The organism is Streptomyces sp. NRRL F-5126 (assembly GCF_000721265.1).
Taxonomy (GTDB): Bacteria; Actinomycetota; Actinomycetes; order Streptomycetales; family Streptomycetaceae; genus Streptomyces.
Window position 1 is genome coordinate 56,485 of the sequence record NZ_JOFZ01000009.1, and the last position, 56,621, is coordinate 113,105.

Annotated in this window: 49 protein-coding genes (2 of these 49 only partly in view); 20 read left to right on the plus strand and 29 right to left on the minus strand. The window is 72.3% G+C overall.

Annotation, left to right across the window (positions count from 1 at the left end; genetic code table 11):
• The 5 genes from ftsH to dacB form a co-directional block, all read right to left on the minus strand.
• On the minus strand, positions 1-1,738 hold the 5' portion of the coding sequence (ftsH, locus tag IH48_RS0120415) for an ATP-dependent zinc metalloprotease FtsH (protein ID WP_030906377.1). Its footprint begins 296 nt before the window's first position; 1,738 of the gene's 2,034 nt are visible here — the first part of the coding sequence; the start codon lies at positions 1,736-1,738; its stop codon lies off the left edge, out of view.
• Positions 1,739-1,999: 261 nt separating this feature from the next.
• Entirely contained in the window at positions 2,000-2,554 is a 555-nt protein-coding gene (hpt, locus tag IH48_RS0120420) for a hypoxanthine phosphoribosyltransferase (RefSeq protein WP_030906380.1), read from the minus strand.
• A 59-nt stretch (positions 2,555-2,613) separates the two neighbouring features.
• Positions 2,614-3,654: a tRNA lysidine(34) synthetase TilS gene (gene tilS, locus IH48_RS0120425; RefSeq protein WP_030906382.1), complete on the minus strand. Its 1,041-nt coding sequence runs from the start codon at positions 3,652-3,654 to the stop codon at positions 2,614-2,616.
• Positions 3,655-3,863: 209 nt separating this feature from the next.
• A complete protein-coding gene (locus tag IH48_RS0120430) occupies positions 3,864-4,994 on the minus strand; it encodes a zinc-dependent metalloprotease (RefSeq protein WP_030906384.1) in 1,131 nt (376 codons plus the stop codon).
• 91 nt (positions 4,995-5,085) lie between these two features.
• Positions 5,086-6,552 (minus strand): D-alanyl-D-alanine carboxypeptidase/D-alanyl-D-alanine-endopeptidase, encoded by a 1,467-nt coding sequence (gene dacB, locus IH48_RS0120435; protein WP_030906388.1) that lies wholly within the window; start codon positions 6,550-6,552, stop codon positions 5,086-5,088.
• 166 nt (positions 6,553-6,718) lie between these two features.
• Here dacB and IH48_RS0120440 point away from each other — a divergent pair, with 166 nt between their 5' ends.
• Complete coding sequence (locus IH48_RS0120440) at positions 6,719-7,216, plus strand: inorganic diphosphatase (protein WP_030906391.1); 498 nt, start codon at positions 6,719-6,721, stop codon at positions 7,214-7,216.
• A 204-nt stretch (positions 7,217-7,420) separates the two neighbouring features.
• A complete protein-coding gene (locus tag IH48_RS0120445; protein WP_030906394.1) occupies positions 7,421-9,061 on the plus strand; it encodes a threonine/serine ThrE exporter family protein in 1,641 nt (546 codons plus the stop codon).
• A 36-nt stretch (positions 9,062-9,097) separates the two neighbouring features.
• Here IH48_RS0120445 and IH48_RS35155 read toward each other — a convergent pair whose 3' ends face one another.
• The gene (locus tag IH48_RS35155) at positions 9,098-10,477 is read right to left on the minus strand and encodes a DedA family protein (RefSeq protein ID WP_199809982.1); all 1,380 of its coding nucleotides are present in this window, start codon (positions 10,475-10,477) and stop codon (positions 9,098-9,100) included.
• A 213-nt stretch (positions 10,478-10,690) separates the two neighbouring features.
• Between IH48_RS35155 and IH48_RS0120455 the strand changes: the two genes are divergently transcribed.
• Positions 10,691-11,062, plus strand: a complete 372-nt coding sequence (locus IH48_RS0120455) for a YbjQ family protein (protein ID WP_030906399.1) — start codon at positions 10,691-10,693, stop codon at positions 11,060-11,062.
• Positions 11,063-11,142: 80 nt separating this feature from the next.
• Positions 11,143-12,582: a glutamate decarboxylase gene (locus IH48_RS0120460; protein WP_030906402.1), complete on the plus strand. Its 1,440-nt coding sequence runs from the start codon at positions 11,143-11,145 to the stop codon at positions 12,580-12,582.
• A gap of 25 nt (positions 12,583-12,607) precedes the next feature.
• Here the strand turns inward: IH48_RS0120460 and IH48_RS0120465 are convergent, their stop codons facing one another.
• A complete protein-coding gene (locus IH48_RS0120465) occupies positions 12,608-14,074 on the minus strand; it encodes an aldehyde dehydrogenase family protein (RefSeq protein ID WP_030906405.1) in 1,467 nt (488 codons plus the stop codon).
• A 74-nt stretch (positions 14,075-14,148) separates the two neighbouring features.
• Positions 14,149-15,018, minus strand: coding sequence for a helix-turn-helix domain-containing protein (locus IH48_RS0120470; RefSeq protein WP_030906408.1), 870 nt, complete (start codon positions 15,016-15,018; stop codon positions 14,149-14,151).
• Between the two features lie 331 nt (positions 15,019-15,349).
• On the opposite strand from IH48_RS0120470, the gene IH48_RS0120475 reads away from it, so the two are divergent.
• Positions 15,350-15,874 carry an ATP-binding protein gene (locus tag IH48_RS0120475; RefSeq protein WP_037842732.1) on the plus strand — a complete coding sequence of 175 codons (525 nt, stop codon included), beginning with the start codon at positions 15,350-15,352 and terminating at the stop codon, positions 15,872-15,874.
• Positions 15,875-15,947: 73 nt separating this feature from the next.
• Here IH48_RS0120475 and IH48_RS0120480 read toward each other — a convergent pair whose 3' ends face one another.
• Complete coding sequence (locus IH48_RS0120480) at positions 15,948-16,190, minus strand: DUF397 domain-containing protein (protein ID WP_030906415.1); 243 nt, start codon at positions 16,188-16,190, stop codon at positions 15,948-15,950.
• Between the two features lie 293 nt (positions 16,191-16,483).
• Positions 16,484-17,173, minus strand: coding sequence for a DUF4232 domain-containing protein (locus IH48_RS0120485; protein ID WP_030906419.1), 690 nt, complete (start codon positions 17,171-17,173; stop codon positions 16,484-16,486).
• A 180-nt stretch (positions 17,174-17,353) separates the two neighbouring features.
• On the opposite strand from IH48_RS0120485, the gene IH48_RS34480 reads away from it, so the two are divergent.
• Positions 17,354-18,007 carry a hypothetical protein gene (locus tag IH48_RS34480; protein ID WP_158710330.1) on the plus strand — a complete coding sequence of 218 codons (654 nt, stop codon included), beginning with the start codon at positions 17,354-17,356 and terminating at the stop codon, positions 18,005-18,007.
• A gap of 60 nt (positions 18,008-18,067) precedes the next feature.
• Here the strand turns inward: IH48_RS34480 and IH48_RS0120495 are convergent, their stop codons facing one another.
• Both IH48_RS0120495 and IH48_RS0120500 read right to left on the minus strand, forming a co-directional pair.
• The gene (locus tag IH48_RS0120495) at positions 18,068-18,547 is read right to left on the minus strand and encodes an ATP-binding protein (protein WP_051840252.1); all 480 of its coding nucleotides are present in this window, start codon (positions 18,545-18,547) and stop codon (positions 18,068-18,070) included.
• Positions 18,548-18,703: 156 nt separating this feature from the next.
• The gene (locus tag IH48_RS0120500; protein WP_030906428.1) at positions 18,704-19,615 is read right to left on the minus strand and encodes an NADP-dependent oxidoreductase; all 912 of its coding nucleotides are present in this window, start codon (positions 19,613-19,615) and stop codon (positions 18,704-18,706) included.
• A 145-nt stretch (positions 19,616-19,760) separates the two neighbouring features.
• Between IH48_RS0120500 and IH48_RS0120505 the strand changes: the two genes are divergently transcribed.
• Positions 19,761-21,422 (plus strand): bifunctional 3'-5' exonuclease/DNA polymerase, encoded by a 1,662-nt coding sequence (locus IH48_RS0120505; protein ID WP_030906431.1) that lies wholly within the window; start codon positions 19,761-19,763, stop codon positions 21,420-21,422.
• On the opposite strand, the gene IH48_RS0120510 is transcribed toward IH48_RS0120505, so the two are convergent.
• Positions 21,404-22,441 carry an aldo/keto reductase gene (locus tag IH48_RS0120510; protein WP_234434324.1) on the minus strand — a complete coding sequence of 346 codons (1,038 nt, stop codon included), beginning with the start codon at positions 22,439-22,441 and terminating at the stop codon, positions 21,404-21,406. The genes IH48_RS0120505 and IH48_RS0120510 overlap by 19 nt on opposite strands.
• A complete protein-coding gene (locus IH48_RS0120515) occupies positions 22,438-23,262 on the minus strand; it encodes an SDR family NAD(P)-dependent oxidoreductase (protein ID WP_030906435.1) in 825 nt (274 codons plus the stop codon). Before IH48_RS0120515 ends, IH48_RS0120510 begins: the two co-directional genes overlap by 4 nt.
• A gap of 146 nt (positions 23,263-23,408) precedes the next feature.
• On the opposite strand from IH48_RS0120515, the gene IH48_RS0120520 reads away from it, so the two are divergent.
• Positions 23,409-23,936 carry a DUF1648 domain-containing protein gene (locus IH48_RS0120520; protein WP_030906438.1) on the plus strand — a complete coding sequence of 176 codons (528 nt, stop codon included), beginning with the start codon at positions 23,409-23,411 and terminating at the stop codon, positions 23,934-23,936.
• Between the two features lie 20 nt (positions 23,937-23,956).
• Here IH48_RS0120520 and IH48_RS0120525 read toward each other — a convergent pair whose 3' ends face one another.
• Complete coding sequence (locus IH48_RS0120525) at positions 23,957-24,844, minus strand: RNA polymerase sigma factor SigF (RefSeq protein ID WP_324604318.1); 888 nt, start codon at positions 24,842-24,844, stop codon at positions 23,957-23,959.
• Between the two features lie 288 nt (positions 24,845-25,132).
• Between IH48_RS0120525 and IH48_RS0120530 the strand changes: the two genes are divergently transcribed.
• Positions 25,133-26,431, plus strand: a complete 1,299-nt coding sequence (locus IH48_RS0120530) for a Vms1/Ankzf1 family peptidyl-tRNA hydrolase (RefSeq protein WP_030906443.1) — start codon at positions 25,133-25,135, stop codon at positions 26,429-26,431.
• A gap of 544 nt (positions 26,432-26,975) precedes the next feature.
• Here the strand turns inward: IH48_RS0120530 and IH48_RS34485 are convergent.
• The gene (locus IH48_RS34485; protein ID WP_051840254.1) at positions 26,976-27,374 is read right to left on the minus strand and encodes an ANTAR domain-containing protein; all 399 of its coding nucleotides are present in this window, start codon (positions 27,372-27,374) and stop codon (positions 26,976-26,978) included.
• Between the two features lie 311 nt (positions 27,375-27,685).
• Positions 27,686-28,447 (minus strand): pentapeptide repeat-containing protein, encoded by a 762-nt coding sequence (locus IH48_RS0120540; protein WP_078849904.1) that lies wholly within the window; start codon positions 28,445-28,447, stop codon positions 27,686-27,688.
• A gap of 150 nt (positions 28,448-28,597) precedes the next feature.
• Between IH48_RS0120540 and IH48_RS0120545 the strand changes: the two genes are divergently transcribed.
• Positions 28,598-30,247: an MFS transporter gene (locus IH48_RS0120545; protein ID WP_078849905.1), complete on the plus strand. Its 1,650-nt coding sequence runs from the start codon at positions 28,598-28,600 to the stop codon at positions 30,245-30,247.
• A gap of 31 nt (positions 30,248-30,278) precedes the next feature.
• Here IH48_RS0120545 and IH48_RS0120550 read toward each other — a convergent pair whose 3' ends face one another.
• The gene (locus IH48_RS0120550) at positions 30,279-30,770 is read right to left on the minus strand and encodes a GNAT family N-acetyltransferase (RefSeq protein ID WP_030906455.1); all 492 of its coding nucleotides are present in this window, start codon (positions 30,768-30,770) and stop codon (positions 30,279-30,281) included.
• A gap of 54 nt (positions 30,771-30,824) precedes the next feature.
• Entirely contained in the window at positions 30,825-31,709 is an 885-nt protein-coding gene (locus IH48_RS0120555; RefSeq protein ID WP_037842736.1) for an aminoglycoside phosphotransferase family protein, read from the minus strand.
• A 66-nt stretch (positions 31,710-31,775) separates the two neighbouring features.
• On the opposite strand from IH48_RS0120555, the gene IH48_RS0120560 reads away from it, so the two are divergent.
• Positions 31,776-33,209 carry an NAD(P)/FAD-dependent oxidoreductase gene (locus tag IH48_RS0120560; RefSeq protein ID WP_420705516.1) on the plus strand — a complete coding sequence of 478 codons (1,434 nt, stop codon included), beginning with the start codon at positions 31,776-31,778 and terminating at the stop codon, positions 33,207-33,209.
• Positions 33,210-33,659: 450 nt separating this feature from the next.
• On the opposite strand, the gene IH48_RS0120565 is transcribed toward IH48_RS0120560, so the two are convergent.
• Positions 33,660-34,553: an NADP-dependent oxidoreductase gene (locus IH48_RS0120565; protein WP_030906464.1), complete on the minus strand. Its 894-nt coding sequence runs from the start codon at positions 34,551-34,553 to the stop codon at positions 33,660-33,662.
• Between the two features lie 76 nt (positions 34,554-34,629).
• Between IH48_RS0120565 and IH48_RS0120570 the strand changes: the two genes are divergently transcribed.
• Positions 34,630-35,202 carry a TetR/AcrR family transcriptional regulator gene (locus IH48_RS0120570; protein ID WP_030906467.1) on the plus strand — a complete coding sequence of 191 codons (573 nt, stop codon included), beginning with the start codon at positions 34,630-34,632 and terminating at the stop codon, positions 35,200-35,202.
• Positions 35,203-35,205: 3 nt separating this feature from the next.
• Here IH48_RS0120570 and IH48_RS0120575 read toward each other — a convergent pair whose 3' ends face one another.
• Together IH48_RS0120575 and IH48_RS0120580 are read right to left on the minus strand one after the other, a co-directional pair.
• Entirely contained in the window at positions 35,206-37,290 is a 2,085-nt protein-coding gene (locus tag IH48_RS0120575; protein ID WP_030906469.1) for a phosphocholine-specific phospholipase C, read from the minus strand.
• 134 nt (positions 37,291-37,424) lie between these two features.
• On the minus strand, positions 37,425-38,090 hold the full coding sequence (locus IH48_RS0120580; RefSeq protein WP_030906472.1) for a TetR/AcrR family transcriptional regulator: 666 nt from the start codon (positions 38,088-38,090) through the stop codon (positions 37,425-37,427).
• A 98-nt stretch (positions 38,091-38,188) separates the two neighbouring features.
• Between IH48_RS0120580 and IH48_RS0120585 the strand changes: the two genes are divergently transcribed.
• Positions 38,189-39,109 (plus strand): SDR family NAD(P)-dependent oxidoreductase, encoded by a 921-nt coding sequence (locus tag IH48_RS0120585; protein WP_030906475.1) that lies wholly within the window; start codon positions 38,189-38,191, stop codon positions 39,107-39,109.
• A gap of 42 nt (positions 39,110-39,151) precedes the next feature.
• Here the strand turns inward: IH48_RS0120585 and IH48_RS0120590 are convergent, their stop codons facing one another.
• A complete protein-coding gene (locus IH48_RS0120590) occupies positions 39,152-40,036 on the minus strand; it encodes an alpha/beta fold hydrolase (protein WP_051840255.1) in 885 nt (294 codons plus the stop codon).
• Positions 40,037-40,265: 229 nt separating this feature from the next.
• Here IH48_RS0120590 and IH48_RS0120595 point away from each other — a divergent pair, with 229 nt between their 5' ends.
• Positions 40,266-41,198: a helix-turn-helix transcriptional regulator gene (locus IH48_RS0120595; protein WP_078849923.1), complete on the plus strand. Its 933-nt coding sequence runs from the start codon at positions 40,266-40,268 to the stop codon at positions 41,196-41,198.
• A gap of 487 nt (positions 41,199-41,685) precedes the next feature.
• On the opposite strand, the gene IH48_RS0120605 is transcribed toward IH48_RS0120595, so the two are convergent.
• The 3 genes from IH48_RS0120605 to IH48_RS0120615 all read right to left on the minus strand — a co-directional run bounded on the left by IH48_RS0120605 (position 41,686) and on the right by IH48_RS0120615 (position 44,323).
• The gene (locus tag IH48_RS0120605) at positions 41,686-42,180 is read right to left on the minus strand and encodes a GNAT family N-acetyltransferase (RefSeq protein WP_051840257.1); all 495 of its coding nucleotides are present in this window, start codon (positions 42,178-42,180) and stop codon (positions 41,686-41,688) included.
• A gap of 153 nt (positions 42,181-42,333) precedes the next feature.
• On the minus strand, positions 42,334-43,155 hold the full coding sequence (locus tag IH48_RS0120610; protein WP_030906487.1) for a MerR family transcriptional regulator: 822 nt from the start codon (positions 43,153-43,155) through the stop codon (positions 42,334-42,336).
• A gap of 31 nt (positions 43,156-43,186) precedes the next feature.
• Positions 43,187-44,323 (minus strand): FAD-dependent oxidoreductase, encoded by a 1,137-nt coding sequence (locus tag IH48_RS0120615; RefSeq protein ID WP_030906490.1) that lies wholly within the window; start codon positions 44,321-44,323, stop codon positions 43,187-43,189.
• 182 nt (positions 44,324-44,505) lie between these two features.
• Between IH48_RS0120615 and IH48_RS0120620 the strand changes: the two genes are divergently transcribed.
• Both IH48_RS0120620 and gap read left to right on the plus strand, forming a co-directional pair.
• On the plus strand, positions 44,506-45,462 hold the full coding sequence (locus tag IH48_RS0120620; RefSeq protein ID WP_030906493.1) for a GlxA family transcriptional regulator: 957 nt from the start codon (positions 44,506-44,508) through the stop codon (positions 45,460-45,462).
• A gap of 129 nt (positions 45,463-45,591) precedes the next feature.
• The gene (gene gap, locus IH48_RS0120625) at positions 45,592-46,593 is read left to right on the plus strand and encodes a type I glyceraldehyde-3-phosphate dehydrogenase (protein ID WP_030906495.1); all 1,002 of its coding nucleotides are present in this window, start codon (positions 45,592-45,594) and stop codon (positions 46,591-46,593) included.
• Positions 46,594-46,791: 198 nt separating this feature from the next.
• Here gap and IH48_RS0120630 read toward each other — a convergent pair whose 3' ends face one another.
• Positions 46,792-48,906 (minus strand): restriction endonuclease, encoded by a 2,115-nt coding sequence (locus IH48_RS0120630; protein ID WP_030906498.1) that lies wholly within the window; start codon positions 48,904-48,906, stop codon positions 46,792-46,794.
• Positions 48,907-49,146: 240 nt separating this feature from the next.
• Between IH48_RS0120630 and IH48_RS0120635 the strand changes: the two genes are divergently transcribed.
• Complete coding sequence (locus IH48_RS0120635) at positions 49,147-49,623, plus strand: VOC family protein (RefSeq protein WP_030906501.1); 477 nt, start codon at positions 49,147-49,149, stop codon at positions 49,621-49,623.
• Between the two features lie 548 nt (positions 49,624-50,171).
• Here IH48_RS0120635 and IH48_RS0120645 read toward each other — a convergent pair.
• Entirely contained in the window at positions 50,172-51,101 is a 930-nt protein-coding gene (locus IH48_RS0120645; RefSeq protein WP_030906504.1) for an NADP-dependent oxidoreductase, read from the minus strand.
• A gap of 85 nt (positions 51,102-51,186) precedes the next feature.
• Between IH48_RS0120645 and IH48_RS0120650 the strand changes: the two genes are divergently transcribed.
• The 3 genes from IH48_RS0120650 (at position 51,187) to IH48_RS0120660 (ending at position 55,932) form a co-directional block, all read left to right on the plus strand.
• The gene (locus IH48_RS0120650) at positions 51,187-51,777 is read left to right on the plus strand and encodes a TetR/AcrR family transcriptional regulator (RefSeq protein WP_030906507.1); all 591 of its coding nucleotides are present in this window, start codon (positions 51,187-51,189) and stop codon (positions 51,775-51,777) included.
• 216 nt (positions 51,778-51,993) lie between these two features.
• Positions 51,994-53,895: a phospholipase C gene (locus tag IH48_RS0120655; RefSeq protein ID WP_051840259.1), complete on the plus strand. Its 1,902-nt coding sequence runs from the start codon at positions 51,994-51,996 to the stop codon at positions 53,893-53,895.
• 261 nt (positions 53,896-54,156) lie between these two features.
• Entirely contained in the window at positions 54,157-55,932 is a 1,776-nt protein-coding gene (locus IH48_RS0120660; protein WP_030906512.1) for an FG-GAP repeat domain-containing protein, read from the plus strand.
• A 74-nt stretch (positions 55,933-56,006) separates the two neighbouring features.
• Here the strand turns inward: IH48_RS0120660 and IH48_RS0120665 are convergent, their stop codons facing one another.
• Positions 56,007-56,621: the 3' portion of a D-alanyl-D-alanine carboxypeptidase family protein gene (locus IH48_RS0120665; RefSeq protein ID WP_030906514.1), read on the minus strand. The gene runs 309 nt beyond the window's last position; 615 of the gene's 924 nt are visible here — the last part of the coding sequence; its start codon lies off the right edge, out of view; its stop codon occupies positions 56,007-56,009.

Consider the following 56,621-nt stretch of genomic DNA (forward strand, 5'->3'; position numbering starts at 1 on the left):
TCTCCCACGCCTCGTTGTGCGCGGTCTCGATGAGCTTCTTGACCTCTTCGTCGACGAGCGCCGCGACCTCTTCCGAGTAGTCGCGCTGGTGACCCATCTCACGGCCGAGGAACGGCTCGCTGTCGCTGTTGCCGAACTTGATCGCGCCGAGGCGCTCCGTCATGCCGTACTGCGTGACCATCGCCTTGGCCGTGGACGTGGCCTTCTCGATGTCGTTGGCAGCGCCGGTGGTCGGGTCGTGGAAGACGAGCTCCTCCGCCGCGCGCCCGCCCAGCATGTACGCGAGCTGGTCGAGCATCTCGTTGCGCGTCGTGGAGTACTTGTCCTCGTCCGGCAGGACCATCGTGTAGCCGAGGGCACGGCCTCTGGAGAGGATCGTGATCTTGTGGACCGGGTCGGAGTTCGGTGAGGCCGCCGCGACCAGGGCGTGTCCGCCCTCGTGGTACGCGGTGATCTTCTTCTCCTTCTCGGACATGATCCGGGTCTTCTTCTGCGGGCCGGCCACGACGCGGTCGATCGCCTCGTCCAGGAAGTGGTTGTTGACCAGCTTCTGGTCGCTGCGCGCGGTCAGCAGCGCCGCCTCGTTCAGCACGTTCGCCAGGTCCGCACCGGTGAAGCCGGGCGTACGGCGGGCGACGGCGCCGAGGTCGACGTCGGGCGCGACGGGCTTGCCCTTCTGGTGGACCTTGAGGATCTCCAGACGGCCCTGCATGTCCGGGCGGTCGACGGCGATCTGCCGGTCGAACCGGCCGGGGCGCAGCAGCGCGGGGTCGAGGATGTCGGGCCGGTTCGTGGCGGCGATCAGGATGACGCCGCCCTTCACGTCGAAGCCGTCCATCTCGACCAGCAGCTGGTTCAGCGTCTGCTCGCGCTCGTCGTGGCCACCGCCGAGGCCCGCGCCGCGGTGCCGGCCGACGGCGTCGATCTCGTCGACGAACACGATCGCCGGGGCGTTCGTCTTCGCCTGCTCGAACAGGTCGCGCACCCGGGAGGCACCGACACCGACGAACATCTCGACGAAGTCGGAACCCGAGATCGAGTAGAACGGCACTCCCGCCTCGCCCGCGACGGCGCGCGCGAGAAGCGTCTTGCCCGTTCCCGGCGGGCCGTACAGCAGCACGCCCTTCGGGATCTTGGCGCCGACCGCCTGGAACTTCGAGGGCTCCTGGAGGAACTCCTTGATCTCCTGCAACTCCTCGACGGCCTCGTCCGAGCCGGCGACGTCGGCGAAGGTCGTCTTCGGGGTGTCCTTGGTGATGAGCTTGGCCTTGGACTTCCCGAACTGCATGACACGGGAGCCGCCGCCCTGCATCTGGTTCATCAGGAACAGGAACACCACGACCAGCAGCACGAACGGCAGCAGCGAGAGCACGACCGAGAGGAACGGGCTCTGCTTCGAGGGCGAGACCGTGTATCCCTTGTCGATCTTGCCTGCGTTGAACTTCTGCTGCAGTTCCTTGGCGAGCGCCGAGCCCTGGCTGCCGATGTAGCTGGCCTGGATCTTGTCGCTGCCCGCTACCTTCTGACCGCTCTTGAGATCAACCTTGACGACTTGATCGTCGCCAGTGGTCAGCTTGACCTGATCGACCTGGTTCTTGTCGATCGCCTGAACGACCTGGCCGGTGTCCACCGTCTTGTAGCCGCCTCCTGTGGAGACGACATTCATCAACACGACCACGGCGAGGACGGCCAGCACGATCCACATGACCGGCCCACGGAAGTATCGCTTCACGTCCATCCATACGAGGCGGTGACGCCCCGTCCCTCCTGCCCGTAGGTAAATGCTGCTGTGAGATAAAGACTGCTCTTCGGACGGTACCCCAGCATCAGCGATCGCGATCGCACGGTGCTGGTGACAAACCCGCCTTCCCCTGCTCCAACGCGGGGAGCCGGGGAGTGGTTCCCGAGGCAACCATGATGTGTGCGCATCAGCCGCACGCGAAACCGGGCCCGCGGGCCGACGTCACGCGGAGGGGAGCGTCACGCTCCCCCCGCCTGGTCAGCCGCCGTAGACGTGGGGCGCGAGCGTACCCACGAAGGGCATGTTGCGGTACTTCTCAGCGTAGTCGAGCCCGTAACCGACGACGAAGGCGTTCGGGATGTCGAATCCGATCCACTTCACGTCGATGGCGACCTTTGCGGCATCCGGCTTACGCAGCAGGGTGCAGACCTCCAGCGAGGCCGGCTCGCGCGAGCCCAGGTTGGACAGCAGCCACGACAGCGTGAGGCCCGAGTCGATGATGTCCTCGACGATCAGGACGTGCTTGCCCTTGATGTCCGTGTCCAGGTCCTTCAGGATCCGCACGACGCCCGAGGACTGGGTGCCCGCGCCGTACGAGGAGACGGCCATCCAGTCCATCGTCACGGGGGTGGACAGCGCGCGGGCCAGATCCGCCATCACCATCACGGCGCCCTTGAGCACTCCGACCAGGAGCAGGTCCTTGCCCGCGTACTCCGCGTCGATCTTCGCGGCCAGCTCCGCCAGCTTCGCGTCGATCTCTTTTTTGGTGATGAGCACCGACTGCAGGTCGGAGCCCAGGTCCTTGTCGTCCACCAATTCCACTTTCGTCGTCCGGCGTCCGCTGGCCAGGCCCGTACAGAAGCGTTGGCTTCTCAGCCCTGCCGGATGACCAGTCTGCCACCCTGCCTCCGCGCCTCGACGCGGCCCGGCAGGTTGATGCCCGACTGGCCGCGCCAGCCCGTGATCAGGCGGTCCACCTCCTCGATGTGGCGCGCGAACAGCGAGCCCGCGGGGGCGCCCGCGGTGATGGCCGCCTTGCGCAGCACGCGGCGGCGCACGGCGGGGGGCAGCGCGAACAGCTTGTCGATCTCCAGCTGCCCCGCGTCGTCACGCACGGACGACTCGGCGTCGGCCGCCCACGCGTCCAGCGCGTCCGCGTCGTCGCGGGAGAGCTGCGCGGTGCGGGCCAGGGCCTCCACGACGCCCTTGCCGAGCGCCTTCTCCAGGGCGGGCAGGCCCTCCTGGCGCAGGCGCGAGCGCGTGTACGCCGGGTCCACGTTGTGCGGGTCGTCCCAGACGGGCACGGACTGCGTCAGGCACGCCGTGCGCACCGTCTGCCGGTCGAGCTGGAGGAACGGGCGGCGGTAGCGGCGGCCCGTGCCTGACACGGCGGCCATGCCGGACAGGGAGCGGGTGCCGGAGCCCCGCGCGAGGCCGAGGAGGACGGTCTCGGCCTGGTCGTCGCGCGTGTGGGCGAGGAGTACGGCGGCGGCGCCGTGCCGCTCGGCGGCGGCGTCGAGGGCGGCGTAGCGCGCGTCACGCGCGGCGGCCTCGGGCCCGCCGTCCGTGCCGACGTCGACGGCGACGGCTTCGACGGGGTCGAGCCCCATCGCGGTGAGCCGGGCGACGACCTCGGCCGCGCGGATGTCGGACCCGCCCTGCAGGCGGTGGTCGACGGTGACGCCGCCCGCCCTGACGCCGAGCTTGGGCGCTTCGAAGGCGAGGGCGGAGGCGAGGCCCATCGAGTCGGCGCCGCCCGAGCAGGCGACGAGGACCAGCGGGCCGGGGGCGGCGGACGCGGGCCCGCGCGCGGCGGAACCGGCAACGGCGAACGCCGATTGGTCGGTGAGGATGTCATGGAGAACGCGGCGGACCGCCAGGCGTATCGCCGCGACCGCAGGATGGGGACCCATGTCCGGTGCCCTTCGTGAAAATGTCTACGGGGGGGGTTCGGTCGTGTCCCGTGTGCACATCGGGACGGGATTCGTCACTGAGAGTGCGTTGATGGTGACAGAACCGAGCCAATACCCGAGCATCGCACGCCTAGCCAGCCCTTACGGTCCCTCGGACGGGTGATAGCGGAGGCGTGCATCTGCCACGGACCCCGCCGTACCGCACGGCCTCATGCCCGGTGCACGCGCGCGATCCAGTCCGCCGGCTTGGCGATCTCCGCCTTCGTGGGCAGCGTGTTCGGCGACGTCCAGACCCGGTTGAAGCCGTCCATGCCGACCTCGTCGACGACGGCGCGCACGAACCGCTCGCCGTCACGGTACTGGCGCAGCTTCGCGTCGAGGCCGAGCAGCTTGCGCAGCGCCTGGTCGAGGCGGCTCGCGCCGCGCGCCCTGCGCTGCTGGAACTTCTCCCTGATCTCGGCGACGCTCGGCACGACCTGCGGCCCCACACCGTCCATCACGTAGTCCGCGTGTCCTTCGAGCAGCGACATCACGGCCGTCAGGCGGCCGAGCACCTCGCGCTGGCCCGGCGTCTGGACGAGCTCGACGAGGCTGGGCGACTCCTCACGCTCCTCGCCCTCCGCGCCGTCCTGGCGGTTGCCCGTGAGGGACTGGGCGGCCTCCCTGAGCCGCTCCAGCATCGTCGCCGGGTCGACGTCCGTCTCGCTGAGGAAGGACTGGATCTCGCCCTTCAGGTGGTCGTTCAGCCAGGGCACGCCGGTGAACTGGGTGCGGTGCGTCTCCTCGTGGAGCGTCACCCAGAGCCTGAAGTCGTGTGGCTCCACGTCCAGTTCGCGCTCGACGTGGACGATGTTCGGCGCGACGAGCAGCAGCCTGCCGCCGCGCTCCTCGCCCGCGGGCAGGTCGCGCCCGGCGGGCGCGAACGTCTCGTACTGGCCGAGCACGCGCGAGGCCATGAACGACAGCAGCATGCCCAGTTCGACACCGGTGACCTTGCCGCCGACCGCACCGAGCACGGCGCCGCCCGGGGTGCCGGAGCGCCGCTCCTGCACCTTCTCGAACAGCGGCTTGAGCAGCTCGCGGAAACCCTCCACATTGGCCTTCACCCAGCCGGGCCTGTCGACCACGAGCACGGGCGTGTCCGCGGGCCGGTGCTCCTCGGGAATCATCCGCGTGTACGCGCGTACGTGCTCCTCGGCCGCCTTCGCGTGCCGTCGCAGCTCGGCGACGATCTCGCGCGCCTCGTCCCTGCTCACCTCGGGACCCGGACGCATGAGGCGGGTCGCGGTCGCCACCGCGAGATTCCAGTCGACCATCCCGGCACCACCCATGCTCGTCATGTGTCAACCGTACGTGGTCGAGCCCGGGTGCGGCGGGGTGCGGCCGCCCGGATTCTTCCCTGAGACGCGACCCTGAGACGCGCGCCCGGCGTCACGGCAGCAGGACCGTGGAGACCTTGTCGAGTGCCGCTTCCGCCGTCGTGGGATTCGGGGTCCCGTTCGCCATGAACGCGAACGCGAGCAGCCGTCCGTTCGCGTCGACGACCGTGCCCGCGAGGGTGTTCACGCCCGTCAGCGTGCCCGTCTTCGCGCGGATCAGCCCGTCGGCCGGCGCCTCGTGCGCGTACCTGCCAAGCAGCGTGCCGCGGAAGCCCGCGATGGGCAGGCCCGTCAGCACGGAACGCAGTCGCGGGTGGGCGGGGTCGGCGTCGCGGGTGAGGAGCGAGGTCAGCAGGTTCGCGGTGACCTTGTCCTTGCGGTTGAGGCCGCTGCCGTCGTTGAAGACCGTCCCCTTCAGCGGCATGCCGATCTTCGCGAGCTGCTCGCGCACGGCCTTCGCGCCGCCCGCGAAGCTCGCCGGCAGGTGCTTGGCGAGCGCGGTCTGACGGGCCATCGCCTCGGCGATGTCGTTGTCGCTGTCGGTCAGCGCACGCTCGATCAGATCCGAGATGGGCGCCGAGTAGGAGACGGCAAGGCGCTCGGCGTCCTTCGGCGCCTTCGCGGGAGCCGACGCCGTGGCGGCCGTGATCCCGCGCGCGTGCAGGAGGCGCGCGAAAGCCTTGGCCGTGTCGCCCGCGGGGTCGTTGGAGCGGAGCGCAGGCCCGCCGGTGCTCTTGTCGAGCCGTCCCTCGTTCAGCGTCAGGGCCACGACGGGCGCGATGTTCTCGTTGCGGCCGATGGGGTGAACGCGCGGCCCCGAGTAGAGGGAGACGTCGTAACCGAGGCGCACCTTGTGCACGCCCTTCTTCTTGAGGGCGCGCGCGGTGTCGTCGGCGAGGGTGCCGAGCGCCTCGCGGTCGAGGCTGGGGTCGCCGCCGCCCACCAGGGTGATGCGGCCGTCGTCCCCGCCGTCCGCCACCACGGTCGTCGGGATGCGATGGCCGGGGCCGACTGCGGACAGCGCCGCCGTCATCGTCGCGAGCTTCACCGTGGACGCGGGCGTCATCGGGCGGTCCGCGTTCTTCGCGTAGAGCCGCTTGCCGGTCGCCACGTCCACGACGCAGCCCGACGCCGTGCCGAGCGCCGGGTCGGCGAGGAGCGGCCCGAGCGCCTTCCCGAGGCCCATCGGCGCCTCGTCCGCCTCCGCCTGGGCGCCCGTGTGCGTGTGCGTACCGTCGCCCGAGCCCGCGGGGTCCCCGGTGGAACGCCCGCTGCCTTCGCCGTCGCCCAGCGCGGTCAGGACGGGCCCGGCGCTCGGCGCCGGCTTGGGAGCCGCCGCCCCCGGCGCCGGGGCGCCGTGCTGCGCGCCGCCCGCGCCGCCCTGTCCGGCCGCCCACGCCCGTTCGGCCCTGCGCTGACCGCCGTCCCAGGGACCGGCCGCCGCCACCGCGCCCGCGGCGGCCAGCAGGCCGACGACGGCGGAACCCGCCGTGACCTGCCAGGCTTTCCGATCGAGCACGGCTGACCAGCCCCTTTCGCGACCCCACGACCTCGTGGGGGACACTTAACCACTGCGTCACGCACCGCGCCCGTCGTCCCTGCCAGGGGGGCGGCGCAGAGCACCGTCGCCACCGTCACATCCGCACGCGTCACAACCGCCTGTGTTGATCTTGGAGGAACCCCCCGTGGAGTTCGACGTCACCATCGAGATCCCCAAGGGATCGCGGAACAAGTACGAGGTGGACCACGAGACCGGCCGGATCCGCCTCGACCGTCGTCTCTTCACCTCGACCATGTACCCCGCCGACTACGGGTTCGTCGAGAACACCCTCGGAGAGGACGGCGACCCGCTGGACGCGCTCGTCCTCCTGGACGAGCCGACGTTCCCCGGCTGCCTCATCAAGTGCCGTGCCATCGGCATGTTCCGCATGACGGACGAGGCGGGCGGCGACGACAAGCTGCTGTGCGTGCCCGCGTCGGACCCGCGCGTGGAGCACCTGAAGGACATCCACAACGTCTCCGAGTTCGACCGCATGGAGATCCAGCACTTCTTCGAGGTCTACAAGGACCTGGAGCCCGGCAAGTCCGTCGAGGGCGCCGACTGGGTGGGCCGAGCCGAGGCCGAGGCCGAGATCGACGCCTCGCGCAAGCGCCTTGAGGCGCAGGGCGGGGCGCACCACTGAGCGTGCGCCGGGCGCGCGGGAAGCGCGGCCGGCGCACGCCCTGAGCGCGTACGAGCACGGCCCGGACGGGCGGTGCGCCTGACGGCAGGCGCGCCGCCCGTTCGCGTGCTGTGCGGCGATTGTCGGCGTGTCCCGGGTGCGGTACGTGCGCATACTGGGCAGACGCGGCAGGAGGCCGTGCGAGTAAGGAACGAGGCGTGACGAGTGGCCGATCCTGACGGGCCCGAGGACCCGAGGCCTCCCTCCGAAGAGGCGCACAGCGCCTTCACCCCGCCCCTCGGCGTGCCGCGGCCGCCCGTACCCGAGGACGAGAGCCCCACGTCGGAGTTCGCGATCCCCGAGGGCGTGAACACGCAGCCGCCCACGCCCCTGCCGTCGTTCACGCGGACGTCGACGCTGCCGACGGCCTTCACGCCCGCCGAGGGCGTGCCCATGGTGCGCCTCACCAAGGAGGCGCCCTGGCAGGACCGCATGCGCACGCTCCTGCGCATGCCCGTGGGCGACAGGCCGCTGCCGGAGATCGTGCAGCGGCACGACGTCACGGGGCCCGCGGTGCCGCGCGTGCTCGACCTGACGCTGCGCATCGGCGAACTGCTGCTCGCGGGCGGCGAGGGCGCCGAGGACGTGGAGGCGGCGATGTTCGCCGTGAGCCACGCGTACGGCCTCGAACGCAGCGAGCCGAACGTGACGTTCACGCTCATCTCGATCTCCCACCAGCCCTCGCTGGTGGAGGACCCGGTGACGGCGAGCCGCGTGGTGCGGCGGCGCGGCACCGACTACACGCGCCTGTCCGCCGTGTTCGACCTCGTCGACGACATCACCAACGAGGACGAGGACGTCACGCTGGAGGAGGCGTACCGCCGGCTCGCGTCCATCAGGCGCAACCGCCACCCTTACCCCGGCTGGGCGCTGACGGCGGCCAACGGCGTGCTCGCCGGCTCGGCCGCCGTGCTCGTCGGCGGGGACTTCGTCGTCTTCGTGGCGGCGCTGATCGGCGCCATGCTCGGCGACCGGCTGGCGTGGCTGTGCGCGGGGCGCGGGCTGCCGGAGTTCTACCAGTTCGTGGTCGCCGCCATGCCGCCGGCCGCGATAGGTGTGGCGCTGACGCTGCTCGGGTCGTGGGTCGCCTGGGACGGCAAGCCGTCCGCGGTGATCACCGGTGGCCTGTTCGCGCTGCTGCCGGGGCGCGCGCTGGTCGCGGGCGTGCAGGACGGCCTGACGGGGTACTACATCACGGCCGCGGCTCGGCTGCTCGAAGTCATGTACTTCTTCATCGCCATCGTGATCGGCGTGCTGATCGTGCTGTACCTGGGCGTGCGCCTGGACGCGCAGCTCAACCCGGAGACCGCGCCCGTCGACTCGAACCGGCCCGTGGTGCAGATCATCGTGTCCGTGACGCTGAGCCTCGCGTTCGCCGTGCTGCTGCAGCAGGAGCGGCGGACGGTGCTGATGGTGTCGCTCAACGGCGGCGTCGCGTGGCTGGTCTACGGGTCGATGCACAACACGGCGCACATCTCCCCGGTCGCGGCGACGGCGGTCGCGGCGGGCCTCGTGGGGCTGTTCGGCCAGCTGTTCTCGCGCTACCAGTTCTCCAGCGCGCTGCCGTACGTGACGGCCGCGATCGGGCCGCTGCTGCCGGGCTCAGCGACGTACTTCGGCCTGCTCGGCATCGCACACAACGAGCTCGACCATGGGCTCGCTTCCCTGTCGAAGGCCGTGGCGCTCGCGCTGGCCATCGCGGTGGGCGTCAACCTCGGGGGCGAGATCTCCCGGCTGTTCCTGCGGGCGCCGGGTGCCACGCGCGGGTCGGCACGGCGGGCGGCGAAGCGTACGCGCGGGTTCTGACGTCCGGGCGTGGCCGGGGCGCCGCGGGCCCGCCGGTCAGTAACGGCGCGGGTCGCGGCCCTGGCGGTCGTCGTCGGGAGCCTGAGGGGCCTGGCCTCCCTGGCCGTAGGGCTCCTGCTGATCGGGCTGCTGCGGTTGCTGGTGCTGCGGTTGCTGGTGCTGCGGTTGCTGGTGCTGCGGGTGGCCGTAGCCGTTCTGGTTGTAGGCGTACGCGTTCTGGTCGTAGCCGCCCGCCTGGCCGTACTGCTGCTGGTAGCCCTGCTGCTGGTAGCCCTGGTATCCGGGGGACGCGGCCTGCTGCTGCCCGGCATAGCCGTACTGCTGGGGCTGGGGGTACTGCTGTGGCGCTTGCTGGTACTGCTGCTGGTACTCCTGCTGCCCGTACGCCGCCGGCTGCTGCTGCTGCTGATAGCCCTGCTGCTGATACTGCTGCTGCCCGTACGCGGCCTGCTGCGGCTGCGGCTGGTAGCCCTGCTGCTGCGGCTGCTGCTGTTGCGGCTGCTGCTGGTACTGCTGCCCGGCCGGGTAGCCGGCCGCCGGCTGCCCCGCGGCGGCCACGCCCCAGCCTCCGGCCCGGGGGGCCTGCGCGTAGGGGCCCCGGTCGTCGTGACGGCCCTGGCCGCCGCCCTCGCCGTGGTGCCCGTCGCCGCCCGGCCGGTCCGCGGGGTCGGGCAGCTCGGAGAGCGAGGGCATCGGCATCGTCGACGTCGGGTCGGCCTGACGCCCGGGGTCCTGCGCCGACGGCGCCGACGGCGCGGAGGGCGACGAGGCGGGCGGCTCCCCCACCCCGTCCTTGTCCGCCTTGCCCCTGGACCTCAGGTACTCGATCGCGATGGGGATGACGGAGACGACGACGATCGCGACGAGGATCAGCTCGATGTGGCCCGCCACGAAGGAGACCTTGCCGAGCACCGCGCCGAGCACCGAGACGCCGATGCCCCAGAGCCCGCCGCCGATCACGTTGAAGATCAGGAAGGACCGGTAGTCCATCCTGCTGACGCCCGCGATGATCGGCGTGAACGTCCGCACGATGGGCACGAAGCGGGCGAGGATCAGCGACTTCGGTCCGTGCTTCTCGAAGAAGGCGTGCGCCTTCTCGACGTTCTCCTGCTTGAACAGCCGGGAGTCGGGCCGCTTGAACAGGGCGGGCCCGACCTTGCGCCCGAACAGGAAGCCGACCTGGTCGCCGAGCGCCGCCGCGAACCACACCAGCAGGCACAGCAGCCACAGCGGTGTGCCGAGTTTGCCCGTCGCCACGAGGAGGCCCGCGGTGAAGAGCAGCGAGTCGCCCGGCAGGAAGAACCCGATGAGCAGCCCGGACTCGGCGAAGACGACGATCAGGAGGCCGATGACGCCGAAGGTCGAGATCAGGTGATCGGGATCCATCCAGCTTGGGCCGAGAGCGAGGGTGGTCACGTGTTCCGGACTCCTGAGTCGGTGGTCGGTCGACCGCCGACGGCGGTCGTGCGTACCGGTCGGCGTCGCGCCGGGGATCCAATGCCTGTCACGGCACTGGCGTCCGTCGGCTGCCCAAAGCTATCAACGCCTGCGCGAGCCCCCTGGTTCCACCCGGCGCCGTGGGGCAGTTGCTGGTACGAAGGTCCTCACACCGGTGAAAGGACGGGTCCCATGCCCATCGAGGATTACAGCGGCGGCGTCAGCAGCGAGACGGATGTGATCGTCGTCACGACGAATGACGTACCCGGGTACCAGGTGCAGGAGGTCGTCGGCGAGATCTTCGGCCTGACCGTGCGCTCGCGCCACATGGGCTCCCAGATCGGCGCGGGCCTGAAGTCGATGGTGGGCGGTGAGCTCAGAGGGCTGACGAAGACGCTCGTCGCCACGCGCAACCAGGCGATGGAGCGCCTCATCGAGGCGGCACGCGCGCGCGGCGCCAACGCCGTCCTGATGATGCGCTTCGACGTGACGGACGCGGCGCAGGTGGGCACGGAGGTCTGCGCGTACGGCACGGCGGCCGTGGTGGCGAAGACCACGCCCTGACGTGTCCGCCGCGGCGGGGGCGCCGCCGCGTTCGTATGCTCTCGCCCAGTTGGACGCACCCGTCACGAGGAGATCCACCGATGACACTGCACCAGGGCGGCAACGACAGCAGCCGCGCCGCCACCGCCGCATCGTCCGACGAGGTGAGGAGGCTGTCGCTCAACCCCTTCTACGGGGCGGCCGACCCGGTCGGCGACATGAACGCCGCGCCGCCCACCCACCAGCTGCCCGACGGCCCCATGCCGCCCGCGACCGCCTACCAGCTCGTGCACGACGAGCTGATGCTCGACGGCAACTCGCGGCTCAACCTCGCCACGTTCGTCACCACCTGGATGGAACCCCAGGCGGACGTCCTGATGAGCGAGTGCCGCGACAAGAACATGATCGACAAGGACGAGTACCCGCGCACCGCCGAGCTGGAGCGGCGCTGCGTGACGATGCTCGCCGACCTGTGGCACGCGCCTGATCCGTCGCGTGCCGTCGGCTGCTCCACCACCGGTTCCAGCGAGGCCTGCATGCTCGCCGGCATGGCGCTCAAGCGCCGCTGGGCGAAGAAGAACGCCGACCGATACCCGGCGACCGCGCGGCCCAACCTGGTGATGGGCATCAACGTGCAGGTCTGCTGGGACAAGTTCTGCGACTTCTGGGAAGTCGAGATGCGCCAGGTGCCCATGGAGGGCGACCGCTTCCACCTCGACCCGGCCGCCGCTGCCGAGCTGTGCGACGAGAACACCATCGGCGTGGTCGCCGTGCTCGGGTCGACGTTCGACGGCTCCTACGAGCCCGTGGCGGAGCTGTGCGCGGTGCTCGACGACCTCCAGCGGCGCACCGGGCTCGACATCCCCGTCCATGTCGACGGCGCGTCGGGCGCGATGGTCGCGCCGTTCCTCGACGAGGACCTGGTGTGGGACTTCCGGCTGCCGCGCGTCTCGTCCATCAACACCTCGGGCCACAAGTACGGCCTCGTCTACCCGGGCGTGGGATGGGCGCTGTGGCGCTCCCAGGAGGAGCTGCCCGAGGAGCTGGTGTTCAAGGTGAACTACCTGGGCGGCGACATGCCGACGTTCGCGCTCAACTTCTCGCGTCCCGGCGCGCAGGTGGTCGCGCAGTACTACACGTTCCTGCGCCTGGGCAGGGACGGCTACCGCGCCGTGCAGCAGACGTCACGGGACATCGCCACGGGCCTCGCCCGGCGCATCGACGAGTTCGGCGACTTCCGGCTGCTCACGAAGGGCGACCAGCTGCCGGTCTTCGCCTTCACCACGGCCGAACACGTCACGAACTTCGACGTGTTCGACGTCTCGCGGCGGCTGCGGGAGAGCGGCTGGCTGGTGCCGGCGTACACGTTCCCCAAGAACCGCGAGGACCTGGCGGTGCTGCGCGTGGTCTGCCGCAACGGCTTCTCCGCCGACCTCGCCAACCTGCTCGTCGCGGACCTGGAGCGGCTGCTGCCCGAACTGCGCGAGCAGGACCGCCCTCTCTCGCGCGACAAGGCGGCGGCCACCTCGTTCCACCACTGACGGCCGCCGGGCGCCGGCGGGCCGCCTAGAGCGGCACCTCGGGCATGTCCTCGCGCACCGACACCCACTGCTCCGTGCTGAACAGGTCGACCGAGTGCCTGCCGTTGAGCCTGCCGAGCCCGGAGAGGCCCTCGCCGCCGAACATGACGGTGACGTCCTGGAGGTTGGTCGTGCTGTTCACGTGGACCATGCCCGCGCCGATGCGGCGCGCCACGCGGACCCCGCGCTCCAGGTCCGCCGTGTGCACGGCCGTCGTCAGGCCGTACGGCGTATCGTTGGCCATCCGGACACCGTCCTCCTCGCCGTCGAACGCGGCGAGGAGGGCGACGGGTCCGAATATTTCCTGCCGCATCACCGGCGACTGCTCCGGCAGGCCCGTCAGCACGGTCGGCTCGACGAAGTTGCCGTACGACGCCCCGTGGACGAGCGCCGTGGCGCCCTCGTCCAGCGCCTGCTTGACGATCGTCCTGACCGCGTCCACCTGCTTGGCGTTGATGAGCGGGCCGAGGTGGGTGCCGGGATCCTTCGGGTCGCCGACCTTCAGCGCCCGGACGGCCGCGACGAACTTCTCGGTGAACTCGGCCTCCACCGAGCGGTCGACCAGGATCCTGTTGGCCGCCATGCAGACCTGCCCCTGGTAGAAGAACCGGCTGCTGACGGCGGCCCTGACCGCGTAGTCGAGGCGCTCGCCGCGCACGTCGTCCAGGACCACGAAGGCCGCGTTGTTGCTGAGCTGCAGCGCCGTGCGCTTCAGGTGGCGCGCCGCCAGCTCGGCGACGTGGCGGCCGACGGCGTCGGAGCCCGCGAACGAGATCACCTTGGGCACCGGGTGCTCGATCAGCGCGTCGCCGATCTCCGCGATGTCCGTGATCAGTATGTTGAGCAGACCGGCGGGCAGCCCGGCCTCCTCGAAGATCTTCGCGACCATCCCGCCGCCCGAGATGGGCGAGTTCTGGTTCGGCTTGAGCACGACCGCGTTGCCGAGCGCCAGCGCGGGCGCCACCGACATGAGCGCCGTGGCCAGCGGGAAGTTGTAGGGGCTCAGGACGGTCACGACCCCGACCGGTCTGCGGAACACCCGGTTCTCCCGGCCCGCCTCGGGCGAGGGGAAGAGCGCACCGTCCGCCGCGACCGCCATCGACATCGCCGCGCGCAGGTGCTCGCACGCGGAGTCCAGCTCGACTGCCGACTTGGCGCGGTTCCCGCCCAGCTCGGCGGTGAGCACCTCGGCGAACTCCTCCGCGCGGTCCTCGATCACCCGCACCGCGCGCTCGAAGACCCGCCTGCGGTCGTACGGGCTCGACCTGGCCCAGCCGTCCTGCGCGCGCCGTGCCGCCTCGTACGCGGCGTCGACCTCTTTCACCGTGGCGACCGTGATCGCGGCGAGCTTCTCGCCGGTGTACGGGTCGAAGTCGATGATGTCCCACGAGCCGGTGCCGGCCCGCCACTCCCCGTCGATGTACTGGTGGCCCAGTTCGGTGAAGGAGGACATGTGATCCCTTTGCCGGCAGTGAGGGGTTGGGCGTCCGCTCAGGACGCCTGAGTGGGCCTCATCGTACTGATTCCTCAGTACCGTTGGAGCATTTCGCGCAGAAGGTCCCGGCTCTCGTCCGCTCCCGGGCACTCGCTGGTGAGCGAGTCCATGACACCGGTGTAGAGGCCGACCTCCTCCGCCTTGTCGATGTAGAGCGCGCTCGTCAGCTGCTCCGTGTAGACGACGTCGGAGAGGTCGGGCTCCGGGAACGTCAGCAGGGAGAAGGCGCCGGTCTCCGCCGTGTGCCCGCCGTAGCTGAACGGCATCACCTGGAGGGTGACGTTCGGGTGTTCCGACATCTCGACCAGGTGTTCCAGCTGATCCCTCATCACCTCGCGCCCGCCGTAGGGGCGGTGCAGCGCGGCCTCGTCGAGCACGGCGTGGAACCGCGGCGCGTGCTCGGACACCAGCTTCTTCTGCCGCTCCAGACGCAGCGCGACCCTGCGGTCTATCTCCTCGCGCTGCTCCTGCGGATCCTTCATGCCCTGGGTGATGACGGCCTGCGCGTAGCCCTCCGTCTGCAGCAGGCCGTGCACGAACTGCACCTCGAAGACGCGGATCACCGACGCCGCGGCCTCAAGGCCCACGTACGTCGGGAACCAGCCGGGCAGGACGTCGCTGTAACTGTGCCACCAGCCCGCCACGTTGGCCTCACGCGCGAGGCCGAGCAGCGCCGAGCGCTCGCGCTCCTCGCTGACGCCGTAGAGCGTCAACAGGTCCTCGATGTCCCGCGTCTTGAAGCTCACCCGTCCCAACTCCATCCGGCTGATCTTGGATTCGGACGCGCGGATCGAGTAGCCGGCGGCCTCACGGGTGATGCCGCGCGCCTCGCGCAGACGCCTCAACTGCGAGCCCAGCAAGATGCGCCGCACCACGGAACCGCCCGATTCGGTTGCGGTCACGTTGTCAACCCTCCCCATCCCATGCCGTCTGCCGGAGCCCCCGGACCCCGACTGCCGGATTGTGCCATCAAAACGCTTCGGGGCGTACTCATCCGGTTACGGAAATGACGAACCCTGGAAGAAGCGGCCGGAAGAGACGGCAAGAGACCCGCCCGATAAAGGGGATTAAGAAGGACAAATCAACACACAACAGTCATGTGCACGTGCATCTGCCCTTGCATCCGCAGCCCGCATTCGGAACCATGGCTCACGCGCACCCCTCGCGGCCACACCGCTGCCCGTATCCACCGCCGGGCCCCGGCACGGCCGCCGGAACCCGGGAGAGCCTCGCATGGGGACGAATGGATCGACTGTGCTCGCGCCGTTGCGGCAGGGCCTTCCGCCGATCGACCCCTCAGGCGCGGCAGGAGCCGCCTCGTGCGCGCTGCCCGCCCGGTACGAGGCAGTCCGCTCGGCGCGGGAGTTCACGCGCACGACGCTCGGGGAGTGGACGCTCGACGACCGGTTCGACGACATCGCGCTCGTCGTCTCCGAACTCGTCACGAACGCGCTGCGCCACGCGCTGCCGGGCGGGGCGGTGGTGCCGGGCCAGGAGCGGCCCGTGCGCCTGCACCTGATGCGGTGGAACACGCGGCTCGTGTGCGCGGTGCGCGATCCGAGCCGGGAGAGCCCCGAGGCGCGTGAGGCCGACGAGGACTGCGCGGCGGAGTCGGGGCGCGGCCTGTTCCTCGTCGAGTCGTTCAGCGACAGCTGGGGGTGGCACCCCCTGACGGGGACGCTGAACGGCAAGGTGGTGTGGGCGGTCTTCTCGCTTCAGGCGCCGGCGGTGGCTCCACCGAGGACCGCTGAGGCCTGAGGCGGCCGGCAGGGCCACGTACAAGGCGGCGTACGCGGCGGCGTACGAACGAAGTCCGCACGCCGCCGTGCGCTCAGTTCGCGGCGGCCAGGTGGTCGAATTCGCCGGCCTTCACGCCGAGGAGCATGGCCTCGATTTCCGCAGGCGTGTACACGAGTGCGGGCCCGTCCGGAAAGCGGGAATTGCGCACCGCGACCTCACCGCCCGGCAGTTTGGCGAACTCCACACAGGTCCCCTGGGAGTTGCTGAAACCGCTCTTCTGCCACGCCACGTCGGGCAGCTCCGCCGCCGCCATGCCGTTGTACACGTGTCGCACAGGTTGCTCCTGGGAGTTGCTGGATACCGCTGACAACTGGGCGGGATCATAGCCGTGTTCACGCGCTTCTGCATGAGCAAATGCACGTGCACGGTCGGTGTCGACGCGATTACGAACGCTAAGGAGCTTTCCCGGTGCACTGAGTGAACACCTTGTTCGAGTGCGGGAACGAACCCCGGCTGCGGACAGGGCGCACGGTACGGCAGCAAAGGCTTTTCCTGTACCCCGAATTCCGCCTTGCCGCCGCCCTTTCTCCTCCTTCTCCGCTCTCCTCACTCTCCGGTAAGACGGTGTTACTTACCCGCGCCGACGGGGTCGACGGTGATGCCGGGGCCGCTGGAGCTGTCGCTGACGGGGATGTTGATGCCGGTGGGCACCGTGTGGGAGTGGGTCTCGTTGGGCGGGGTGATGATCAGCTTCGTGAAGGTGACGCCGGAGCCGCCGGTGTGGTTGGGCGGGTAGTGCAGCGTGAAGTGCGTCTCCTGCCCGGCGGCCAGCTTCACGGTGGGCACGCTCATGGCCGAGCGCGTGGCGTGCTCGGTGCCGTATTGGCTCTTGAGGTCCACGCCGGGGAAGCCGTGCATCGCACAGGCGGTGGCACCGGTGTTCTTCAGATTGACGAGGAGTTCGCCCTCTGCCATGCCGCCCGAGGTGGTGAAGGCCAGGTTCGCCGTCTTGCAGGCGCTCCCAGATGTCGAGCCCGTGCCACCTCCCGTACCGGATCCCGTGTCCTTGCCAGAGCCGGCGGCGGCGTTCGAGCCGGACGCGCTGCCCCCGGAGCCCGAGGCCGGGGCGGAGGCCGAGCCGGAGCCGTCGGAGGGGGCGCCCAGGGGCGTGCCGCCGTCTCCCGGCGACGCACCGGCGGCCGCCCCGGCGCTGCCGCCGGAGTCACTGCCGCCGGAGTCACTGCCGCCGCAGGCAGTGAGCGAGAAGCTCGCCGCGACGGCGACCAGTGCGAGCGCCGACATCTTCTTCACGTTCATGTTCTTCCTCACCAGGTCGGGTACCTCTCCACCTGCTTGGATCCAGGCAAGACCATTTTTGTTCTCCACTGCTGCCCCTCAGGACGCGGCTGTGACATACAGGATGACAAGCTGTGACCTGCGGGCCGGGCCACGGGCCTGGCCGTCGTCCGGCGATCCGGGGATCTCAGGGGGCATGCCGTGCGCGGGTACACAAGGGCCGGGGCCGGGGCGGGGGTCGCGATGGCCGGCCTGGCGGTCGCAGCGATGCTGCTGGCGGGGTGCGGCGGCGGGGACGCCACCGGCGGCGGCGCGCCGAGCGGCGCGCGGCACACGGGAGGGAGCGCGCAGAACGACGGCACGGGTACGGGCTCGGACGCGGGCGCGGGCGCGGGCAGCAGCGCACCGGCGGACGGCCAGGGTGCGGGCAGCGGCACGCCGGGGCGCGGTTCGGCGTCCGCCACGTCGCCGGGCGCGCATCGGCCGTCCGGGGCCACGAGTTCAGGCCCCGGCGGGCAGACCGTGGAAGAGGTCGCGCGCAGGCTCGCGGGCACCTGGCAGGGCCAGACCGGTGGCAGCGTGGTGACGCTCTCGGTCAAGGGCGTCGAGGCGGTCGTGATCGCCGGCAGCCACGTCTGCCAGGGCACGATCCGGGACCTGGGCGTGCCCACGCTCTCGCTGACGTGCACGGACGGCGACAAGGACCGCGTGAAGGGTGTCGTGCGGTCCAATGACGGCAAGAAGGCGGTGATCGCCTGGGGAGGCAGCAGGCGGGACACGCTCAGGAAGAAGGCGCTGCCCGCCTCGCCGGGGCCGCCGTCGGCGCGTGCGACCACGAGCGCGCCACCGCCGTAGGGGTTCGCGCGCCTCGCCGCGTTGTCCACAGGCTGTGGACAACGCGGCGGCGAGGCGCGATCAGCCGATGCCGGCCGGCTCCGGGGCGAACTCGCACCACACGGCCTTGCCGCGCCGCGCCCGCGCGAAGTCGCCCCAGTCCACGGCCAGGCCGGTGACGAGCAGCAGCCCCCGCCCCTCCGTCGCCTCCGCGTCGACCGACTCGATCCCCGTCGGCCAGCGCGGCGGCGTGCGGGAGGGATCCGCCACCTCGACGCGCAGCCGCTCCCCCGCTCCGAGCAGGGCGAGGGAGACGGCGCCCCGGGTGCAGCCGCACGGGCAGACGCCGTGGCGCACGGCATTGGTGACCAGCTCGCTGACCGCCAGTTCGACGGTCGCGGCCAGCTCGCCCTCCACGCGCTGTGCGGCGAGCACCTCGCGGGTGTGTCTTCGCGCCCGCCAGACCGCCTCCGGCTTGTGCGGCAGCGGCAGCCGTGTCAGCGGCAGCCAGCGGGATCGCGGCTGGTGGACGTCGTGCGGAAGTCGACTGTCAGTGAGCATCGTTACTCTCGGACATCAGTAGGTCACTCAAAGCAACCCATGGTGCCCGAGAGGACAGCCGTCATGCCACAACTTCCCCCACTTGCCCAGGCCGGCCGGGCGATCCGCACCGCACTCGCCGCACTCGGCGCACTCGGCCCGCGCGTATTACCGGTATTACGGGACGATGACCAGCTTGCCGCGCGCGTGGCCCGCCTCGCTCTCCGCGTGCGCGTCGGCGGCCTCCGCCAGCGTGTACGTGCGCGCCACGCGCACGTCCAGCGCGCCCTCGGCCGCGAGCGCGAGGGCGTCCGTCAGGTAGGAGCGGCGCTGCTCCGGCGTGGAGCCGCCGCCGGAGAAGGCCACGCCCAGCTGCTGCGCCGCCATGTCGGCGATGGTGATGACGCGGTCGGTGGTGCCGCCGCGCAGTTCGATCGAGTCGGGCAGGGCGCCCTTGCCCGCGGTGTCGAAGACCGCGTCCACGCCCTGCGGCGCGGCCGCGCGTACGCGCTCCACCAGCCCGTCCCCGTAGGCGACGGGCGTGGCGCCGAGCGAGCTCACGTAGTCGTGGTTGGCAGGCGAGGCCGTGCCGATGACGGTCGCTCCGCGCGCGACCGCGAACTGTACGGCGATCGCGCCGACGGCACCCGCGGCGCCGTGCACGAGGAGGGTCTCGCCCTTTTCGACGCCGAGTGCGCCCAGCACACGCGAGGCGGTCTCGCCTGCGACGGGCAGGGCGACGGCGCGGTTCCAGTCGAGCCCCGCGGGCTTCTTGACGGCGACGGTCATCAGGGCGTGCTCCGCGTAGGCCCGCACGGCCGAGCCGACCACCTCGTCGCCCACGGCGAAGTCCGTGACGCCCTCGCCCACCTCGTCCACCACGCCGGCGGCCTCAAGGCCCGGGACGGACGGCAGCTCCACGGGCATGACCTCCTGCATCCATCCGTGGCGGATCTTCCAGTCCATCGGATTGACGCCCGCGGCCTTGACCCGCACGCGCACCTGGCCAGGACCGGCGTGCGGCTCGTCGACGTCGCCCACGTGCAGCACCTCGGGCCCGCCGAACTCCTCGAAAACAGTCGCCTTCATCGTGACCTCCACTCGTGGCGTGCATGCATGTGCCATGAGTACCGGTGCGATCCGGTGCCTCACTTGAGGCGTCAAGTGCCGATCGGGCCGCGTTGTTCCCGGTCTTCTCCGCCCTCTGTCAGACCCGGCTGCGAGACTCGCACCCATGACCGGACGTTGGGCGCTGGCTCCGCTGGACGACGGCGGCGCGCTGCTCGCGCCGCTGGCCGCCGACGGCTCGGCGGCCGGGCCCGTGGTTCGGGAGCCGGATCTGGTGGCGTCGGTGCGTGCGCGGCCCGGCGTCGCGCGGTGGGTGTGGCGTTCGACGCCCGAGGTCTACCCGCGGCTGCTCGCGGCGCGGGTACCGGTGGAGCGGTGCTACGACGTCGAGGCGGCCGAGCAGCTGCTGCTCGGCCACGAGGGGCGGCTCGGCGAGCCGCGGTCGGCCGCGGCCGCGTGGGCGCGGCTGCGGAAGGCGCCGGTGCCGCCCGATCCCCCGGCGCGGTCGGCGGAGCCCGGCTCCCAGTCGTCGCTGTTCGAGCCGAGGGCCGGCTCGGAGGTGCCGTTCGAGGGGCTGCTCGCGGTCTACGCGGAGCAGCAGCGCAGGCACGGCCTCGCGGAGCACCCGGGCAGGATGCGGCTGCTGACGGCCGCCGAATCGGCGGGCATGCTCGTCGCGGAGGACCTGCATGCGGCGGGTCTGCCGTGGCGGGCGGACATCCACCGCGAGGTGCTGCGGGAACTGCTGGGCGAGCGGTATGCGGGCGGCGGCGAGCCGCGGCGGCTCGCGGAGCTGGCGGACGAGGTGTCGGAGGCCTTCGGCCACCGGGTACGGCCCGACCTCCCGGCCGACGTGGTGCGGGCATTCGCGCGGGCCGGCGTGCGGGTGACGTCCACCCGGCGGTGGGAGCTGGAGAAGGTGGACCACCCGGCGGTCGAGCCCCTCGTCCAGTACAAGAAGCTCTACCGCATCTGGACGGCCAACGGCTGGACGTGGCTGCAGGACTGGGTGCGGGAGGGCAGGTTCCGGCCGGAGTACCAGCCGGGCGGCACGGTCACGGGCCGTTGGACGACCAACGGCGGGGGCGCGCTGCAGATCCCCCGCGTGCTGCGGCGGGCCGTCGTGGCCGACGAGGGGTGGCGGCTGGTCGTCGCCGACGCGGCACAGATGGAGCCGCGCGTGCTCGCGGCGATCTCGCGCGACCCCGGCTTCATGGAGGCGTCCGGGCACCCGGGCGACCTGTACGCGGCGCTGTCGGACCGTGCGTTCGCCGGCGACCGTGCGCAGGCGAAGCTGGCGGTGCTGGGTGCGATCTACGGGCAGACCTCGGGCGACGGCCTGAAGAACCTGGCGGCGCTGCGCCGCCGCTTCCCGCTCGCGGTGTCGTACGTGGACGAGGCGGCGCGCGCGGGAGAGGAGGGGCGCCTGGTGCGCACCTGGCTGGGCCGCACGAGCCCGCGGGCTCTCGGAGCCGTCGAGGACGACGAGGCCGGCATTCCGCAGGAGGAGGAAGCGCCGCAGGGCTCGACGCCCTCGTCGCGGGCGCGCGGGCGCTTCACGCGCAATTTCGTCGTCCAGGGCAGCGCCGCCGACTGGGCGCTGCTGATGCTGGCGACGCTGCGCGGGGCGACCTCCGGCATGCGGGCGGAACTGGTCTTCTTCCAGCACGACGAGGTGATCGTGCACTGCCCGCGCGAGGAGGCGGACGCGGTGGTGGCGGCGGTCCAGGCGGCGGCGGACACGGCGGGGACGGCCGCGTTCGGGCAGACACCGGTCCGCTTCCCCTTCACGACCGCGGTGGTGGAGCGCTACTCGGACGCGAAGTAGCCCGCTTGCCCCGCTCCCGGCAGGACGGCCGCCTCCGGCAGCAGGCCGGCTGCCCTGAGGTCCTCCCACAGCGCGGCCGGGACCTCGGTGGTGACCGCGCCGGCGTTCTGCCGTACCTCCGCCGCGCTGCGCATCCCCGCGAGCACCGTGCGGACCGCCGGGTGCGCCCGTACGAACGCCAGCGCGGCCACCGGCAGCGGCACGCCGTGCCCTGCGCACACGTCCGCGATCGCCCGCGCCCGGGCCACCAGCGGTGCGGGCGCGGCTGCGTAGTCGAAGACGGGGCTCTCGTCCGGCGTGGCGAGCAGCCCGCTGTTGAAGGCCCCCGCACCCACGACGTCCACGCCGCGCTCCGCGCACAGCGGCAGCAGCTCGCGGCCCGCCTCGGCCCGCAGCAGGGTGTAGCGCCCGGCCACGAGCAGGCAGTCGATGTCCGTCTCGCGGACGAACCTGGCGGGTATCGCCACCTGGTTCATGCCCACGCCGACGGAAGCGACGACGCCCTCGTCGCGCAGCGCGGCCAGCGCCGGGTACGCCTCCGTCAGCGCCTGGCGGGCGTGTTCGTCGGGGTCGTGGACGAACACGATGTCGACGCGGTCGAGACCGAGGCGCTCCAGGCTTTCGTCGAGCGAGCGTCGGACACCGTCGGCGCTGTAGTCGCGCACCCGTACGCGGTTGGGTGTGCCGTAGAAGCCGTCCACGCCCTGCACCGAGTCCGGCGGTCCCCCGCCCGGCACCAGCACCCTGCCGACCTTGGTGGACAGCACGTACGCGTCGCGCGGCTTGCCCGCGAGGAAGCGGCCGAGGCGTTCCTCGGAGAGCCCGACGCCGTAGTGCGGCGCGGTGTCGAAATAGCGGATGCCCGCGTCCCAGGCGGCGTTGAGCACGTCGTGCGCGTCCTCGTCCGAGAGCGGCGCGAACAGGCCCCCGAGGGTCGCGGCGCCGAAGCCGAGGGCGGTGACGGGCAGCCCGGAGCGGCCGAAGGGCTCGGTGGGCAGCAGCGTCGTCCCCGACGTCACCTCGCGCCGTCTCCCGTGGCCGCCGGGCGCAGCCTGAGGCCCTGCATACCGCCGTCGACGGCGAGGTCCGTGCCGGTGGTGGCGCCCGCGTACGGCCCGGCGAGGTAGCAGATCGCGGCGGCGACCTCGTCCGCGGAGACGAGCCTTCCGGTGGGCTGACGGGCGTTCAGCGCGGCACGCTCCGCGGCCGGGTCGGGCGCCGCGTCGAGGAGGCGGCCGACCCACGGGGTGTCGACGGTGCCGGGGTTGACGCAGTTGACCCGTACGCCCTCGCGGATGTGGTCGGCGGCCATCGCCCTGGTCAGGCCGAGCACCGCGCCCTTGCTCGCCGAGTAGAGCGCGCGCTGCGGCAGACCCGCGGTCGCGGCGATGGAGCAGGTGTTGACCACGGCGGCCGTGGGCGGCTGCGTGCCGGTCCTGGCGGCCACGCCCTTGCGCAGCAGCGGCAGCGCGGCGGCGGCGACCCGGGCCATGCCGGTGACGTTGACGTCGAGGACGCGTGCCCACTCGGCGTCGTCGTTGTCCTCGACGGTGCCCTGCGCGCCGATGCCCGCGTTGTTGACGAGGACGTCGAGCCGGCCGAAGCGGGCGTCGACGGCCGCGAACGCCGCGTTCACGGACGCGCGGTCGGCGACGTCGCAGGTGAACCCGTGCAGCCCGGCGGGCGCCGCACCGGCGTTGAGGTCGAGCACGCACACCTCGGCGCCGCGCGCCGCGAGTTCCAGCGCCGTCGCCAGGCCGATGCCCGAGGCGCCGCCGGTGACCGCGGCCACGAGGCCGCCGAACTCGGCGCCGTGCGTGCTCCCGGAAGTCTGAGTCATGGGCCGCCGTCCCTTTCGCCGAACACGCCTGCTGCCAGGTGCCGTCGGCCAAAAAATCTATAGGAACATCCGCCCGGGGAGAACCCGGGGCCGCAATCACTGATGACGACGGCCGGCCGGCCGCGAGAGGCCCGACAATGGCGCGCATGGTCTTCGCACCCGGTCTGCGGCTGTGGCTGATTCCCAGTGGCGCCCTGCTGATCGCGCTCGCGGTGTGGGGCGTCATGCGCTACCCGCACCTGCCCGACCGCATACCGCAGCACATCGGCGGCGGCGGGGTGGACGCGTGGACCGGGCGTTCGGTCGCGGGCGCCTTCGCCCTCGTCTTCGTGTACGCAGGCGTGACGGCGCTCCTCGTCGGCTGCGCCGAGTGGGTGCTGCGTGCGACGCCGCGAACGCGGGCGCCCGCCGCGCGGGCGGGCACGTCTTCCTACGCGTCCTACCCGTCCTCGACGCACCGGCCCAGGAGCCGGACCTCGGCCCGTCGCGTCGCCCGGTCGCTGCTGGTGCTCAACGCCTGCGTCGGGGTGTCGTTCTTCGCGGGCTGCGCGCTGATCTGGCGGTCGTCGCCCGACCCGCACGTGCCGGGTTGGCTCGCTCCCGCCGTGATCGTGCCGATCGTGGCGGGCACCGCGTGCACGGTCGTGGCGGCGCTCCGCGACCGGGCCGCGTAGCGCTGACGAGCCGGCGGACGTCAGGTGCGGTCCGAGAGGACCTCGTCCCTGATGCGCGAGCACGAACGGCTCAGCAGCCGTGAGACGTGCATCTGCGACACCCCCAGGTCCTCCGCGATCTTGCTCTGCGTCATGTCGCGGAAGAACCGCAGGTAGAGCACCTTGCGCTCGCGCGGGGGCAGTTCGCACAGCCGCGGCCGCACGGCCTCACGGTCGATCACCACGTCGATCGCCGGGTCGGGCTCGCCCAGGGTGTCGGCGAGCGCGGGCGCGTACCCGTCGGCGGGGCCGTGGAACTGCGCGTCGAGCGAGAGGGACGTGAAGCTCTCCATCGCCTCCATCCCGTCCGCGACCTCCTGCTCCGTCAGGCCCGCGTGCGCCGCGATCTCCGCGGTCGTCGGCGAGCGGCCCGCCATCTCCCCCGTCTGCGAGAGTTCCTGGCGCGCCTTGCGGATCCTGCCGCGCAGGTCCTGCACGCGCCGCGGTACGTGCACCGTCCACATGTAGTCGCGGAAGTGCCGCTTCAGTTCGCCGTCGACGGTCGGTACCGCGTAGCTCTCGAACGCGATGCCGCGCGACGGGTCGTACCTGCGCACCGCCTTCACCAGGCCGAGCGCGGCCACCTGCCGCAGGTCCTCAAGGGACTCGCCGCGGTTGCGGTAGCGCCACGCCATGCGGTGCGCGAGCGGCAGCCACGCCGTGACGATCTCCTGCCGTATGCGTTCTCTCGCCGCCTCGGCGCCGGGGCCGTCGCCGGTCAGCGCCGCGAGGGCCTCGAAGTCCTCGGACGTGTCGGGGGCGTCGTCGTGCGGGTGGTGTTTCGTCGCGGGTCGCGGGTGCTCGGTCGCGGTACGAGAGTTCTCGGCGGACGTACGGGAAGACACGCGCGTGGCCATGTGCTCACCCATCCTCGAACGGTACGGACTCCCACCGCAGAGGGCGGCTTCCCGGGACCAGACGTACACACGCCCGGAGCGGTGGGCCGCTCCCACGGGACATGCCTCCGGTCCGAAGCACACTTCATCCATCCCCGGTATGGAACAGATAAAACCATTTAATGACCATCAAATGCCGCAGACACTCATGTAACGGGTCGGAACTGCGGGTGCGGACGTATAGGGGCCGACGGTGCCGGGTACCCGCCGCGTTCAAGGCGCGCAAGCGTCAGCACCACACGCAACCCGCAGGAGGAGCACATGAACCTCGCACCCCTCGCGCCCCTCTACGAACGTCCGGGCCCCTGGGCCTCGGTCTACGTCGACACCTCGGCAACCGACCAGTCCCCCACGGGACGCCGGGCCCTGCGCACCCGGCAGGTCTGCGCCGACCTCGCGGAGCAGGGTGCGGACGAGGCGACCCGCGAGGCCGTGCGCGACGCACTCGAAGCGTTCGCGACCGAGCCTCCGGAGGGCGGCGGCGAGACGGGCGGCCTCGGGCGGCCGCCCGGCCGTGCGCTGTTCGCGTCGCACGGCGAGGTGGTGCTCGACCCGCCGCTGACCGTCGCCCCCGCGACGGAGGCCGCCGCCTCGTGGGCGCGGCTGCCGCACGTCGCGCCACTGCTCGAACTGGCCCCCGATGAGCCGCGCTGCCTCGTGGCGTACATAGACCGCATCGGCGCCGACTTCGAGCTGCGCACCGCCGCGGGACGCGAGCCGGCGGGCAGCGTGGACGGCGAGGACTGGCCGGTGCACCGCACCGCCACCTCGGAGTGGGACGAGCGCCACTTCCAGCTGAGCGTCGAGAACACCTGGGCGCAGAATGCGAAGAACGTCGCCGACGCGATCACCGCGAAGCTCGCGGAGACCGGCGCGCAGGTGACGGTGCTCGCGGGCGACGACCGCGAGCGGCGCACCGTGCGCGTGCACCTGCCGCGGCAGATGGAGGCGACGGTCGTCGAGTCCCCGCACGGCGGCCGAGCGCGCGGGGCGGACAGCCGGCTGCTGGAGGAGGACGTGTCGGAGGCCATGCGGGCGTACGCGCGGGACCGCACGGCCGGCGAGCTCGACCGGTTCCGCATGGCGCGCACCATGTCGGGCGGCTCCATCGACGCGGCCGAGGGCGTGCCGGCCCTGGTGGAGGCCGCACGCGAGCACCGGATCGGCACGCTCTTCGTGCAGCCGCAGGGCTCCGACGCGCGCCGCGAGGTCTGGGCGGGGCCGCAGCCGGACCAGATCGCGCTGCGCCGCACCGAGACGCGCTACCTCGGCGAACCCGAGCCGTTCGCCGCGCGGGCGGACGACGCGCTGATCCGCTCGGCGACGATGACCGGGGCCGACGCGGTGGTGGTGGAGCCGCCGCCGAACGGCAGGGGCGACGACATCGGCGCCGGCGCGCGGGCCGCGGCGTCCGCGGATCAGGACGTCGAGGAGGACGAGGCACAGGCGGACGAGCTGCGCACACGCGAGACGCAGGGCCCGACGGGCGGCCTCGGCGCGCTGCTGCGGTGGCCGTACGCGACGGAGCACCCGCACCACGAGCCCGGCACGGCGACGTAGGCGCGGGCCCGCCGGTGGTCCGGGCCCCGGACCACCGGCCACGTGCCGGCCGCCCACTCGCCGCCGACGGGCGCAAGGGCCGACGCCCCGTCGAGGCCCCGGGCGGTAACGGGGCCCGGCGGGCGCCGCAGAGCCGCAGGCTGCCGGCCGACGCAGGCATGTGCGGCACGCGTAACGGCTCCGCCCCGTCACAGCCGCCCGGCTCGCGGCGCCCCGACGGCACTCCGCCACCAGCGACGACTCCCTGGGAGACCCCCAAGGGGGAGGGCGGCACAGGCCCGAGGCAGCCGGCCACGGCGACGCGAGCGGAGACAACAGCGGCGCGAGACAGGGCGCGGCCCGGAGGGCGCCCCGGCGCCGCACGCTGTTGGCCAGCAGCGCCGGCGTGTGCGGCACGCGTAACGGCTCCGCCCCGTCACAGCCGCCCGGCTCGCGGCGCCCCGACAGCACTCCGCCACCAGCGACAACTCCCTGGGAGACCCCCAAGGGGGGAGGCGGCACGGGCCCGAGGGCGGCGGGCCATGGAGGCGGCGGTGCCGGCGCGCTACGGGCGCTGGGGCGAGCGGCTCGCGCCGGCGCCGCCGCCGCGGGCGCCGCGCGAGCGCTCGTCGGCCACCCGGCGCAGCGACGCGTTCAGCGCCTCGCGCACCGGGAGCGCGGGGGCGGGCCCCTCCACCCCGTCGACCAGGCTCTGCGCGATGTCCCTGAGCTTGATGTTCGTGTGCTGGGACACCTCGACGAGCACCTGCCACGCCTCCTCGGGCGAGCACCTGCCCGCCGCCATCACCAGGCCGCGTGCCATGTCGATCACCGGGTGGGACTCCAGCGCGTGCCGCAGCCCGTCGACCTCGCGGCGCAGCTCCTCCGCGTCCAACGCCGCCTCGACAGCGCGGAACTGGGCCTCGTCCGAGGCCTCCCACTCATCGCTGCGCTGCTCATTCATTCGTGTCCCCACAGGCCGGCGTTCCCGTGCGATACAAGAGTGCATCCGTGGCGCGCGGACGGCCAGCCAAGCGCACGTGATCGTCTGCGGCTGCCCGAAATCGCAGCTCAGCGGGCAGACGGTCGGCCTGCGCCGCTCCGTCACCGATTCTCCTCGTTTTCTTTTCCGCGACAGGACACATACATGCCGTGACCGAGGGCAGATGATGGCCTGCCGGTGCCGGGCCTGGGAAGCGTCGTCGCTTCCTCCCCCCACGGATGGGCTCGCTCCGGAGCACTGTGAAGGCCCCGGCTCCCCCCACGCCGGGGCCTTCAATCAGCCACCCGCACCCCCAGCTGCGCCGCGAACGCCGGAGCGAGGTCCAGCAGCTGCGCCGTGCTGATCACCGCCCCCGCCAGGCTGTCGAGCCCCCTGGCGACGTCCAGCTCGGCCACGGCCCGCAGGTCCACGTCCTTCAGCCGCACGCCCGAGAGGTCCACCCGCCGCAGCGTGCACTCCCGGAACTCGACGCGCGTCAGCTCGGCGCCCCCGAAGTCCGCCTCGACCAGCACGCAGCCGTCGAGGACGACGTCCTTGAGCCTGGCCTGCCGCAGGTTCAGGTAGTCGATCTTGCCGCCCTTGATCACCACCCGCTCAAGACTCGCCCCGTGGCACTGCGTACCTCCCAGGCGCGCGTCCACCACCTCCACGTCGCGCAGCACCGACCCCGCCAGGTCGGTGCCCACGCCCCGCACGCGGGTGAGGACCGAGTCGATGAACCGCGCACGCCCAAGACCCGCCTCGTCCAGGGCGCAGTCCGTCAGCGCGCAGTCCATGAACCGGGCGCCCCGCCCCCGCTGCCCGGCCAGGTCGGCGCCGAGGAACTCCAGGCCGTCGTAGTCACCGTCCGGCTCAAGCCCGCCGTCGTACGGAGTCAGCGGCGGCAACCTGACCTCCGGGCGCCGCGCGGCCGCGACGACCGCCTCCCCGCGCCCGCCGCCCCCTCGACCGCCGCCCCCGCGCCCGCCGTCCGGGCTCCTGCCGTCCGGCCCGCCCGTCGCCGCGTTCCCCGCGCCCCTCGTTGACCTCACCATGCGGCCCATCCTGGCCCACGCCACTGACAGCGCCGATCTCCCCGGGCATTTCCCCAGGCATCTCTCCGCACGCGCGAAACCACCCAATCGTGATGTTCTGTACCTACGGAACAGACAGGGCAAAATCCTACGAAGAAGGAAGTAGCCCCGATGAGCCATCGAAGCCCGAGGGACGGCGCGTCGGCATCCGGCACCGTGCCCGCTTCCCAGTCGCCCGCCCGGTCGGCTTCCGGAAGCCGGAGGAAGACCGCGACGGGGCCGCGGGACGACCACCGCTGGTGGGCGCTCGCCGTCATCGCGACGGCCCAGTTGATGGTCGTGCTCGACGCGACGATCGTGAACATCGCCCTGCCGTCCGCCCAGCGCGACCTGGGCCTCACCAACGGCAACCGCCAGTGGGTGATCACCGCGTACACGCTCGCGTTCGGCGGGCTGCTGCTCCTCGGCGGCCGGGTGGCCGACCTCGTCGGGCGCAAACGCACCTTCGTCGTCGGCCTGATCGGGTTCGCGGTCGCGTCCGCGATCGGCGGCGCCGCCCAGGGGCCCACGATGCTCTTCGGCGCCCGCGCCCTCCAGGGGATCTTCGCGGCCTTGCTCGCGCCCTCCGCCCTGTCCCTCCTGACGACCACGTTCAGCGAGGGCAACGAGCGTGCCAAGGCGTTCGGCGTCTTCAGCGCCATCGCGGGCGGCGGCAACGCGATCGGGCTACTGCTCGGCGGAGTCCTGACGGAGTACCTGAGCTGGCGCTGGTGCCTCTACGTGAACGTGCCGATCGCGGTCGTCGCCGTCGTCGGCGCTCTCCTGCTGCTGCACGACCGCGAGGGCGCGGGGCACGCGCACCTCGACGTGCCGGGCGTGATCCTCGGCTGCGGCGGCCTCGTCGCGCTCGTCTACGGCCTGAGCGAGGCGCAGTCCGACGGCTGGACGTCCTCGCTCGTGCTCGCCCTGCTGTGCGGGGGCGTGGCGCTGCTGTGCGCGTTCACCTGGTGGCAGACCCGGTCGAGCGGCCCGCTGCTGCCACTGCACATCGTCCGTGACCGGGACCGGGGCGGCTCGATGGTCACGATCTGCCTGACGACGATCGCCCTGTTCGGCGTGTTCCTGTTCATGACGTACTTCCTGCAGACCATCCTCGGCTACTCGCCGCTCAAGACGGGCCTCGCGTTCCTGCCCATGTCCGCCGCGATCATCGTCGGCTCCACGCAGATCTCCGCCCGCCTGCTGCCCCACCTGCCGCCCCGGGTGCTGCTCGGGCCCGGGCTGCTGCTCGGCGCCGGCGGCCTGTACTACCTGTCGTTCATCGACACGCACTCGACGTACGCGCAGCACATCCTGCCCGGCACGCTGCTCCTCGGCTTCGGCCTCGGGCTCGTCTTCGTGCCGGCCATCTCCACCGGCACGTCGGGCGTGGCGCCGAAGGACGCGGGCGTCACGTCCGCCACCGTCAACACGGCGCAGCAGGTCGGCGGCTCCATCGGCACCGCCCTGCTCAACACGATCGCGACGACGGCCACGAGCAGCTACCTGGCCGTCCATCTCGCGGAGGCCGCGCGCAAGGGGCCCGTCACGGGCGCCGAGAAGGCCGGCATCGTCGCCACGGGCACGGTGCACGGCTTCACGCGGGCGCTGGACTGGGCGGCGCTGATCATGCTGGCCGCGGCGGTCATCGCCCTGACGCTGGTGACGGCGCGCTCGCCGCGCAGCCAGGAGGCGCAGCGGGCAGCGGCGGCGGGAGGAGCGGGCTCCGGTTCTGGCTCCGGTTCCGGTTCGGGTTCCGGCTCCGGCGCCGGGGAACGCTGACGCCGCGCGTACGTACGCGGGGACGCCCCCGTCAGCGGCTGCCGTCCTTCGGCGCGCCGAGGTTCGTGAGGGCCTCGTCCGTGAGGCGGTAGACCGTCCACTCGTCCTGCGGGCGGGCGCCGAGCGAGCGGTAGAAGGCGATCGACGGCTCGTTCCAGTTGAGGACGGACCACTCGAGGCGCTCGTACCCGCGCTCCACGCAGATCCTGGCCAACTCCGTGAGCAGCGCCTTCCCGTGACCGCCGCCCCTGCGGTCGGGGCGCACGTACAGGTCCTCCAGGTAGATGCCGTGGACGCCGCGCCACGTGGAGAAGTTCAGGAACCACAGGGCGAAGCCCAGCGGGCTCCCGTCCTCGTCGTCGACCGCCATGTGCGCGAAGGCGGCGGGACGTTCGCCGAACAGCGCCTCCCGCAACTGGTCCACGGTGGCGCGCGCCTCGGGGAGCGCCTTCTCGTACTCGGCGAGCTCGCGTACCATCGCGTGGATCTCGGGGACGTCGTCCGGTGTTGCGCTACGAATCATGGCCCCAGCCTGTCACGGCCGTGCGCGGCGCCGTCCACCCCTGTCACGCCTGTTTCAGCGCGCCAGCAGCGTCCGCCCCACGAACGTCTCCCCGTCGCCGAGCGCCTCGCCGTCGTGCCGGGCCCACAGGCCGTCCTGGAGCACACGGGCGAGCGTCCAGGCGCGGGCGCGCGGGCGATCGAGGCCGAGCATCTCCGTCAGCAGGTCGAAGCGCCACAGCACATCGCCAGGGTCGAACCGGTTGCGCAGCGCCGGGTACAGCTCGAAGCCGGGGTCGCCCGCGAGCGGCTTCGGGTCGATGGCCAGCCAGCCGCCGGCGCGCCTGCGCGAGCCCAGCACGTTCTGGAAGTGCAGGTCCCAGTGGAGCAGCCGGTCGCCCGGCTCCGCCGCGACCTCGCGCACGACCGCGGCGCACTCGCGCAACAGGCCGCTGCCCGGCGCGTCGGCGGGGACGCCGGCCGCCTCCGCCAGCATGCGGGCCGTCACGCCGCCGAGCGTCCGCAGCCCGGCGGGGGCGGGTACGGACGTCAGCCGGGCCAGCAGCCGCCCGATCTCCGCGACCGCCTCCCGCGCGGGCAGCGCGTCCAGGTCGCGCGACGGGTCGGCGGCCTCGACGAGGAGCGCGCCCGTCGCCCCGTCGGCGCCGTGGTCCAGCAGCCGCACGGCGGCCCCGCCGTTCCAGGCGCGCAGCGCGACCGCCTCGCCCGCGGACTCGTCGGTGATCAGCTGGAGCTTGAGTGCGGCCCGGGCGCCGTCCGCCTCGCGGACGACGGGCAGCACCAGCGCGGTCATCCCGTGCAGCGCCGGGCCCGTGCGCCGCAGGCCCCAGCGGGCGAGGAACCCGGCCGCCGTCCGGGGCAGCGCGGCGACGAACGCGCGCCCGTCCTCGCCCTCGAACCGTGCCTGTGACGCGGCCAGTTCCGCCGGCACTTCGATCATCCGTCGAGCGTACCCACCGGGCCGTCTATGGACAGGCCGGTCCGGCCAGGTGTACGAATCAGCCGCATGAGCAGCCGCCGCGACGCCGTCATGAACACCCCTTCGAGCAGCCCGTTCACGGTGAACGGCGGCATCTCGTTCTGGTACGCGCAGGACGGCATGCCCGTCCCCCGCGAGCCCCTCTCCGGCGGCGCCTCGGCCGACGTGTGCGTCGTCGGCGGCGGTTTCACCGGCCTGTGGACGGCGTACTACCTGAAGAAGGCCGCGCCGTACCTCGACATCGCCGTGCTGGAGGCGAAGTTCTGCGGCTACGGGGCCTCGGGCCGCAACGGCGGCTGGCTCTACAACGGCATCGCGGGACGCGACAGCTACGCCGGGCTCCACGGCCGCGACGCCGCCGTGCGCCTGCAGAAGGCGATGAACGCGACGGTCGACGAGGTCGTCACGGTGGCCGCCGCCGAGCGGATCGAGGCCGACGTACACAAGGGCGGTGTGCTGGAAGTCGCCTACACGCCCGCCCAGTTGACGCGCCTGCGTGAGTTCCACGAGGCGGAGCTCGCGTACGGCGAGACGGATCGGGTGCTGCGCGGCGCGCGCGAGACGGCTGAGCGCATCCATGTGGCGGGCGCGGTCGGCTCGACGTGGACGCCGCACGGCGCGCGGCTGCACCCGGCCAAGCTGGTGAAGGGCCTCGCGTCGGTGGTCGAGTCGCTGGGCGTGCGGGTGTACGAGTCGACGCCGGTGACGGAGATCAGGCCCAAGCACGCGGTCACGCCGTACGGCACCGTCCGCGCACCGTACGTCCTGCGCTGCACCGAGGGGTTCACGGCGGGCCTCAAGGGCGACCGGCGCACCTGGCTGCCGATGAACTCCTCGATGATCGCGACGGAGCCGCTGCCCGACGCCGTGTGGAAGTCCATCGGCTGGGAGGGCCGCGAGACGCTCGGCGACATGGCCCACGCCTACGTGTACGCGCAGCGCACGGCCGACGGCCGGATCGCGCTCGGCGGCCGCGGCGTGCCGTACCGGTTCGGCTCCAGGACCGACAACGACGGCCGTACGCAGGCGTCGACGATCGCCGATCTGCGGGAGATCCTCGTGCGGTTCTTCCCGGCGGCGGCGGGCGTACGGATCGCGCACGCGTGGTCGGGTGTTCTCGGCGTGCCGCGCGACTGGTGCGCGACGGTCACGCTCGACCGCTCGACAGGGCTCGGCTGGGCGGGCGGCTACGTCGGCTCGGGCGTGGCGACGGCGAACCTGGCGGGGCGCACCCTGCGCGACCTGGTACGGCAGGACGCGGGCCAGGCGGGGCAGACCGAGTTGACGTCCCTGCCGTGGGTGAACCACAAGGTGCGCAAGTGGGAGCCGGAGCCGCTGCGCTGGCTCGGCGTCCAGGGCATGTACGCGGCGTACCGCGAGGCGGACCGCAGGGAGGCGCGCGGCCACTCGGCCGCGACGCACCCCATCGCCCGCGCGGCGAACCGCGTGACGGGCCACTGACCGCCACCGCCGCGCGCGTTCCGGGCGCGCCCGCCCGAAAAGCCGCCGTCGCCGACCGGGCGCGGGCTCGCGGGGCCGCGCATGTCTGTCCGGGCCGGAGTCGGTGCCGTAGTGCCGGCACGCATCGGCCGCGTCCCGCGCCCGGCGGTGCGGCCCGCCCTCGCTGCCCGCGACCGGTCCCCCGCCCGTTCGGGACAGCCCCGGCAGCCAGGACCCGGCGGACCGCTCGCCGACCGCGATCACCGGCCGGGGCAGCCGGCATCCGCCGCGTGCCACCCCCGACGACATGACATCGCCCGGGCGGGCGGGACCGGTCCCTGGCGTTGGCCGGCAGCCGCGCCGGGCAGCCGTGATGGGCCGCGCGTGCCCCGCGACGCACGCCGCACGTCCGCGCGGCGCAAGCGGCCGCAGGCCACCTGAAGACGCCGGCGTTCCCGCGCCGAGGGCCGCTCAGACGACCAGGACCCGGCGCCCGCGCGTGTGCCCCGCACGGCTGTCGGCGTGCGCGGACGCGGCCTCGGCCAGCGGGTACGCCTTGTCGACCGGGATGTGCAGCTTCCGCCGTGCGATGAGCCCGGCGGCCTCGGCGAGCGCGTCCTCCATGCTCCCGGCCACGCCCGAGAACCGGGCGCCGAAGTCCGGCGCGGCCAGGTCGGCGATGGAGACCACCTTCCGCGGGTCCCCGGTCAGTTCGACGAGTTCGCGGATCACGCCCGAGCCCGCCAGGTCGAGGGCCGCGTCGACACTGCCGAGCTGCCGCACGCGCCCGGCCCACCCCTCGCCGTACGTCGTGGCGGCGGCGCCCAGGCCGCGCAGATAGTCCTGATTCGCCGCGCCGGCCGTGCCGATCACCGCGATGCCGCGGTCGCGTGCGATCTGCAGCACCGCAGAGCCGACGCCGCCGGACGCCCCGCTGACCAGCAGCGTCTGCCCGGGCATCACCCCGACCTCACGGAGGACGCGCAGCGCGGTCTCCACCACGGAGGGATATCCGGCCGCCTCTTCGAACGTCAGCCCCTCGGGCATACGGACCCACGCCCACAGCACGGCGAACTCGGCGTACGTGCTCGACCCCTCGCCGAACACGTGAGCGCCGACCTCGACGCCCGTCACACCCTCGCCGACCTCGTCCACCACCCCGGCGGCGTCAATACCGACCCCGGAGGGCAACACGGTCGGATGGGCCCCGAGTACCTGGCCCTCGCGGATCCTCCAGTCGACGGGGTTCACACCGGCCGCCCGCACGGCGACGCGTATCCGGCCGGGGCCCGCGTGGGGCTCCTCGGCGTCCAGCAGTCGCAGCACCTCAGGGCCGCCGAACTCGGCAAAGCTCACTTTCCTCATGCCGCCGAACGTAACACTAACGGTTAGCTTTTCAAAACAGTTACTTCTTTGCATTTGATAGTGTCAGTCCATGACCGTGACCGAGCAGCCAGGGCGCCGCGAGCGCAAGAAGGCCGCGACCCGCAAGAAGATCGCCGACACCGCCCTGCGGCTCTTCCTGGCACGCGGTTACGACGAGGTGGGCATCCGCGACGTGGCCGCCGAGGCCGACGTCGCCGTCACCACGCTCTTCTCCCACTTCGCCTCGAAGGAGGCCCTGGTCTTCGAGCAGGACCAGGACTTCGAGCAGCGCCTCACGCAGGCGGTCAGCGGCCGGGCACCCGACGAGCCGCTGATCCCCGCGCTGCGCCGCGAGGTCCACGCCCTGGTGCGCCACTGCACGGCGGACGGCGCCGCTCCGATCTGGCGCATGATCGACGGATCGGCCGCCCTGCGCGAGTACGAGGAGTCGATGCGGCTGCGGCACGCGGAGTCGCTGGCGGCGACGATCGCCGCCGATCCCCGCCAATCACGGACCGCGCTGGCCTGCCGGACGATCGCGAGGTTCTCGATGGACGCCTATGCGCTGGCCCGCGCGTCGGACGAGCCGGAGGCCGCCGTGGACGAGGTCTTCCGCATGATCGAGGCGGCCTGGGACGCCGCCGCCTGACGCTCAGCCCTGTGCAGTGAGGATGTGCGGGTCGCTGGTGGACGCTTCGCCCGTCTCGACGTGGCCGGCGAAGCGGCGGACGTACGCCGTGTCGGCGTCGTTCGTCACGGTGACGTCGTACCAGCGGTTCCCGGCGGCCACGCCCCAGTCGGGCACGACGCGCGACGCGCCCGGCCGGACGGTGTACGTGTAGTGGTCATTCGGCGCATAGGAGTCGGTTGCCGTGAACGTGACCGCCGCGCTCGTGGGGTTGGTGAACGTCAGGGTGACGTGCCCGCTGGAACGGTCGTTGCGGGCGGTGACCTCGGGCCCGAGCCCCGCGATGGTGCCGGCCGTCTCGCGCAGCCAGCCGCCGGGCCCGAACACCGAGTACTGGTACTCGGAGGCTCCGCCGCTCGGCAGCGCCCAGCTGTCGCTGACCGACTTGCCCGCCTCGACGGTGTACGGCCACGGGCTGTCGGTGCGGATGGTCGACGTGACGTGGAAACCGGCCCCCACGGACCCCAGGTTGGTGAACGTGAAGTGCAGGCGGCCGCCCTCGGCTTGGCTGTCGGCGGCCAGGTCGTACGGCAGCGGCCGCGCCTTGCGCAGACCGGGCTCCTGCCGCGGCAGCGCCCCGTCGGCCGGCGGCACGGGGTGGTAGTCGGGCGGCGTGCTGTGGTCGGCGGGCGGCTGGTAGCCGCTGGTGCCCGGCAGGCCGGGGACCTTGCCGCTCGCCCCCGTGAAGTCGAACGCGGAGGTGAGGTCGCCGCACACGGCGCGGCGCCACGCGGAGACGTTCGGGTTGTGCACCCCGAACCGCTTCTCGATGAACTGCACGATCGAGGTGTGGTCGAACGTCTGCGAGCACACCCAGCCTCCGGTGCTCCAGGGAGAGATGGCCAGCATCGGCACCCGCGGCCCGAGCCCGTAGGGCAGGCCCGTCTCGTACGAGGAGGAGGCACCGCCCGTGTAGATCTCGCCCGCTGTGCTCACGGTGGAAAGGCCCCAGGAGGAGTCGACCGGCGGGTACGGCGGCACGGCGTGGTCGAAGAAGCCGTCGTTCTCGTCGTAGGTGAGCAGCAGGACCGTTTTGCTCCACACATCGGGGTCGGACGTGAGCGCGTCCAGGACCTGGGAGACGTACCAGGCACCGTAGTTGGCCGGCCAGCTCGGGTGCTCGCAGTACGCCTCGGGCGCGGCGATCCAGGAGACCTGCGGCAGCCTGCCGCCCTTCACGTCCGCCCGCAGGCCGTCGAACAGCCCGCCGCCGCCGTCGATATGAGTGCCCGTGCGCGCCTTGTCGTACAGCGGGCTGCCTGGTGCGGCGTTCTGGTACTGGGTGAAGTACAGCAGCGAGTTGTCTCCGTAGTTGCCGATGTACGGGTTCGACGAGGTCCAGCCCCAGCCACCGGCCTTGTCCAGGCCGGTACCGGTGTCCTGGTAGATCTTCCAGGAGACACCGGCCTGTTCGAGCATCTCCGGGAACGTCCGCCAGCCGTACCCGGCCTCCTCGTTGCCGATCACGGGCCCGCCGCCCGACCCGTCGTTGCCCACCCAGCCCGTGTACATGTAGTAGCGGTTGGGGTCCGTGGAGGACAGCAGCGAGCAGTGGTAGGCGTCGCAGACGGTGAAGGCGTCGGCCAGCGCGTAGTGGAACGGGATGTCCTTGCGGCTCAGGTGCGCCATGGTGGTGGACGTCTTCGCCGGGATCCAGCTGTCCCAGTTGCCCTGGTTGAACGCGTTGTGCGTGCCGTTCCAGTCGTGGTTGAGGTCCTCGATGAACGTCAGCCCGAGGTTGGCCTCGTCCGGGCGGAACGGCAGGGTGACCTTGCCGGCGCCGTCCGCCTGGTACCAGACGGGCTTCCCGTTCGGCAGCGGCACCGGGCGCGGGTCGCCGAAGCCGCGCACGCCGTTCAGCGTGCCGAAGTAGTGGTCGAACGACCGGTTCTCCTGCATCAGCACGACGACGTGCTCCACGTCCTGCACGGTCCCGCTGCGGACGGCGGCCGGGATGGCCGCGGCGCGTGCGATGGCGGCGGGCAGCGCGGAGGTCGCGGCCGTGGCCGCGGCGAGCTGGAGGAAGCGCCGGCGGTTGACGTGCGACATCGTTGTCTCCTGGGGCGGGGAGCCGACTGGCGGTTGCCATCTGTCGGTACGAGCGGCAGCGGGGAGATCGTTGCGCCCCTGACCGGGCCCCGTCAATACCACCACTCGGCGAGGGCCGGAGCGGCCTTGGAGATTCAGGCGCGCGGCAGCACGCCGAGGAGCGACGAGGTGAACGAGACCCGCAGGGCCTCGCGCAGGTCCAGGTCGACCACGCAGAGGGCGGGCTCGTCGGCGTAGGCGGCGAGGACGCTCGGCGGCGGCGGGACGTACGCCGACAGCGCGCCGGCCGCGACCAGGCTCATCATGCAGAACGTCTGTGCTTCGTCGCCGAGTTCGGGCAGGTGGCGGCGCATGAGCCCGGCCATCTCCGTGAGCCGCGCGAGGGAGGACCGCTTGTGCCGCTTGACCACCTCGACCGAGACGTTGTGCTCCAGGACGCCGCCCTGCGCGCCGAAGAGGTCGCACAGCACCACCCGGCTTGCCAGCGACCTGCTGAGCACCTCGGCCAGCCGCCCCGCCCGCACCTCCGGCGCCGCGTGCGCCTCGATGCCGGCGGCCAGCTCGTCCGCCAGCTCGTCGAGCCAGCCGCCCAGGAAGACGTCGAGCAGTTCGAGCAGCACGGCCTCGCGCGACTCGAAATACCGCAGGACGTTCGACTTGGCCAGGCCCACGCGCCGGCTGAGCTCGTTGAGGCTCACGTCGGCCACGGGCATCTCGTCGAGCATCGCCGCCGCCGTGTCCAGGATCGCCCGGCGGCGTATCTCCCGCTGCTCCTCGCTTCGCGCCCGCTGGAATGTCACACCCTCACCCTAACTTAAAGACCGCCGGTCTTTTGACATCAGACCAACGGTCTCTTACGCTGGTCCATAACAGACCGATGGTTCTTTAGGAGTGCGCGATGAGCGGCAACTGGACCGAGCAGGACATCCCCGACCAGCACGGCCGGGTGGCGATCGTGACCGGCGCCAACACCGGTCTCGGCTTCGAGACCGCCCGGATGCTCGCCGCGCGCGGGGCGGCGGTGGTGCTGGCCGTCCGCGACACCGAGAAGGGCAAGCGGGCGGCCGCCCGCATCACCGGTGACGCCGCCACCCAGGGCGACGTCACCGTCCAGGCCCTCGACCTGACGTCCCTGGACTCGGTAAGGACCGCGGCGGCCGACCTGCGCGCCACCCACCCGCGCATCGACCTGCTGATCAACAACGCCGGCGTGATGTACACCCCGAAGCAGACCACCGCCGACGGCTTCGAGCTGCAGTTCGGCACCAACCACCTCGGCCACTTCGCCCTCACGGGCCTGCTGCTCGACAGGCTCCTGCCCGTCCCCGGCTCCCGCGTCGTCACGGTCAGCAGCGTCGGCCACCGCATCAGGGCCGCCATCCACTTCGACGACCTGCAGTGGGAGCGCTCGTACAGCCGCATCGGCGCCTACGGCCAGTCCAAGCTCGCCAACCTTCTCTTCACGTACGAACTGCAGCGCAGGATCGCCCCGCACGGCACGACGGTCGCGCTGGCCGCCCACCCCGGCGCGTCCAACACCGAACTCACCCGCAACACACCGGCCGCGCTCCGTGTGCCCGTCACCTGGCTCGCCCCGCTGTTGACCCAGAACGCCGGAATGGGTGCGCTGCCCACCCTGCGCGCCGCGACCGATCACGCGGCCGAGGGCGGGCAGTACTACGGGCCCGGCGGCCCGGGTGAGTTCCGGGGCCACCCGAAGCTGGTCAGGTCCAGCCCCGACTCGCACGACCGGGCCACGCAGCAGCGCCTGTGGACGGTCTCCGAGGAGCTCACCGGGGTGACGTTCCCCGTGCGCTGAATGCGCGGTCAAGGGGCACCGCGATCATGGTTGTTCGCGAAATCAACGCACGGCACGCACGGCACGCACGGCACGCCGGGGTATCGCCTTGCTCGCCGTCTCGATGACATCCGCGAGGGCGGCCGGCTGGGAGAGGAACGGCGAGTGCGAGGTGTCGAGCTCGACCACGGTCGTGGGCCGGGCCGACAGCGCGTCGATCTCCTTGACGACGAGGCGCTGCAGTGCCGGCCGGACCGCGTTGTCCCTGGCGCAGAAGATGTAGCTGTGCGGGATCGAACCGTACCGTTCGGCGGTCACGGTGAGCGGTTCGCCGGCGATTCCCGCCGGGGCGTCCGTCGTCAGGAGCGAGATCGCCGCCTCGGCGGTCTCCTCGTCGATGCAGTCGTTGTAGAACGCCTCGCGGATGGCGCGGCGCCGGTCGTGGTCACCCGTGTCGTAGCGCAGCGCGCCGACCGATGCGGGGTCCGCCGCGAGCCCGGCGGCCACTCGTTCGCCCTCGTTCTCCGGCAGCATGGTGTAGTGCGCCGCCGGCCTGCCGTTGACCGGGGCGAACGCCGAGACGTACATGAGTTCGGCGAACAGTTCGGGCGCCTGTTCCGCGGCGGCGGTCGCCACGACACCGCCCATGCTGTGTGCCACGACCAGGCACGGCAGGCCGCCACCGATCCGGCGGATCTGCTCGACCAGGCTCGCGGCGGCGGAGGACGCCGTGATCCCGACCGTCGGCGAGGGCTCCGCGGCGAACGCCCCGGAGTCGAACGGACGCCTCCAACGGGACCGGGGCGAGCGGCTCTTCAGCCCGTGGCCGTCGAGGTCCACGGCCACCGAGGCGACGCCATGGGCGGCCAGTTGCTCACCGACCAGGCTCCAGCACCAGCTGCCGTGCCAGAATCCGTGGACAAGGACGACGGGGGTCGTGGCTCTCATGCTTTCCTCTCTCATGCACCCGCGGGGCCCGGCATCCGGCGACGGATCGGGACCGGGCAGCGACGGCCTCGAACGGGGCGCCTGCGTCTCACCAGGACGGTAGGGCGCCGCGCCGGACGGCGGAACAGCTCAGCCACGTAGTGACAGCCGGTGGATGAGGCGGGCGGCGCTCACGCCCCACCGACCGGTCCGTTCCGCGGCGTCCGGGCTCCGTGCGACGATGCACGGCATGAGGCACCCTCTCGACCCGGCCCGTGACCAGCTCGGCGGTCGGGACCCGGGCTGGAGGTCCGCCCCCGGTACCCAGGTGGCGGACCGGGTCGAGCTGGGGCAGTTCCTGCGTCGTCGCCGCGAGGGGTTGCGCCCCGAGGACCTCGGTCTCGACCCGGGCTCCCGGCGCCGCACTCCCGGGCTGCGGCGCGGCGAGGTGGCGGCGATGGCCAGCATGTCGGAGGCCTACTACGAGAGTCTGGAGCAGGCGCGTGGCCCTCAGCCGTCGGTCTCGATGCTCGCGAGCCTCGCGACCGCCCTGCGGATGACCCCCGACGAGCGGCGTCATCTGTACCTGCTGGCGGGTCAGGCGGCACCGACGTCCGCCGAGCCCCCCGGGCACGTCGACCCGGGACTGTCGTACACGCTGGACGCGGTGGCGGCCACGACACCGGCGTTCATCTCCGACGACCTGTCCAACGTCGTGGCGCAGAATCCGTTGAACGTCGCGCTGTTCGGCTCGTTCGCCGGGCGGCCCGGCCGCGAGCCGAACCTCACCTGGCACTGGTTCACGTCGCCGACCTGGCGCTCCGTCCTGCGCTCGGCGTCACCGCAGGAGGAGGAGGCGACCGGCCTGTCGTACGTGGCCGACCTCCGGGCCGTCGTCGCCCAGCGCGGACACGATCCGGCGGCCGCGGCCCTCGTCGGCGACCTGCGGGGAGCCAGCGCGGAATTCGCCGCGATGTGGGACCGGCACCAGGTGTCGACGCTGCACTGCTCGACGAAGACCGTGCTGGACCAGCGTGTCGGTCGCCTCGATCTGGACTGCGTCGTTCTCGCCAGCCCGCTGTCCCGGCAACGACTGCTCCTCCTCCAGCCCGTGCCCGGCACCCCGACCGCCGAGCGTCTGGGCCGTCTGGGGCAACTGACGGGGCAGCCCCGGTACAACTGACCGGCGAGCGCCGGCGAGTGGGAAGCACCTGACGGGCATCGCCGCGAAGGGCGCGGTCAAGTCCGCCGAGGCCCGTGCGGCCGACGGCGCGTGCCAGACGCCGCCGGACCCGCCGCCGGGCAAGCGACCCCTGTCAGCTGCGGGCCGCCCCGTTCCTCGGAGTCCCGTACGCGGATCGTGGTGTCGTCGGCGGTGATCTCGACGCAGAGAAAGCCCGGGAATCGCCAGTGAGCTCTAGTCGTGCAGCTCAGACCGTAACGGTCCCCCGCCGCGCGAACGCGGTCACTGGCCGGGCTCGCGCGTGACGGGTCGCACGGCCCGTGGCAGCGGTGCCTGCAGTTCCGTCACCCAGTCGTCGCGGTTGTCCGGGCGCTCCGGATCGATCCCGCGCCGGTACCTGGTCCGCCGGTGGCCGTTGACACCGATCCGGCGGGCCAGGGCCCGGGCGATGGGGAGCACTGCGTGCGAAGGCCCGGCCCCGGATTCCTTACTGGTCTCGCTCGGATCCATCTGCCCCGGCGGCAGCGCCGGTTGCCGTGTCGATGGCCATGAGCGGAAGCTGCCTGCCGGGAATCGACCCGGAGGGGCACACTCCGATTCGCACGGCCCCCATCGCCAGGTAGAACGGCTCGGCGTTCGGATCGGCCCCGAACTCCAGCCGCCGAATCCCCAGCGTCGCAGCGACAGCGAGTGCATGACGAAACAGCAGTCCTCCGACGCCCCGGCCGATGAACGGCGGATCCACGAACAGCATGCCCAGTTCCCCGCCCGGCGGGTCGCCATCGACGGTGACGAACCCGGCGATCCGCCCCCGCACCTCCGCCACCGCGGTGCGCCGCCGCACGATCTCGGCGGGCCGGAGCCTCAGCTCCTCACGGCATCGCTCCAGGAAGTCGCTGTCGTACCCCCAGTGCCCCTTCGAGCGCAGAGCCAGCTCGCTCAGCAGTGGCGCCTCTTCCGGACGGGCCGCCCTGATCGGCATCGAACCACTCTCCTGTGCGTGTGCAACACCTGCCGTGGGGGATCGTCCCCCGCCGGGCCGAAGCTGTCCACGGAGTTACGGCGCGGCACTCACCACGTTGCGCTCCGGGGGCGCGGCGATCACGGCGACTCCGCCGGGCTCGCGCCTGACGGATCAGTCCCGGGCGAGCGGTGCCTGCAGTTCCGTCACCCAGTCGTCGCGGTTTTCCGGGCACTCCAGGTTGATCTCCCGGGCGTACCCCATCGACCGGTGGCCGTTGGCGTCGACCCAGCGGGCCAGGGCCTGGGCGGTGGGGAGCACCGCGTCCATGGAGCCGCGGTGCACGATGGTCGCCGCCCGGTCGACGGACGGCAGGTCGAGGATCCGCGGGGTGCCGTCCTGGAGCGGGGCGGAGACCTGGACGGCGGCGTGGACGGTGATCCTGCCGCCGCCCTCCGGGGCGTCCTCGTAGTACGCGACACCGGGGCCCGTTGCGGCGATGCCCGCCGCGTCCAGGCACCGGAACAGCTCGTCGTAGAGCGGCCCGATGACCGGGCCGATGTCCTCGGGCGCGTAACTCGCGGCGGTGCCGGTCAACTCCGCCACCCGGACGGACGGGACGCTCTTGATGATGACGTCGTTCGTGGGCATGTGCCCCTCGCTCTCGATCGCTCGGAGCCTCGCCTCGACCTGGACCAGCCGCGCCTCCGCGGCAGCCATGGCCGCCTCCAGTTCGGCCCGCCGCAGCCGCAGCATGCCGCGCAGCTCCCCGGTACTCACCGTCTCGTCCACGATGTCCCGGACCTGCTGGAGGGTGAATCCGAGGTCCTTGAGCGCGATGATCCGATTGAGGCGGGCGAGCTGCGCGGCGGTGTAGTAGCGGTAGCCGCTGGCGGGGTCGACGTGAGCCGGGCGCAGCAGCCCGGTCGCGTCGTAGTGACGCAGCATGCGGGCCGACACACGGCCGTGCCGGGCGAAGTCTCCGATGGTGAACATGATGGCCCACGCCGCCGGTCAGCCGGCCCCGCTAGGAAGCGTCCTGCTGCGTGATCATCCTGAGCATGGCCTGGGCCGTGTTGTTCTCCGAGTCGAGGCCGAAGGTCTCGTCGCCCTCGAAGGTGACGGGCTCGGCGCTGCGTGCGTGCATGGCCTGCTCGTGCTCGGCGAGCGCGGCTTCGGCGTCGCCGGGGTGGGCGGCGAGGCTCTTGCCGAGTTCCGCGCCGTCGAGCATGGCCAGGTTGGCGCCCTCGCCGTTCGGGGCCGCGAGGTGGGCGGCGTCGCCGATGAGGGTGACCCCCGGCACCCGGCCCCACCGGTGGCCGGCCGGCAGGGCGTGGTGCGGGCGCAGCACGGGGCCGGTGTCGGCGTCCGTGATCAGCGCGGTGAGCTCCGGCGCCCAGCCGTCGAACTCGCGCGCGATGCGCGCGGCCGCGGCGGCGGAGTCGGTGAAGTCGATGGCGGCGAACCAGGCTTCCGGCCTGGCCAGTGCGGCGTAGGTGTGCAGGGTGCCGCCGCTCTCCCGGTGGGTGAAGATCTCCTTGCCGGGCGAGGGCGCGATCATCGACCCGCCGCCCACCAGCTCCGCTGAACGGGTGTGCCGGCTGTCGGCGTCGAACAGGTAGGTCTCGACGAACGATGTGCCGGCGTACTCCGGTACGGCGTCGGAGAGCAGCGGCCGGATCCGCGACCACGCGCCGTCCGCGCCGACCAGCAGGCTCGTGGTGACGGTGCTGCCGTCGGAGAACGCCACCTCGTGGCGGCCCTCGCCGAGGGAGCGTGCACCGCTCGCCTTCTGTCCCCAGCGGACCGTGCCGGCCGGCAGCGAGTCGAGCAGGAGACGCCGCAGCTCCGCTCGCTGCACCTCGGGGCGGCCGCCCGTGCCGTCGTCGGCCATCTCGTGCAGGACGGTCCCGTCCCGCTCGACGAGCCGCATGGTCTGGCGGCCTTCGATGACGATGGAGTGGAACTCGTCCATCAAGTCCGCTGCCTTGAGGGCGAGCTGCCCGTTGTGGTCGTGGATGTCGAGCATCCCGCCCTGCGCGCGTGCCGTCGGCGAGGCTTCGGCCTCGTGGACCGTGACCGGGATTCCGTGGACGTGCAGGACGCGGGCCAGCGTGAGCCCGCCGAGTCCGGCGCCGATGATCGTGACGGGGGTGTGCTGCATGGTGGCTCCTCCGGGTCTGGGCCGCCCAGTCGTCCTGCGGCGGCCGCTACGAGAACGGTGCCGAAAGGCGTCGACAGGCCGCCGACATCGGACCGACAGCGCCCACAGACGGCCGACGCGGCCAGAAGAGCGTGCGGCTCGGCGCCCGGGCCCCGAGGCCGCGCGGACCGTAGGCTGGGGGCGTGTCAGCCTCCCGCCTGCAGCGCGTCGCCGTCCTCGTGCTCGCGGGGGCCAAACCGCTCGACGTGGGGATCCCCGCGCAGGTGTTCACGACCCGGGCGAGCATGCCGTACGAGGTGCGGATGTGCGGCGCCGCGCCCGGGCTCGTGGCCGGCGGGGACGGGCTGTCGTACCACGTCGCCCACGGGCTCGACGCGCTCGCCTGGGCCGATGTCGTCTTCGTGCCCGGCTACCGCTTCCCCGACCGCGACGACCCGCCGCCCGAGGTCGTCGACGCGCTGATCGGCGCCCACCGGCGCGGGGCGCGGCTCGCCGCCATCTCGACGGGCGCCTTCGCGCTCGCCGCGACCGGCCTGCTCGACGGCAGGCGCGCCACCACGCACTGGCACTACACGCGCGCGCTCGCCGCGCGGTATCCGCTCGTCCGCGTCGACGAGAACGTGCTGTTCGTCGACGAGGGCAGCGTGCTGACGTCCGCAGGCGCCGCCTCCGGCATCGACCTGTGCCTGCACCTGCTGCGCCGCGACCTCGGCGTGGCCGCGTCGAACCACGCCGCGCGGCGCCTCGTCGCCGCTCCCTACCGCAGCGGCGGCCAGGCGCAGTACGTGCCGCGCAGCGTGCCCGAGCCGCTCGGCGAGCGGTTCGCCGCCACCCGCCAGTGGGCGCTGCACCGGCTCGGCGAGCACCTCTCCCTCGGCGTGCTGGCCCGGCACGCGGCGGTCTCGCCGCGCACGTTCTCGCGCCGCTTCGCCGAGGACACCGGCTACACGCCCATGCAGTGGGTGATGCGGGCCCGCATCGACGCGGCCCGCGAGCTGCTTGAGCGGTCGCAGCTCAGCGTCGAGCAGATCGCCGTGGATGTCGGCCTCGGCACCGGTGCGAACCTGCGGCTGCACTTCCAGCGCGTCCTCGGCACCTCGCCGAGCGAGTACCGGCGCACGTTCACCAGGGGCGAGTGAGCGCCGGACCGGGAAGCGGTCGGGGCGTGGCGCGATCCTTGCGAACCATGGCGCCCGCGCCTGGGCCGCCGGGCCGGTGGGGAGAGCGAGCCTGGTGGGGACCGCAGGGAAACGGAAAGGACAACGGCCTTGACTCGCATCGCCATCAACGGATTCGGCCGCATCGGGCGCAACGTGCTGCGCGCCCTGCTGGAGCGCGGCAGCGACCGCATCGAGGTCGTCGCCGTCAACGACCTCACCGAGCCCGCCGCCCTCGCGCGCCTGCTCGCCTTCGACACGACGGCGGGCCGGCTCGGCCGCCCCGTCACAGTCGACGGTGACGCGCTCGTCGTCGACGGCCGCCGTATCAAGGTGCTCGCCGAGCGAGAGCCCGCGCGGCTGCCGTGGGCCGAGCTCGGCGTCGACGTCGTGCTGGAGGCGACGGGCCGCTTCGCGTCCGCCTCGGCCGCCCGCGCCCACATCGACGCGGGCGCGCGGAAGGTACTCGTCAGCGCGCCCTCCGACGGCGCCGACGTGACGCTCGCCTTCGGCGTCAACAACGACGCGTACGACCCGGCCGCGCACACGGTCGTCTCGAACGCCTCGTGCACGACCAACGCGCTGGCGCCGCTCGCCCAGGTGCTCGACGAACTCGCGGGCATCGAGCACGGCTTCATGACGACCGTGCACGCCTACACGCAGGAGCAGAACCTCCAGGACGGCCCGCACCGCGACGCCCGCCGCGCACGCGCCGCCGGCGTCAACATCGTGCCGACCACGACGGGCGCCGCGAAGGCCATCGGCCTCGTGCTGCCGAACCTGGACGGCAGGCTGTCCGGCGACTCGATCCGCGTGCCCGTGCCGGTGGGCTCGATCGTCGAGCTCAACACGTTCGTCGCCCGCGACGTGACGCGCGACGATGTGCTGGCCGCGTACCGCAAGGCGGCCGAGGGCCCGCTGGCCGGCGTCCTCGAGTACTCGGAGGACCCGCTCGTGTCGTCCGACATCACCGGCAACCCGGCCTCGTCGATCTTCGACTCGGCGCTGACCCGCGTCGACGGCCGGCACGTCAAGGTGGTCGCCTGGTACGACAACGAGTGGGGCTTCTCGAACCGCGTGATCGACACGCTGGAACTCCTCGCGGCGGGCTGAGCCGCCGGCGGGGTCCGCCCGTCTCGTAGGCAGTGTCGGGTTGAGGCAGTGTCGGGTTGAGGTGGAGTCGGCCCGAGGCGGCGTCAGCACCGGAAAATGCCGGCGTCCAGTGCCGTGGCCGACGGAGCGGCAGCCGGACCGCCGGGCCCTCCGGAGCGCCGGATCCGGCGGATCCGCCGGATCGCCGGCGCATGCAAGCTACTCCACCTCGATCCCGAAGTCCCCCACCAGCGCCTCAAGACCGCCCCGGTAGCCCTTTCCGCCCAGCACGAAGTCCCAGTCGCCGCCATCGCGCCGCCGGAACGAGCCGAGGACCAGGGCCGTCTCGCCCGGGCGCCCGTCCGAGACCGGCAGGCGGTCGAGTTCCGCGCCCGTCGCGTCCCGCAGCAGCACGCCCGCGTCGGTGAACCCCGACAGGTCGGCCTGCGGGTTGGCCACCGGGTCGACGGCGGCGACCAGGACCAGCCGGTCGGCGCCCGGCGGCAGGCGGTCGAAGCCGACGCGTATCGCCGCGCGGTCGCCACCGGCCGGCTCCACCATGGCGACCGAACCGTCGGGCGTGCCGCGGTTGTTGAAGAACACGAAGTGGTCGTCACTCAGCACGCGCCCGCCACGGCACACCAGCGCGCACACGTCGAGCGCGACCTGCCCGGCCCACACCATGCCGAGCGTCGCGGCATCCGGGTCGGACCGCGGTGCGTCCACCAGCGTTGTGCCCGGGCCCGGGCCCGCGTCAGAGCCGGCGTCCGCGCCCGTTCCCGCACGCCCGCCGAGCCGGCCGCGCAGCCCGTACCTGTGCAGCAGTTCCACCAGTTCGGGGCCCGAGACCAGTTGGAGCGGCTTGCCGTTGGCGAACGCCCGCGAGCCGTTGCCGAACCCCGACGTCGTGACGAGGAGCCCCTTGTTCGCGCCCTGGTCCTGCACCGTCCCGTACAGGTCGCGCACCGCGGTGGGCGGCACCGTGTTGCGGTACCGCTTCACCTGCACCACGATCTTGCCGCCGCTGATCGGGTCGGGGTCGAGCGCGTCCACGTCCACACCGCCGTCGCCCGACCTGACCGTCGTCAGCGCCCGCATCCCGCGCGCCCGGAACAGTTCGGCGACGAGCTCCTCGAACTCCAGCGGATCCATCTCGAACAGGTCGGGCTCCTCGCCCGCGCCGTGCGAGACGACGGCGCCCGCGCCCACATCGCCTGGCAACCGCCCGTGCGCCACCGCCGACAGCTGGTCCGGACGGGTGGACAGGCGGCCGTGCAAGCCGTCCACCAGGCAGTCCACCGGGCTCACCAGCTCCAGGTTGAGCGCCTCGAACTCCGCGCGCTCCACCGACGCCGACGCCAGGTACACGCGCGTCCCGCGCCCCGTCGCCGGGTCCGGGCCTTCGGCGAAGCCGTTCAGCGTCACCGCGCGCAGCACGCGGAACTCGTCCGCCGCGAAGATGTCATGCAGCACCAGCAGAACACACTGCGCGAGCGTGTCCCGGTACAGCGCGCGCCGCTGCGTCACGGGGCGCGCCACCTCGCGCTCCTCGTCCGCGCTCGCCACGTACCGCACCGACCTCACCTCGGGCACGGCCTCGTAGGGCGGCAGCTCCCAGTCGAGCACCAACTCCCCCGCGAACCCGTCGAAGGCCGCCGTCACCTGGCGCGGGAACGCGTCGGGCCATGCCGTCGACGCGTACAGCGCGGCCGAGAAGTACTCGACGGCCGTGGCCGCGTCGCCGTCGCGCAGCCCGGCCGCCATCGCGCGCACGCTGTCGTTGTGGCGCTGCGTTCCGGCCCGCACGCCGGCCGCCCAATCGTCGTACGCCCTGCGGTATTCGGCGAGTTGGCGCGTGCGCTGCTCCTGCGCGTACTGGGCGGCGCGCAGGTCGTGCTCGTAGCGCTGCCGAGCCTCGTGGAGCGCGGCCTGCCGCCGCGCCTGCGACCAGCCCCCGCCGGCCGGCCGGTAGCGCGCCGGGTCGGGCAGCGGGACGGGGTGGGCCAGCGCGCCCGGCGCGAACGGTTCGAGCGGGCCCTGCTCGCGCATCAGCGACGCCGTGCTGAACGGCGGGGCGCCGCATCCCTTCACCAGCAGCCCCGTCAGCTCTGCGACACGCCCCTCAAGATCGGCGGTGCGGCGCTGCGTCTCCGCCTCGCGCTCCCGCTTGTACTGCGCGCGCAGTTCGCGGTCGGCCCGCGTCGCCGCGTGCTGCCGCCGACGCGCCTCCCGCTGAGCGGCGGCCCGCTCGCGCTGTTGCGCCTCGTACTGCCGCTGCTGCTGGCGCTGTGCCTCCGCCCAGGCCCCCGCCAGCCCGCCGGCACGATGGCTCATCTCCCACACCCTCCCCACACCGCGGCGCGCGCGGTGCGCGCCCCCGCCGTGTTCCCCTCACCCAGCACTCTCCGCGCTGCCCGCGCGTCTCTTGGTCGATTCTCCCGGACGTCGGCCACCTTGAATGCGGGGCCGGCACCGCAGCACCGATGAGTTTCGCGCGCGGGGCGGGTCTTCCCCCTCGACAGCCCTCGACAGCCCTCGACAGCGCACGCAGGACGACCGGCTCATGGAGGAACCATGCCCAGGCTCATCCCGAACCTCTGGTTCGACTCGAACGGCATGGAGGCCGCGGAGTACTACGTCTCGGTCTTCCCGAACTCGCGGATCAACCACGTCTCGCACTACGGCGATGCGGGGCCGCGCCCGGCGGGCACGGTTCTGACCGTCGAGTTCGAGCTGGACGGCCGGCCGTTCACGATCATCAACGGCGGCCCGGAGTTCACGTTCGACGAGGCGGTCTCGTTCCAGATCGACTGCGCCGACCAGCAGGAGGTCGACGGCTACTGGGACCGGCTGGTCGGCGACGGCGGCCAGGAGGGCCCCTGCGGCTGGCTCAAGGACAAGTACGGCCTGTCCTGGCAGGTGGTGCCCGCCGCCATGGCCGCGCTGATGGCCGACCCGGACCCGGCGCGTACCGACCGGGCGATGAAGGCCATGTTCGGCATGAAGAAGCTCGACATCGCGGCCCTGGAGGCAGCGGCGAACGGCACGTGACGGGCGGCATGGCGGGGCGCGACCCGCCATGCCGCCGGGCTCGTCAGGACGCGACGCCGCCGGGTCCTGGCGGCCGCCCGCGGGGTCGTCCGCGCCGTCACGGGGGCGGGGCGGACGACCCCGGCCACGACGGCGGCCCTGGCCGGCGGACGCACGCACGCCCCGATCGGTCGGCCGCGTCGCCCCGTCCGCGGGCCAGGGCCGCAGGCCACCGCAGCCCCGGCCACCGGGACGCAGGCGGCAGGCGGCAGGCGGCAGGCGGCAGCACAGCCGAGCCGCCGAGCCGCCGAGCCGCCGAGCCGCCGAGCCGCCGAGCCGCCGAGCACCAACGGCCCACCGGGCGCCGGGGCGGCGGACCACTGGGCCACGGCCCAACGGGCAACCGGACCCGCTGCCCCGCAGCGCCGCCAGGCACAGGCCACAGGATCGCCGGACAAGCGGGCCGCAGGCCGCCACCGGGCCGCAGAACCGCCAGACGCCGGGGTCGCAGAGGCACCGGGCCCACGGTCGGCCGGGCCGTCAGACCCCGTCGCGTCCGGCGTCCGGCGTCAGAGCGTGACGACGACCTTGCCGTGGACGTGGCGCGCGGCCTGGAGCTCCACCGCGTCCCGGACCCGCTCGATCGGGAACGTCGCGGCGATCGGCACGGTGACGTCGCCCGCGGCGATCGCCCTGGCGATCCGCCCGAGCGAGCCGGGCTCCGCGTCGAAGCCGCCGGTCTCGCGCACGCCGCCGGGAGCGTTGCCGGCCGCCGCGATCGTCGAGATCCGCTCGGGCTTCACGCCGAGCGAGAGCGCGGCCTCGGCCGTCTCCGTGCCGAACAGGTCGGTCGCCGCGCTCACTCCGCCGGGGGCCAGTGCCCGTACCCGTTCGGCCAGCCCGTCGCCGTACGCCACGGGCTCGGCGCCCAGCTGCCGCAGGAACTCGAACGTGGACTCCGACGCGGTCCCGATCACCCTGGCGCCTGCGAGCTTCGCGAGCTGCACGGCGAATACGCCCACACCGCCCGCCGCGCCGCCGATCAGGACGGTGTCCCCCGACTTCAGGCCGATCGCCGCCAGGGCGGCGGCCGCGGTCGAGCCGGCGACGGCGAGCGTGCCCGCCACCTCGTCGCTGACGCCCTCCGGCGTGCGGGAGAGCGCCTCGTGCCCCTGCGTGGACGCCTTGACCACCACGAAGTCGGCGACGCCCCGGTTCATCGCGCCACCGAAGACACGGTCGCCGACGGCGAAGCCCGTGGCGCCCGCGCCGACCTCGTCCACGACGCCCGCGTAGTCGTGTCCGAAGCCGGACGGCAGCGTGACGCCGAAGCGCTCCGCCACCTCCGGCATCGAGGCGATGAGCCAGTCCATGGGGTTCAGGCCGGCGGCCGCCACGCGGACGCGGACCTCACCCGCGCCGGCGTGCGGCTCCGGGACCTCTCGCACCTCCAGGACCTCGGGGCCTGCGAACTTCTCGTACATGACTGCTCGGCTCATGGGGAATCTCCAGCGAGGCTAAGTGATGGGACTTGGTCTTATCACTGTACACCGGTGACGGGACCGAGTGCCGTAGACTCGCCCCATGGCCCGCTGGCAGCCCAACGCACCCGAGCGACTCGTCGTCGCCGCCCTCGACCTGTTCGCCGAGCGCGGCTACGACAGCACGACGGTGATCGACATCGCGCAGCGCGCGGGGCTGACGAAGAGCACTTTCTTCCGGCACTTCCCCGACAAGCGGGAAGTGCTCTTCGCAGGTGGCGGCTCGATGGCCGACGTGCTCGCGCAGGGCATCGCCGGGGCGCCCGGCGACGCCGCCCCGCTCGAAGCCGTGGCCCAAGGTCTGGACGCGGTCGGCAGGGAGATCTTCGTACCCGCCCGGCGCGCGTTCGCCTCGAAGCGGCGGACGGTGATCGCCGCCAACCCGGAGCTGCGGGAACGGGAGGCCCTCAAGGGGATCGGCCTCACCGCCGCGATGGCCGCCGCGCTGAGGAGCCGCGGCGTCCCCGACGTGGCCTCGCGCGTGGCGGCGCAGCTCGGCGCGCTCGTCATGGCGATCGCCCACGAGCGCTGGACCGGCACGGATGCCGGGGAAGGGCTCGGCGAGGAGTTCGGCGGCGTCGCACGGCGGGCGCTCGCCGAAGTACGGGAAGCCGGCGCGCTGTCCCTCGGCTGACGCGACCGGTGCACTGACGCGCCCGGTACCTCGGGTCGCACCCCCCGGGACCGCGCGCGGGCCATTTGCTGGCCGAGCGTTCACCCCACCGCCAACTACGCGCCACGTGCCCGCCCGTACGGCTCGCAGAGCATGTTCACCGAAATCCGACAGCGCATGCCGGCACACACCCGTGCGGGGAGCGGCCTGGGTGCGCACGCATGGACAGGTGGACAGATGTTCAGTGCAAGAGCCACCGCGGCTGCCGGCAGCCGGGGCGCGGGCGCGAGCAGGGCCGCGGGCAGAGCCGCGGCACTCGTCGCGGCCGCCGCGCTCGTCGCCCTCGGCGCCTCCGCGGCCCCCGCCTCCGCCGCCCACAAGGCCACCGACCACAAGGCCAGGGACAACAGCGCGAGGACCACCACACCGATCAAGCACGTCGTGGTCATCTTCGGCGAGAACGAGTCCTTCGACCACTACTTCGCCACCTACCCGAAGGCCGCGAACACGGACGGCACGCCGTTCGTCGCCGCCGGGAACACACCGAAGGTCGACAACCTCGCGAACGCGCACCTGCTGAAGAAGAACCCCAACCAGTACGCGCCGAAGCGCCTTTCCGCGTCCCAGGCGCTGACCTGCGACCAGAACCACAGCTACGGCCCCGAGCAACTCGCCTACAACAACGGCAAGGCCGACAAGTTCGTCCAGAACACCGAGACGGACACCTGCTCGGGCGGCCTGTTCGGCGAGCCCGGCCTGTCCATGGACTACTACGACGGCAACACGACGACCGCGCTGTGGAACTACGCCCAGCACTACGCGCTGAGCGACAACTCCTACGGCTCGACCTTCGGCCCGTCGACGCCCGGCGCGCTGAACCTGATCTCCGGCCAGACGCACGGCGTCGTCTCGATGGACCCGGTCACGGGCACCGAGCACCCGAAGCAGACGAAGACGCCGAGTTCGTCCGTCGTGGCGTCGCCGGACAAGAAGGGCGTCGGCACCGTCATCGGCGACCCGGACCCCGCCTACGACGACTGCTCGGACTCGAACCACAAGTCCACATCGGCGCTCGCGGCGATGAAGGGCAGGAACATCGGCGACCTGCTCAACGCCAAGAAGGTGTCGTGGGGCTGGTTCCAGGGCGGCTTCCGGCCGACACAGGCGTGGGACGGCACGAAGGGCGCCTACGCGGTCTGCGGCGCGGCCCACACGAACATCGGCGGTGCGTCCGTCGTCGACTACAGCCCGCACCACGAACCGTTCCAGTACTACAAGTCCACGTCGAACCCGCACCACTTGGCGCCGGCGAGCGTCAAGGAGATCGGCCACGCGGGCCGCGCGAACCACAACTACGACCTGACGGACTTCGACGCAGCACTCGCCGCCCAGAGGCTGCCCGCCGTGTCGTTCCTGAAGGCCGCCGAGTACCAGGACGCCCACCCCGGCTACTCGGACCCGATCGACGAGCAGAACTTCCTCATCTCCGAGATCAACAAGATCCAGAAATCGCCGCAGTGGAAGTCCACCGCGATCGTCCTCGCCTACGACGACTCGGACGGCTGGTACGACCACGTCTCGCCGCCCGTGCTCAACGGGTCGAAGGACACCACGCTCGGCTCGAACGGCAAGCCCACGGACTCCGCCGCCTGCCGCCAGGGGCCGAGGGCCAGGGGCGGCTACGCGGATCGCTGCGGGCCGGGCCCGCGGGTGCCGATGATGGTCATCTCGCCGTACGCGAAGACCAACCACGTCGACCACACGCTGACCGAGCAGGCGTCCGTCACGCGCTTCATCGAGGACAACTGGTCGACGCGGAAGATCGGTGACGCGTCGTTCGACTCGCGCGCCGGCACGATGCGCAACTTCTTCGACTTCAGGAGGCCCAACAAGGTCGAGGTACTCCTCGACAAGAAGGGCCGGGTCTCCCGGGTGACGTCCATCCCGAAGAAGGCGCCGAAGCCGCGGACGGACGTCAAAATCACCGGCCCCATGGGCGGCGGCCTGGACGGCGCGGGACTCGCCTCGCAGAGCGGGCCCTCGACCTCCGTGACCGTTCCGGTCGTCGCCGGGGTGGCGCTGCTTGCGGCGATCGGCGGCGGCGCCGCGCTGCGCCGCAGGCGGAGGAACACCGCGTGAGGCGGTAAAGCGGCAGGAACAACGCCCAGCGGGCGGAGGGGCGGAAAACGGGAGGGGCGGCGCCACCGGAGAGTGGCACCGCCCCTTCACGCTTGCGTGACCAGCCAGTTCGAACCAACTCTTGAACAAATTGCGAGTGAACTGTGAGCCTCCTGAGGCTATAGTTGTGCGTCCCGAGTCGGGTACGTGTGCGACTCGGACTTCACGTTCAACGCGCCCGGGCACACTCGGCTGCGCGTCTTTCACATCCCTGGGGGGGTTGTGTCACATTCCGTTTCGGCGCGTTCCCGTACGCGCCGTTCCCGCCGCCTCGTCGCGGCCTGCACCACCGGAATCCTCGCCGCCGGAGCCTTCGCTCTCGGCCCGGCCGCCGTCGCGCAGGCCGACACGGGTTCCGGCGCCACCGCACCGCACACCGTGAAGCCGGCCTCGCCGCAGGCCACTTCGCGGCCCACGCTGACGCTGCCGAAGAAGCCGCAGAACTCCACGCACAAGACGCGTTCACTGGCCACGGCCGGCACGTCGGGCGCCGGGCTGAAGAAGGCGCGCTTCGACGCGGACGGCGACGGCTACGCGGACCTCCTGACGCAGGAAGCCAACGGCACCATCTGGCAGTTCACCACGGGTGACTACAAGTGGACGCAGCACGGGACGAGCGACGTCAAGTACCGCGACATCCTGACGCCCGGCTCCGAGACCAGCACGTCGGGCGCACAGGTGCTCACGCTGTCCATCACTGGTCAGCTGTCCCTGTGGGACTACTCGTCCTTCCCCAGCGGCTCGCCCGTGTGGTCGGGCTCGGGGTGGAACATGTACAACAAGGTCATCGCAGTGGGTGACACCGACGGCGACGGCCACGGCGACCTGCTGGCGCGCACGCCCGGCGGCGACCTCTACCTCTACCTCGGCACGGGCAGCGCCTCCCATCCGTTCACCTCGAAGGTCAAGGTCGGGTACGACTACGACGGCTACGACCAGCTACTCGGCGGCGGCGACATCACCGGCACCGGCCACGAGTCGCTGATCGCCCGCGACCTGAGCGGCAACCTCTGGTACTACCAGCTCGACGGCACGGCGGCGAACCCGCTTGCCCGTCGCGTGCGGATCGGCACCGGCTGGAACGTGTACAACCAGATCATCGGCTACGGGGACGACCCCACGCAGATCGGTGGCATCCTCGGTCGCACCGTCTCGGGCGACCTGTACTTCTACGAGGGCGACGGGTCAGGCACGGGCGCGCTCACGCCCAAGACCCTCAACGGAACGGGCTGGAACAGCCAGCTGATCTCCGGGGCGGGCAGCAACCCGTTCTGGGGCAAGAACCAGCTGTTCGGCCTCAAGTCCGACGGCAAGCTGTACTACTACTACGGCATGGAGACCGGCAAGGTCAGTGCACGCACGCAGATCGGCGACACCTTCAAGGGCGCCAAACTGCTCTCCCCGGTCTCACTGACCAACCAGGACGAGGAGTCCCTGCTCGAGATCTACCAGGGCACGCTCTACAACGACACGCAGGGCTTCACGAGCAAGAAGACCACCGGGTTCGGCAGCTACAACAAGGTGCTCGGCCCCGGCGACCTCAACGGCGACGGCCTCAGCGACCTGCTCGCCCGGGACACCGGCGGCACGCTGTGGCTCTACACAGGCAAGGGCGACGGCACGTTCCACGCGAGGACCAGGATCGGCGGCGGCTGGAACGCGTACAACCAGATCGTCGGCGCCGGTGACATCAACGGTGACGGCTACGCCGACATCGTCGCCCGGAACTCGAAGGGCCAGCTCTACTTCTACGCCGGCACGGCGAAGGCGAGCGCACCGTTCACGTCGAAGTCCCTGATCGGCGGCGGCTGGAACACCTACACCAAGCTCGCCGCGCCCGGCGACCTGGACGGTGACGGGCGCGCCGATATCGTGGGCGTCAACTCGGCGGGTCAGCTCTACCGTTACTCGGCCACGGGACACACCGGTGGCGGCACGTTCAAGGGGCGTGCCGAGATCGGCACGAGCGGCTGGAACAGCTACACGTCGCTGTCCTGACAGTTCGATGGCCCGGCCGCGCGTCGCGGCCGGGCCATCGGTCGGTTTCGTGCCCGCTCGGGCGGTCGCCGCCGTCAGTCCTGCTGGGAGCCCTTCGGAAGGCTGCGGAGCCTCATTCCGGGCGCCGCGTTCGTGCCGAAGCCGTAGTCGAGCAGCCTGGCCGCGTCGGCGTAGCGGTCGCTGTCGTCCAGGACCGTGCCCACCAGGGTCTTGCCGCCGCGGGTGGCCGCGAACACCAGGCAGTCGCCCGCCGGGGTGGTGGTGCCGGTCTTGATGCCGATGACGCCGTCGTAGGAGCCGAGCAGCCGGTTGGTGTTGTGCCACGTGTAGTACCGCGTGCGGCCGTTGGCGGCCGGGGCCTCGCCCTTGTACCGCTCGGTCTTGACGACCGTTCTGAACGTGCTGTTCCGCATGGCGTGCCTGGCCAGTCCGGCCAGGTCGGCCGGCGTGCTGGAGTCGGCGCCGATGCCGTCGAACGTGTCGAACCTCGTGTTGGTGAGGCCGAGGTCCTGGGCCTCCGCGTTCATCTTGGAGACGAACGACTTCGTACGCTCGGCGCTGGTCGCGCCGGTGCCGAACGTGTCGGCGAGCGCGTAGGCGGCGTCGGCGCCCGAGGGCAGCAGGGCCGCGTAGAGCAACTGGCGGACGGTGACCTTGTCCCCGGTCCTGAGGTCGGCGGTGCTCGCGCT

Excerpts from the sequence above, each read along its gene's own strand:
- tilS (WP_030906382.1), bottom strand. The coding sequence starts at position 3,654 with ATGGGTCCCCATCCTGCGGTCGCGGCGATACGCCTGGCGGTCCGCCGC.
- IH48_RS0120430 (WP_030906384.1), bottom strand. The coding sequence starts at position 4,994 with ATGACGAGCATGGGTGGTGCCGGGATGGTCGACTGGAATCTCGCGGTG.
- IH48_RS0120455 (WP_030906399.1), top strand. The coding sequence starts at position 10,691 with ATGCCCATCGAGGATTACAGCGGCGGCGTCAGCAGCGAGACGGATGTG.
- IH48_RS0120460 (WP_030906402.1), top strand. The coding sequence starts at position 11,143 with ATGACACTGCACCAGGGCGGCAACGACAGCAGCCGCGCCGCCACCGCC.
- IH48_RS0120465 (WP_030906405.1), bottom strand. The coding sequence starts at position 14,074 with ATGTCCTCCTTCACCGAACTGGGCCACCAGTACATCGACGGGGAGTGG.
- IH48_RS0120475 (WP_037842732.1), top strand. The coding sequence starts at position 15,350 with ATGGGGACGAATGGATCGACTGTGCTCGCGCCGTTGCGGCAGGGCCTT.
- IH48_RS0120485 (WP_030906419.1), bottom strand. The coding sequence starts at position 17,173 with ATGAACGTGAAGAAGATGTCGGCGCTCGCACTGGTCGCCGTCGCGGCG.
- IH48_RS0120495 (WP_051840252.1), bottom strand. The coding sequence starts at position 18,547 with ATGCTCACTGACAGTCGACTTCCGCACGACGTCCACCAGCCGCGATCC.
- IH48_RS0120500 (WP_030906428.1), bottom strand. The coding sequence starts at position 19,615 with ATGAAGGCGACTGTTTTCGAGGAGTTCGGCGGGCCCGAGGTGCTGCAC.
- IH48_RS0120505 (WP_030906431.1), top strand. The coding sequence starts at position 19,761 with ATGACCGGACGTTGGGCGCTGGCTCCGCTGGACGACGGCGGCGCGCTG.
- IH48_RS0120515 (WP_030906435.1), bottom strand. The coding sequence starts at position 23,262 with ATGACTCAGACTTCCGGGAGCACGCACGGCGCCGAGTTCGGCGGCCTC.
- IH48_RS0120520 (WP_030906438.1), top strand. The coding sequence starts at position 23,409 with ATGGTCTTCGCACCCGGTCTGCGGCTGTGGCTGATTCCCAGTGGCGCC.
- IH48_RS0120525 (WP_324604318.1), bottom strand. The coding sequence starts at position 24,844 with ATGGGTGAGCACATGGCCACGCGCGTGTCTTCCCGTACGTCCGCCGAG.
- IH48_RS0120530 (WP_030906443.1), top strand. The coding sequence starts at position 25,133 with ATGAACCTCGCACCCCTCGCGCCCCTCTACGAACGTCCGGGCCCCTGG.
- IH48_RS34485 (WP_051840254.1), bottom strand. The coding sequence starts at position 27,374 with ATGAATGAGCAGCGCAGCGATGAGTGGGAGGCCTCGGACGAGGCCCAG.
- IH48_RS0120540 (WP_078849904.1), bottom strand. The coding sequence starts at position 28,447 with ATGGTGAGGTCAACGAGGGGCGCGGGGAACGCGGCGACGGGCGGGCCG.
- IH48_RS0120545 (WP_078849905.1), top strand. The coding sequence starts at position 28,598 with ATGAGCCATCGAAGCCCGAGGGACGGCGCGTCGGCATCCGGCACCGTG.
- IH48_RS0120550 (WP_030906455.1), bottom strand. The coding sequence starts at position 30,770 with ATGATTCGTAGCGCAACACCGGACGACGTCCCCGAGATCCACGCGATG.
- IH48_RS0120555 (WP_037842736.1), bottom strand. The coding sequence starts at position 31,709 with ATGATCGAAGTGCCGGCGGAACTGGCCGCGTCACAGGCACGGTTCGAG.
- IH48_RS0120560 (WP_420705516.1), top strand. The coding sequence starts at position 31,776 with ATGAGCAGCCGCCGCGACGCCGTCATGAACACCCCTTCGAGCAGCCCG.
- IH48_RS0120565 (WP_030906464.1), bottom strand. The coding sequence starts at position 34,553 with ATGAGGAAAGTGAGCTTTGCCGAGTTCGGCGGCCCTGAGGTGCTGCGA.
- IH48_RS0120575 (WP_030906469.1), bottom strand. The coding sequence starts at position 37,290 with ATGTCGCACGTCAACCGCCGGCGCTTCCTCCAGCTCGCCGCGGCCACG.
- IH48_RS0120585 (WP_030906475.1), top strand. The coding sequence starts at position 38,189 with ATGAGCGGCAACTGGACCGAGCAGGACATCCCCGACCAGCACGGCCGG.
- IH48_RS0120590 (WP_051840255.1), bottom strand. The coding sequence starts at position 40,036 with ATGAGAGCCACGACCCCCGTCGTCCTTGTCCACGGATTCTGGCACGGC.
- IH48_RS0120595 (WP_078849923.1), top strand. The coding sequence starts at position 40,266 with ATGAGGCACCCTCTCGACCCGGCCCGTGACCAGCTCGGCGGTCGGGAC.
- IH48_RS0120605 (WP_051840257.1), bottom strand. The coding sequence starts at position 42,180 with ATGCCGATCAGGGCGGCCCGTCCGGAAGAGGCGCCACTGCTGAGCGAG.
- IH48_RS0120610 (WP_030906487.1), bottom strand. The coding sequence starts at position 43,155 with ATGTTCACCATCGGAGACTTCGCCCGGCACGGCCGTGTGTCGGCCCGC.
- IH48_RS0120615 (WP_030906490.1), bottom strand. The coding sequence starts at position 44,323 with ATGCAGCACACCCCCGTCACGATCATCGGCGCCGGACTCGGCGGGCTC.
- IH48_RS0120630 (WP_030906498.1), bottom strand. The coding sequence starts at position 48,906 with ATGAGCCATCGTGCCGGCGGGCTGGCGGGGGCCTGGGCGGAGGCACAG.
- IH48_RS0120635 (WP_030906501.1), top strand. The coding sequence starts at position 49,147 with ATGCCCAGGCTCATCCCGAACCTCTGGTTCGACTCGAACGGCATGGAG.
- IH48_RS0120645 (WP_030906504.1), bottom strand. The coding sequence starts at position 51,101 with ATGAGCCGAGCAGTCATGTACGAGAAGTTCGCAGGCCCCGAGGTCCTG.
- IH48_RS0120650 (WP_030906507.1), top strand. The coding sequence starts at position 51,187 with ATGGCCCGCTGGCAGCCCAACGCACCCGAGCGACTCGTCGTCGCCGCC.
- IH48_RS0120655 (WP_051840259.1), top strand. The coding sequence starts at position 51,994 with ATGTTCAGTGCAAGAGCCACCGCGGCTGCCGGCAGCCGGGGCGCGGGC.